Below are 53,909 nucleotides of genomic sequence, written 5' to 3'. Positions count from 1 at the left end.
GCTTGAGGCGTGTTGTCGCTCACCGATGACATTGCAGCGCGATTTGAAGCGGGCGCGGATAGTCCTGTTAGCGGCGGACGGGCGCAGCACCCGGTCGATCGCCAAGGAAGTTGGGGTCCAGCCGCGGATTGTCAGCGTTTGGCGGCATCGCTATGCCGACCAAGGCCTTGAAGGGCTGCAAGACAAGCCGCGGCCCGGCAAGCAGCCGATCTATACGAAGACGACCGACAAGCGGATTCTGAAGCTGCTGGATAAGCCGCCCCCGCAAGGGTTTGCGCGCTGGACCGGCCCTCTGCTGGCCGAGGCGCTAGGCGATGTTGACGTCCAATATGTCTGGCGGTTCCTGCGCAGCCACAAGATTGACCTCGCGGCTCGCAAGTCCTGGTGTGAGAGCAACGACCCGAACTTTACGGCCAAAGCCGCCGATGTCGTTGGCCTTTACGTCGCCCCGCCGGCGAAGGCTATTGTGCTCTGCGTGGACGAGAAGCCCTCGATCCAGGCTTTGGAGCGAGCGCAGGGCTATCTGAAGTTGCCCAATGGCCGCGCCTTGACCGGCCAGAGCCACGATTACAAGCGGCATGGCACCACGACATTGTTTGCAGCGCTCGAAGTCGCCACCGGAAAGATCATCGCTACGCATTCAAAACGCCGTCGCCGTGTCGAGTTTCTCGATTTCATGAACAGCCTCACCGCGGCCTTTCCGGGCCGAAAGCTTCACGTCATCCTCGACAACCTCAACACCCACAAGAAGAATGAGAGCTGGCTCAAGGCCCATCCCAATGTGCAATTCCATTTCACACCGACGAGTGCGTCCTGGCTCAACCAGATCGAGGTATGGTTCTCAATCCTGCAGGGGCAGTCGCTCAGCGGCACCTCCTTCACAAGCCTCAAGCAGCTTCAGGAACACATCGATGCCTACGTCAACGCCTACAACGACAAAGCCGAGCCCTTCGTCTGGACCAAGAAAAAGATCCGTCAACGCCGTTTCAAGGGCCGCCGTATCAATCAACTCTGATTCCGGGTACTAGACTAGCTGCGCACCACGGCTCCCGACGCGTTCGCCAGCGAGTACGATCCGATGCAGGTCAGCGCGCACAAGGACGCCGTCTCCCTGTTTGAACGCTACGCCAAGGGTGGCGATAATCCGAAGCTGAAGGGTTGGGCCGGCAAGACCCCGCCCACGCGCTCCAGCACCATCTTACGATGGCGCAGGACATGGACAAGACCCGGAAGTAGCTCTCCGGCCCGCGACGCGCGCCGGACGCGGGCCCAGTCTCCGATCGCTGAACCGTGAAAGCTGTTCGCAATCCATGGGAAGACGAGCCCGTCGGCCCCGACGACGTGCCGATAGCATTCGGCGATTGAGACCGATCGCACCGGTCAGTCTTATGGAACGATGTGGGCCGCCCCGGATTGCACAGCAACAACATAATTCCTCGAGGCGCCCCTATGGCGCAGGCTCGCGCTGCACAGGACCGGGAAACGGAACTCCAGGAGACTGCGGCACTCGCCGCAATCGGGATTCTGCTCGCCGTTGCTTTTGGCCTGAGCACTCTCGTAACACCGCTGTACCTGATCTACCAGCAGACGTTCGGTTTTTCGCAGATCACGCTAACGCTGATCTATGCCGCCTACGCGCTCGGCAACGTCACTGCGCTCCTGTTGTTTGGCCACGTCTCCGACCGGGTGGGTCGGCGGCCGACCGCGCTCGCGGCGATAGCAGTCCTGATCATCGCTGCTCTGATCTTCCTGTTCGCCAAAGGTATCGCGTACCTTTATGCCGCGCGCATCCTGAGCGGGCTCGGTATCGGTCTTGCGAGCGGCACGGGCAACGCCTGGCTCGCGGAGCTCGTTGACAGGAACGACAAGCGCCGCGCAGCCATCATCGGGACGAGCGCCAACTTCGTAGGTCTCGGCCTCGCGTCGTTGCTCTCGGGCCTACTCGCGCAATACGCGCCGTGACCGCTCCAGCTCTCGTTCATCGTCTATCTCGCGATTGCTTGCGTCGCCGCCGCGCTGGTTTGGCTCACTCGAGAGACCATTCGGCATCCCGATCTCCGGAATGTTGAGCTTCATCCGAAGCTGCTCGTTCCGCGAGACATCCGAGCGCGGTTCGTGGCCCCCGCGATTGCCGGATTCGGCCTGATGGCACTGGTCGGGTTCTATGCCGCGCTGATGCCGTCGATCATGTCTCATGACCTTCACATCGAGAGCCGTGCCGCGGCCGGCGGTCTTTTGTTCGAACTCGCGATCGTGGTCGCGCTCGTGATCGTTGCGACGCAGATGCTCGCGAGTCGCAAGGCGATGCTGTGGTCACTCGCACTCATGATCCCTGCGACAGCCGCTGTCGCGACGGCACAGATTTCCGCGTCGCTGTGGGTCATGCTGATGGCGACCGCTACAGTCGGTGTGTCTGCCGGCCTCGGCTATCGCGGCAGTTTGCAGGTCGTGAACCAGATCGCGCCCACGGATGAGCGGGCCGCCGTGGTTTCGAGCTATTTCGTATGTTGCTTCATCGGAAACGCACTACCCGTGATCGGCGTAGGCGTCCTGGCAAGCCTTACCAACGCAACCATCGCCAACATCGCATTCTCTGGAACGATCGCAGCTTTCGCGATAATCGCGCTGATCTTTGGGCTCCGATATCGGACATAGTTCCCATCGGGTCAGAAGCGGCTTGCCGACGAGGGCGATCTATTACTTGCAACCTTGCCGCATTTTCACATGGCTAAGGGCCCTCCCGCATGCGTTGAACCGAACGTAACTCGCGATGGATGGCTCATCATGAGGACCTGGCGCCTTCACTGCATCCGATAATCAGCAGCACGGGCACGGCAAATGCAACCGAACCAGCAGCAAGACCAGCAGAACGCCCAAGACCGGCAACATCAACAGAATCAGCAGAATGGCCAGCAGCAATCGGCTCAGAACAACCAGCCGATCCAGTCTCCGCCGCGAGGCGAAGTCCGGCAAGTTCAGCAGGCCCTCGACAAGAACGGTTTCAAGGCAGGCCCCACGGACGGACGCTGGGGCAACGAAACCAAAAGCGCCGTGAAGCAGTTCCAGCAGAGCAAGCAGCTCCAGGCGACCGGACAGCCTGATCAGCAGACGGTCGCAGACCTTGGATTGGATGCATCCAAGTTCCAGCAGCCGCAGGGCCAGAAGTAGCGGATCAGGCCGTTCGAACGAACGCTGCTCCCTGACGTGCTTCATCACTTCCCGAGTTGCGTCGCAGACTGGACCCCAGGCTCGCTCCCCCGAGCTTGGGGAATTTTCCGTACGACCTACCCGCGGGACAGGTAGTCACTGAACGTCAGTACGAACATGAAGATCATCCAGAACAGGCCAGTGCTCGCGACGATGCGGACCAGTGTCGTCCCGTTCCTTAGATCCATCAGAAAGATCGCGAGTACGGCGGCCATTACCACTGCAATCACGAGGTTGACCGCGACGTTGCCGGCACCGAGTGGCAGGTAAGCCGAACCAAGGCTGATCGCAGCGAGAGCAAGCAGCGCAGACCACGCCAACAACGGGCCACGCCAGAGAGTTTCATGATCTCCCGATGATCCGTTCATGATCGGCCAGCCAGGTAGATCAGGGGATAGAGAAATATCCAGACCGTATCCACGAAGTGCCAATAGATCGCAACACCCTCCATCGTTGACCCCTGTACCGGAATGGTCCCGCGCCAAAACAACGTCATCACCGCGATGACGACGCCGATGCCGGCGGTCAGGTGGAGCGCGTGAACCCCAGTCATGATCCAGTAAAGCCCCCAGAAGATTGCGGTGGCCGCCGGCTTCAAGGGAAAGCCTGGTCCGGGAACCAGGTTCTCGTTAATATCTGCGTAGTATTCGAGGCCCTTCGTGACCAGGAACGCCACCCCGAGTGCTGCTGTCGCGCCAAGAGACAGGAGCGTCAGCCGTCGCAGTTGGATAGTCGCCGCGCGCAGCGCGACCGTCATGGTGAGGCTCGAGGTCAGGAGCAGCACCATGTTGATCGAGCCGTAGACGATCTTTGTGTGCGCGGCTGCAATCCGAAACGCCTCGGCGTTGAAGCTCCGATAGATCGCGTAGCTGCAGAACAGCGCCGCAAAGAACAGTACCTCGCTGGCGAGGAAGAACCACATGCCGAGGCCGACCGCTTCGCGTTGCAAGCGAAGGTCAGGCCAAGGTTCCTGCAGGGCGCCGGAAAGATCGGTCATCGTGCGTCCCCTCGCCCCTCCACCGGCGCCTGCTCAACCTCTTCACGCGCACGGCCAATGTCGTGATACTGATACGGCGCTGACGTCACCTGCGGGGGCCGGAGGAAGTTCCGCTTCGGCGGCGGGGAAGGCGTCTGCCATTCGAGACCGGTCGCGCCCCAAGGATTATCTCCTGCTCGATCACCGTTGAACAGCGACCACCCGAGATATCCAAGCGGCATCAGGTAGGCCACGGCGAGCATCGCCGCTCCGCCGCTTGATAGGACGTGCCAGATCTGGAACACGTCCGGATAGAAATGATAGCGCCGGGGCATACCGAGCCAGCCCATGATGAATTGCGGGATGAAGGTCAGATTGAACCCGAGGAACATGGCGATGGCTGCGAGTTGGGCTGCGAACTCGTGATACCGCCGCCCGGTCACCTTTGGCCACCAGTAGTGGATGCCGGCCATGAAGGCCGACACCGTTCCACCGACCATGATCGTGTGGAAATGCGCGACCACGAAATAGGAATCCGTCGCTGCGATATCGATGGGAACGGAGGCGAGAAACAGCCCGGTGAGCCCGCCGATCGTGAATAGCCCAAGAAAGCCCAACGCATAGAGCATGGGCGCCTCGAACCCGATCTGTCCCCGGTAAAGCGTCGCGGTCCAATTGAAGACCTTGATCGCCGACGGCACCGCCACGATGAATGACAGGAAGGAGAAAATCAGGTTTGCCAGCGGCGACTGCCCGGCCACGAACATGTGATGTCCCCAGACCATGAAGCCGACCACGCCGATCGTCAGCAGGGCATAGACCATGAACGCATAGCCAAAGACGCGACGCCTCGCGAAACAGGCGAACACTTCCGATACGACGCCCATGGCAGGCAGGATCATGATGTAGACGGCGGGATGGCTATAGAACCAGAACAGATGCTGAAAGAGCACCGGATCTCCGCCCACGCTGGCATCGAAGATCGGGAGGCCGAACAGGCGTTCCGCGCAGATCAGCAGCAGCGACATCGCCAGAACCGGCGTCGCGAGCACCATCACCATGCTGACAACGTACATCGACCAGGCGAACAGCGGCAGGCGAAACCACGTCATGCCCGGGGCGCGCAACAGGTGGACGGTCGCCATGAAGTTCACGCCTGTCGCGATCGAGGAGAAGCCGACCACGAATACGCCGATTGCAGCCGGGACCACGCTCGAGTGAGAATAAGTGGACGAGAACGGCGGGTAGAACGTCCAGCCGGTGTCCACGCCGCCGCTCAGCAGCACGTAGACCGTGAAACTGGCACCGATCAGATACAGATACCATGACAACAGGTTGAGACGCGGAAAGGCGACATCCGGCGCGCCGATCATCATCGGCAGGACGAAGTTGCCCATCGTGGCGGGAATTGACGGCACCAGGAAAAACCACACCATTATGATTCCGTGAATGGTGAAGGCACGGTTGTACTCGTCTGACGTCATGAACCAGCCGGTCGGGCTGATGAGCTCGAGCCGCACCAGGCCGATTGCGACACCGCCGATGAAGAAGAAGGCGGTGATTGATAAGGCGTAGAGAATGGCAATCCGCTTGTGGTCGGTGGTCAACAACCACGACAATACGGTGTGCCCCTCATCCAAATAGCTGGTCGCCACCGATTCTTCTGTTGGCGCATATTGCAACGTCATCTCGCTCATGGCGAAGCTCCTTGCCCTGTATCAACTGACTGGCTGGAGAGGGACTTGACGTAAGCGACCAGCGAGATCACTTGCCCCGGTGTGACCGCGCCGCTGAAATTCGGCATCAGGGGCGGAAATCCGGCTACCCTGTTCTTGTCAGGCAACAGGATGCAGTCGCGCAAATAGGCTTCGTCGGCCGTGACCGTCCGGCCGTCGGCAAGCTGCACCGCGCTGCCGTAGACGCCCTTCAGGTCCGGCGCATGAACGGTCGAGCCCGGTGTATGGCATCCGGAGCACCCCAGCGAAAGGAACAAAGCCTTGCCCTGATGGGCAAGATCATCGCCCTCCGGCACGGCTGCGTTCCAGCGCGAATATTCCTCCGGAGTGACGACCACGAGCCGTCCTGCCATCACCGAATGGTCTGTTCCGCAGAACTCCGCACATGTCAGATGAAAGACGCCGGTCTTCGTCGCGTTGAATGAGAGATAGGTATAGCGGTCGGGCAGGACGTCCTGTTTGAGCCGGAGCGCCGGAAGATAGAGGTCGTGAATCGCATCTTGCGATGTCATGATCAATCGAACGTTGGTATGAACCGGCACGTGCAGTTCGTCGATCTCGCGTGCGCCACTGGGATGCTGGATGCGCCACATCCATTGCTTGGCCACGACATGGATCTCGAGGGCAGGCTCGGGAGTGGCCAGCGCCGATAGCTGGCGTGATGCCGCCCACCAGAACAGGAACAGAAACAGAAAGGACGTTGCCGCCGTCCAGCCGATCTCTATCTCTCGATCGAGCCGCTCCGGCGTCTCGCCGCGCGGCGCGCCCGATCCCTTGTGATAACGGATCAGGAAATAGGTGATCAGGCCCGCAACGAGCGCGACGACGGCTCCCGAGACCACGGACAATAGTATGAATAGCGCATCGACATGGGCGGCATAGTCGGAAGCGGCCGTGGTAAACTCGGTGAGCTTCATGGCGGCAAGCTCCGACGTTCACGCCTCGCCATCAGGGATATGCCGCCCAGCATGACCACCAGCGTGATAACCGCTGCAACCGCGAGCATGCTGGTGATGCGTTCGGTGTAAACTCCCTTCACCGGATCGTAGCCGTAACACAACAGATGGATGCGATCAGCGAGCGTGCCGACCGTACCGCGCCCCGCATCCACGATGGCCAGCCGCAGATCAGCCGCGTCCAGGCCGAGCGGCGACAAGACTCGGCGCACTCTTCCCTTTGCATCAACGACGTACACGGCCGCCGGATGGGCATATTGATCGTGCTCCGCATCGTAAGAGTAGCGAAGCCCCGCCGCCTGCGTGACGTCGCGCACAGCCGCATTGCTGCCGGTCAGGAAGACCGTCGCCGCACCGATCGGGCTCCCGGCGTCGAGGTGGCGCGCGCGCATCGCTTGCGCCGCCGCCGGTTTGTCCTTTGGATCAATACCCAGCGCCACCAGGTGGAAGTCGGCTCCCGGCCTGAGACCCGTCTTCGCCAGACCGGCTACGGTGAATTCCAGGATCGGTCCGCATAAGGTCCGACAGGTGTAATCCGCAAAGACCAGAACCGACGGCAGGCCGCCGATCGCGTTGCGCAAGGTCACGGGACGCCCGCTCTCGTCGATGAAGCCAACATCGAGCGGCAATACTGCATCCGGTGCTGGCGCCGCCTCAACCTTCCGGACGTCGGCATCAATGAGCCCCGCCCTCGCCGGCCCCGGCGCCGCGAGCGGCGCACAGATCAGCAGCGGGATGAGGACGGAGGACATTCTCATTTGCCCGGCTCCTGCGGCTGATGCTCCGCCTCGGGTTCATCCGGAGTTCCTCTCCGTTGCTGGATCGTTGATCGCTCGGCGGCGGCGGTCGGCGCCGACAGCGCAGTTTGCGGCGATGGCAGCAGCGGCTGATAGGCGTTGCCGCCCTTTTTCGCGAGCAATTGCATGGCTCGTTCGATCGGCACCTGAACCAACGAATGCTTCTGATCCGCCCATTGCCAGGATTCCAGCTTCTTGCGCTGTGCGGCAGCGATCCGCTGAAATTCCTTACTCTCCGTCGTGTCGATGCGAGGCTGCGGAAACTCCTGCGGTTGCGGCAGAGCTCTGGGCGGCGCAACGGCGTGATAAACGCCGTAGAGGCCGCCGATCGACACCACGAGCAGCAGCAGCGCGCCGAGCGCCGTCCAACCCACGAATCCCATTCCAACATTCGGAGACTCGGGAACGTACTGAATATGATGGCGTTCACCGGACATCGCTCGGCCCCCATGCAAACAGCCGCGGCGCTCCGCTTCGCGCAAGAAACGACGTGACGCTGATGATAATCAGACCCATGCCGATAACAGCCAGCAACGCGCTGGGGAGCGCGGCTACGCCCCTCGCCGGCGCAATGAGATACGCGTCGTTTGCAGCAATCCCGACGAGCGTGATGATCCCGACCACGCGGAGCGGCCGGCGCTGGTTCCGCACGCGCGATTGAAGCAGCACAAGTGTCGGGATCAGGGATCCCAGCGCAAACGCCGCCCCAGCCAGTGCGGTCCATGGCAAATGACTCCGCGCCACGAACCAGGCTTCTTCGCGCGGAAGATCGCCATACCAGATGACGAGAACCGCCATGAAGTCGATGTAGGTGATCCCAAGAATAGTCGCCAGCAGCAGCGCGCCGACGTCGCCAATGGCCGGCTCGTCGTCGGGTGCCGGCATCCACATGGTCGCCCAGGCCAAGGCAGCGACGAGCGAGGTAATTGCAACGCTTGCTCCGAACGACGACGAGGTAAAAGGCGCCTCGATCGAGAGATACCAGTCGATCGACACGCTGCTGATGATGACGGCATGGAACGCCAGCCCGAGCGCTGCCAGCAACTGACCGCGCCCGCCGGCGGCCCGCGGAAGGAAAAACGCCAAGGCCGACCAACCTGCCAATGCCACCAGCGATCGCACCACAAAGGCCGGGCGATTGAGATAGAGCGACAGGACATCGGGCTTCACCGTGAGCGGCCTCTGGGCCCACGGATATAGCGCAGGGATCGCGACAAAGATCGGCACGGCGAGAAGAAGCAGCAACGGAATGGCGGCTGCGCTCGGTTCGGTCACGGGTGCGATGATCTCGCCCCAGCCGCCGGAGGTCAGCCGATGAATCATCATGAGCGACAGACTGCCCACCAGGATCTGCGCCCAGAACACGAATCCAACGAGCCAGCCGGTGCCGGCTGCTGCCGGATCAACGATTGCGCACCCGACAACGCCGAGCAGCGCCGCAACGCCCCCGGCCAGTGCTGCGACGCTTTGGCCTCGTGCGGTCATCTGATGTGCTCCGCTACATCGGGCACGTCGGCCACCTTGGTTCGCCGCGACAACTGCAAGGCGCGGATATAGGCTGCGATCGCCCACCGATCATGAGGCGGCACGCGATCGCCATAAGAGAACATCACTCCGTAGCCATTGGTCATGACGCCGTAGAAGTGCTGCGCCGGGGCGGCCAGAAGGCGGTCGATGTGATAGGACGGCGGTGCCGGAAAGCCATGCGCGACGATGACGCCGTCCCCGTCGCCGGCGAGACCGTGACAGGGAGCGCAGAAGATGCCGAAACGCTCACGCCCTCGCACGAGCAGCGCTTCCGTGACCGGCGGAGGGGGCCTGGCCGCCGCGTCACGATCGAGGTCACCTTGCGCGACCACACCAGCCGGCAGCGGCCGCGCCGTCGTCCCGTCCGGCCAAAGCGACGTCGGTGAGTTGGTCGCAAGCTTGCGCTGCTCGGTCATGCTGAGATCGCAGCCGGCGAGCAGGCCGGCGCATAGCGCGATACCTAGCAGTTGTGCAGCAATACGCCTCATGGCTCGACCTGCTGTATCGAAATGGCACCGAAGTCTGAGAGCCTTTTTGTCACTGCTGACCGATCATCGCCGTCCTGCGGACACTCGATCGCCAGCACGAACCGATCCTGGGTTGCACCGCCATATCCGTCTGCGGCGAACAGCGGGTTGCTGAGATAGGGCAGCCTCGCCTCGAAGAGGAACGTCGCAAAGCCGCACACCGCCGCCACCAGGATCCCGGTCGCAAACGGGACCAGCATGAAGGCCGGCCATGCATCGAGCGGGCGACCGCCGCTGTTGTAGGGATAGTTGATAGCCGCCGAATAATATTCGAGGCCGTAGGCTAGGGCCGCGGTCAGGACGCCTCCCACGAACATCACCGGACGGATCCGGCTTTCCCGATGACTGAGCTCGTCGTGCAGCTCTTCGAGAGGATAAGGCGTGTAGACCTCGACCACGCGGTACTGCGCGTCGCGCCCGCGGCGGGCCGCTTCGACAAAACGCCGCTGATCCGTGAATTCGGCGAGGAGCAACTGCGTCATGGCGATTGCCCTTCCGCAACCAGCTTTCGCACCTCATGCATCGAGACGACTGGAATGATCCGGACGAAGAGCAGGAACATCAGGGCGAACAGGCCGAGCGAGCCAAATGTCAACAGCCAGTCCCAAACGGTCGGAAGAAACATCCGCCATGCGCTGGGCAGATAGTCGTGCGACAGCGTGTTCCAGATGATCAGGATGCGCTCGAGCCACATCCCGATATTGATTATGACGGAAATGACGAACACTGCGATTACGTTGCTGCGTATCGCGCTCGACCAAAACGCCTGCGGTATCACCACATTGCAGAGCAAAAGTGCCCAGAACATCGGCGCGTAATGTCCGGCGAATTCGAACGCGACGAGGCTGCGATCGGCATGCTGGCCCCCGTACCAGGCGTTGAACCACTCGGTAGCATAAGACAGGCCCATAATGATCGACGCCGCCAGCATCACCTTGGCCATCACGTCGAAATGCGCGGTCGTGATCAGGCCCTGCATGCGGAAGCCCCACCGTACCAATGCAGCCAGGCAGAGGACCATCGCGAAGCCGGAATACATCGCGCCAACCACGAAATACGGCGGAAAGATCGTCTCCTGCCAGCCCGGCATCAGGCTGGCGGCAAAATCCATCCCGACCACGCTGTGCAGCGAGACGACCAGGGGAACGCCGAGACAGGCCAGCGCAAGATGAAGCTTCTCGTAGACATGCCATTGTCGCGACGAGCCGCACCAGCCAAGCGCGAGAGCGCCGTAGAAGATTGCCGGCGCCCGCGTCTGCGCGCGATCCCGCATGGTGGCGAAGTCCGGTATCAGGCCGACATACCAGAACAGGATCGAGAACAGGATGTAGCTCAGGATTGCCCAAAAATCCCAGATCAGCGCACTGCGCCACTGCGGCCAGAGATGCATCGTGTTGGGGTACGGCGTGAGCCAGTAGAAATAGATCGGCCGGCCGAGGTGAACGATTGGGAAAATGCCGGCGATGGTGGCTGCAAACAGCGTCATCGCTTCGGCAAACCGATTGGTCGACGCCCGCCAGCTCTGCCGCATCAACAGCAACATCGAGGAGATCAGCGTTCCCGCATTGCCGATGCCGATCCACCAGACGTAGTCGGCGATGGCGAAGCCCCACACTACGGTAGAATTCACACCCCAGATCCCGATCCCGCGATCGAAGACAAGGAACACCGTGACCAGGAATGCCATCGTGGCCGCGAGGCTGACGCAAAGGCCTATCCACCATGCGCGCCAGCTCCAGGACGAACGCTCCAACAACGGCGCCGCGACGATTGCATTGACGGCTTCAAGGCTGCGCGCTTCCGGCAACGTCCATCGCTCCGGCCCCGCCGTTCTCTCCGCAGGGATGGTCAGCGCCATGGTCATGTGCGTGCCTTCCCATAGTCGGGATTGGGATTCTGCAGACGGGCCAGGTAGGTTGTCCGCGGCCGTGTTCCGAGCTCGCCCAGAAGCGAGTAGCTCCTTGGATCCGCGCGCAGTGCGTTGATACGCGAGTGCGGATCGGACATGTCGCCGAAATGTATCGCCTGCGTTGGGCACGCCGCCTGGCAGGCCGTGACCACCTCGCCTTCCCGGATTACGCGACCTTCCCGTTCGGCGGCGCGTCTGGCGACGCTGATCCGCTGGACGCAGTAGGTGCATTTCTCCATCACACCCCGACCGCGGACCGAAACGTTGGGATTGAAGACGGCCTTGGCGATATCCTCGCCAAGGTTGCCGTATTCCTGGCCATCGGCATACCCGGCGAAATTGAACCGGCGGACCTTGTACGGACAGTTCGATTCACAGAAGCGCGTCCCGACACAACGATTGTAGACCTGAACGTTAAGCCCCTCGCTGTCGTGAATCGACGCCGCGACCGGACAAACGGGCTCGCACGGCGCGTGCTCGCAATGCATGCATGGCGTCGGACTGAATCCCGGACGCGCGTCGACTACATAGTGATCGATCCGCATCCAATGCATGTCGCGTCCCATGGCGATTTCGTCGGGACCAACAACCGGAATGTTGTTCTCAGCCTGACACGCCACGACGCAGGCATTGCAGCCAATGCAGGCCGACGCATCGATCGACATGGCCCATTTGTAGGTGTCGTCATGCGACGGTGGGTAGAGTGTCGGCGGATTGCCGCCTGGCCGCTCGACCTGGAATTTGCCGCCGACGAGGTCAGCAAGCGTCAGGCGCGGCTGCAGCTGTTCTGCCTCACCTTCCAGATCGAAGAAGTGCTGCGTCTGCAGCAGCTCGGCGCGGTGCCCTGCCCGTGTGATCGTGACATGATCAATCAGCCAGGGCGAGTCCGCGTTGCGCCAGGGATACACGTCGACGCCGATACCGGTTCCGATCGTCCCGGCATCGGTTCGACCGTAACCAAGTGTCGTCGACAGCACGCCGGCCGCCTGCCCCTTGCTTATCAGAGCTGGCATTTCGAGGGTTGCTTCGCCATGCCTGAGCTGCAGGACGTCGCCATCACGGACCCCGAGTGCGCGCGCATCGCTTTCCGCCACGTGCAATGCGTTTCCCCAGACCTGGCTGGTGAAAGGTTTTGGGCACTCCTGCAGCCAAGCGTTGTTGGCCATTCCGCCATCGAAGACGGCAGGGTCGGACGCGAGAGCGAGCGTGAAGCCTTCAGCTGCGGTAACTGGCGCCAGACTGGGAAGGCCGGCCGTTGGCAGCGAAATCTTCTCGAAAGCAGAGTTGGCAACGACCCCGTCGTGCAAGGTTTGCCGCCACCAATCTGCCAGGCCTTTCTCGGAAACCGCCGATTTCCACTGATTACGAATAATGTCGAGCGTGGGCGATCTGGCTTCCGCCTCAAGCATCGCCAGGATCTGATGCGGATCGCGACTGTCGTAGAGCGGTAAAATCAACGGCTGGATGATGCTTGCCGTCCCGTCAAAAGCCCTGATGTCGGACCAGTGTTCCAGCGCATGCGTCAGCGGAAGGTGCCATGTGCAATGTCGTGCGGTCTCGTCGCGGAAGCCACCGAAATGCGCCCGGAAGGGGACGGCTCTGATGGCTTCGCCGACCCCAAGCGAGCCGGGAGCGTTGTAGAGAGGATTGGCGTCGAGGATGATCAAGGTCTCAACGTGCCCTCCACGTACGTCGGAGACGAAGGTCCGCAACGATTCGTTGTGACTTTTTGCATCGGGATCGACTGACGCAATGAAGTCCACGGGCGCCTGCAGCTGCGCGTCGATCCAGTGGCAGAGGGCATGGACCTCGGCCGGTTGCCGCGGCCCGGCCATGACCAGGGCCGCACCGCGCCGCGCCTGGATGTCGGCGGTGGCGGCCGCTGCGAACCGCCTGATCTCATCCGGTAGCGTTGCCTGCTCCAACGGTGCGCCCAGCCCGCGCGCCACCTCGATCGCGAGGTTGCGGATCAGTTCGGGTCGCAAGGCGACCCGGTGATCGGCAAGCGCTCCGGTCAGGCTCCAGTCCGGTTCGGCAGAATAGAGCCGCAGAGAGTTGGTCGGCACCTGTGCGCGCCGTGCGTCAGCAATCTGGCGCGCATACCGGATCTGCTCAGGACCGGCGCCGATTGGATCCGCGTCGAGCGTCAACACGATGCGGGCGTCAGTAAAGCGCGGCAGTGCCGTCGCGAGGCGGCCGAAGGCCAGTTTCGTCCCGTTACGTATCGCGTCGTCATCGATAGGTTCGTATCGGTACCGTTTCATCTGCGGCATCGATCGCTTGAGCGATTCGAACTGAGCAAGCATGCTCGGCGAGGTGATGCGCCCCGTCAGGACTGCCAGTCCCTCTCCTTGCTTCGCGCGATGCCGATCGAGCCGCGGGCGCAATGCGGCCTCGAACGCACTCCACGATTGTGTTCGGTTATCGCTGTATGGTGCCTTCGAGCGGTCAGGATCGTAGAGCGACAGTACCGTTGCTTCGCCGTAGACGTCGGTTGAGCCGAGACTGGCTGGGTGGCGCGGGTTGCCCTCAATCTTGATGGGACGACCTTCGACAGAGGTGACGATCACTCCGCGACCGTAGCCGGCGAGAGGCAAGGCACTCGCGAACAGCAGGGGCAGCCCCGGCGTTTCGCGTTCGGGCATCTGCACATAAGGCACGACCTCTTCCGGAGGGCGACCGCACGAGGCCAGCGTGGCCGCAACGCCGGTCATAAACAGCTTCAATGCGGCACGGCGATCCAATGCGGGATCCAAGCCGTGCAGGCTATGCCTAGTGGTACGAGTGGCTTTCATGTCAGCTCATCGATGGCAGATCGAGCAGTCCGTGAGATGCTTATTGTCGAGGTACTGATGCGCCAAAATCACCCCGCGCTCGGCCTGATCGTCGGGAAACTTCCAATGCGGATCGAACACTTCAGACACGGGACGCATTTTCGCCGCGGGATTGCGGTGGCAGTCGAGGCACCATCCCATCGTGAGTGGGGCGGCCTGCCGCATCAACGGCATGTTGGCGACGTCGCCATGGCAGGTCGTGCAGCCGATGCCCTTGGCGACGTGGATCGAGTGGTCGAAGTAGACGTAGGCCGGCAGCCGATTCACCTTGTTCCAGTGAATGGGGTGGCCCTCTGCGAGGCTCTTGCGGATCGGAGCAAGCATCGCGGTCTGCGTGTAAAGCTGGGAATGACATGTCATGCAGGTGTGTGTCGGCGGGATTCCCGCGACAGGCGATGTCTCGACCCCGGTGTGACAGTAACGGCAGTCAAGGCCGAGACCGCCGACATGATGCGCGTGGCTGAAAGGCACAGGTTGATCGAGCGTGATCTCTTCGCCGGTCACGTGCTCTGACGCCGATACCCAATACGCTAATCCGATTGCAAGGAGCGGCACGACCACAATAGCTACCAAGACGCTGCGCGCCGCCGTATCCGCGACTGGTCGGAACAAATGCGGCATGCACGCTCTCACCGCCGCCAGGCCGCGCCCGATGCCTGGCGTCGAAACCCCGCCGGTCAAACGCGAGTGGAAATCCTTGGTTCCTAGGCGTGCGTCGAGCTCGGCAGCCGCAACAGGCAAGGATCCGCTCCTTAAGCAGTTACACTTGCTCGGATTTCGCCTCGTCGTATCGATGGAAGAATTTGATCACAACGGCTCGACCAGCAAGATGGTCCGGTTTGATGTGTCGGCTGCTCCGATTCGGGAGCCACAACCAGGAACAACCAGCGCGGGATCATCGTGAACGCGACCGACACGTGGTTTTCGTCATCCCAGAAGTATGCCTGTCCACCCGTCGTATCTGATCTGTTGGACTTAATGCACGGCCCTGCTGCCGCAACGAGAAGATACGGTTCGTTCGGATCGACCTAAATTGACAGGAACATCACAAAGTCCGTGTCGTTTGCTCAGCAAGGCCAGCTCGGCCATCTCCGATTCCAGCGAAGAGTAAGCTCATGGCACAGACCGTCGGCGACTTTATTGTCAACCGTTTGCATGATTGGGGCGTGCGCAAGATCTTCGGTTATCCCGGCGACGGTATCAACGGCGTGTTCGGCGCGCTCAATCGGGCCGACGGCAAGATCGAGTTCATCCAGGCACGGCATGAGGAGATGGCCGCCTTCATGGCGTCTGCTTATGCGAAGTTCACTGGCGAGCTAGGCGTCTGCATCGCCACCTCCGGACCTGGCGCGTCTCATCTTGTGACCGGCTTGTACGATGCCCGGCTCGACCATATGCCGGTGCTGGCAATCGCCGGGCAACAGGCGCGAACCGCAATCGGCGGCCACTATCAGCAGGAAGTTGACCTTCCGTCCATGTTCAAGGACGTCGCGGGAGCTTTTGTCCAACAGGCATCGGCCCCGGCCCAGGTTCGTCACCTGATCGACCGCTCGATCAGGACCGCGCTCGGCGAAAGGCGGGTTACGGCGATCGTCCTGCCCAACGATCTTCAGGAGATGGAATATGCAGAGCCGCCTCATGTTCACGGCACGATCCACTCGGGCGTAGGCTTCAATAAACCGAAGGTTGTTCCGTACGAAGCCGATCTTCGCAAGGCAGCGGACATTCTCAACAAGGGCAAGAAGGTTGCCATCCTGGTCGGCGCAGGCGCGCTTGGCGCGACTGACGAGGTAATTGCCATCGCAGACAAGCTTGGCGCGGGCGCTGCAAAGGCCTTGCTCGGCAAAGCCGTTCTTCCCGACGATCTTCCCTGGGTCACCGGCTCGATCGGCATGCTCGGAACCGAGCCGAGCTACGATTTGATGACCGAATGCGACACGCTTCTCATGATCGGGTCGGGCTTCCCCTATTCCGAGTTCCTTCCCAAGGAAGGCCAGGCACGCGGCGTGCAGATCGACATTGCGCCGGATATGCTTTCGTTGCGCTACCCGATGGAGGTCAATCTCGTCGGCGACGCCGCCGAAACGCTAAAGACGCTCTTGCCACTGCTTCGCGATAAGGGCGATGGGGCATGGCGCAAGCGGATCGCCTCAAACCTCAAAGATTGGTGGAAGACGCTTGAAGGCCGCGCGATGCAACCGGCCAAGCCGGTCAATCCGCAACGCATTACCTGGGAGCTGTCGCCCCGCTTGCCCGATCGCGTGATCCTGACGAGCGATTCCGGATCCTGCGCCAACTGGTACGCCCGCGACCTGAAGATCAGACGCGGCATGATGGCGTCGCTATCGGGCGGTCTAGCCTCGATGGGAGCGGCCGTTCCCTATGCGATCGCGGCCAAGTTCGCGCATCCTGATCGGCCCGTCATCGCACTGGTCGGCGATGGCGCCATGCAGATGAACAACATGGCCGAACTGATCACGGTGGCGAAATACTGGAAGAAATGGTCCGACCATCGCTGGATTGTCTGCGTCTTGAACAACGAGGATCTCAACCAGGTGACGTGGGAGCAACGCGTCATGGAAGGCGATCCAAAGTTCAATGCCTCGCAACAGATCCCCAACGTGCCCTATCACCGCTTTGCGGAGCTGATCGGCTTGAAAGGGCTCTTCGTCGACCACCCTGACCGGCTTGGCGCCGCTTGGGAAGAAGCTCTGGCCGCCGATCGGCCCGTCGTTCTCGAAGTCAAGACGGACCCCGAGGTCCCGCCGCTGCCGCCCCACATCACGCTGCAGCAAGCCAGAAAGTTCAGCGAGACTTTGATCAAGGGAGATCCGCGTGAACGCGGCGTGATCGCCGGTACCGCGCGTCAGGTTCTCGAATCCATACTGCCGGGCGGAGACCGTGGCGATGGCTGAGAGGTCCGGCGCAGCAACAATCGATCGCGTTTTCGCCTCGGCCTATCGCATTCCAACGGACCGGCCGGAGGCGGACGGAACGCTGGCTTGGACCTCGACGACCCTCGTCGTCGTCTATGTCAGCGCCGGCGGCCGACTTGGGCTCGGCTTGACGTACGCACATGCCTCGGTTCTGGCCGTGATCGAGGAATTGCTGGCGCCCGCCATCGCAAACCACGACTGCTTCGACGTCGGAGGCTGCTGGATCGCGATGCAGCGCGCCGTGCGTAATGTCGGGCGGTCCGGAATTGCAAGCTGTGCGATCTCGGCCATAGATCTCGCGCTTTGGGACCTGAAGGCGCAACTGCTCAATGTCCCGCTCGCAAAGCTGCTCGGCTGTTGCCGCGGCTTGGTTCCGGTCTATGGCAGCGGCGGCTTCACCTCCTATTCGAACGAGGAACTGGGTGAGCAGCTCGGACACTGGTCCAGGGTGGACGGCTGCCGGTTCGTCAAGATGAAGATCGGCAGCGATCCCGAGCTCGATCCGAAACGCGCAGAAGCCGCACGGCTGGCGATCGGTGACTGTCAATTGTTCGTAGATGCCAATGGAGCATTCGGTGTGGAGCAAGCATTGCGCTTTGCGGCCCGGACGGAAGACCTGGGAATTCGCTGGTTCGAGGAGCCCGTTACATCCGACGATTCCGAAGGACTGCACGCTGTCCGTACCCGGACGCCACCGGGATTGGAGGTGGCGGCGGGCGAGTATGTCTTTACGCTCGATGACGCGCGTCACCTTCTGTCGCAGGATGCCGTCGACGTGCTCCAGGCCGACGTCACACGTTGCGGCGGCATCACTGGCTTTTTGAGGATAGCCGCGCTGGCGGAGGCCCGGCACATGGAAATGTCAGCGCACTGCGCGCCGGCCATGCATCGCCATATCGCATGCGCAATCCCAAGGTTGCGCCATATCGAGTGGTTCCACGACCATGTCCGTATCGAGCAGATGCTGTTCGACGGCGCGCCGGCTGTGCGCGACGGCCAGATCGCACCAGACCTGACCCGCGTCGGGCATGGGCTGCGCTTCAAGGCCACAGATGCCGTCGCCTATCATATCTCGGGAGATGCATTGGCGTGAGACGGGTACCGGCAGCCGAAGCGCGGCGAAGAGCGCTCGCCTCCTTGCAGGTGACCGCGCGCAGTCTGAACGAGAAATATTCATTGAACGCTCCGGCCCGGACGCCCGATCCCGAATGGCGTAATGCTGTGGGGCGCAAGCTTAATCTGAGCTCGGCCCTGCTCTCGCTTTCCGTGCTGGCCGATAGCGGCCTCGAGCATTATCGCGGCTCCTTCCAGAACCGCTTGATGTATCTACCACTGGCGGTATCGGCCGCTACGGTTGCCGCAAGCCTGTTCGGGATCGCCGATGCGCGGGCGAAATCCCACGCGGTTCGCGACGGTCTCTATGTTCTCGCGGGTCTGACGGGGGCAACCGGCCTTGGCTTCCACGGATACAATGTCATGAAGAGGCCAGGCGGCCTGTCATGGCTCAACCTGTTCTACGCCGCGCCTGTCGGCGCGCCGATGGCTCTCCTCCTTGCCGGAGTGCTCGGCCGGGGCGCCGAAAGAATTCGCGACGATGAAGCGTGTACGATTCTGGGATATCCAGCTGGCAAGGCGCTGGGTCTGGTCACCTCTGCGGGGCTGGCGGGAACCGTGGCCGAGGCGGGTCTGTTGCACTTTCGCGGCGCCTTTCAAAACCCCGGCATGTTCCTGCCCGTTGTCGTGCCCCCGGCGGCTGCTGGGCTTCTCACGACCGCTCAGTTTCGTCCCGGCAACATCATGCGGCGCGCAGCGAAGCTCGGGCTCCGGCTGACGGCACTGCTTGGTTTTGCCGGCGTCGGATTTCATGCCTACGGCATCTCCCGCAACATGGGTGGCTGGCGCAATTGGAGCCAGAACATTCTGAACGGTCCGCCCTTGCCTGCGCCGCCATCGTTCACCGGATTGGCGCTCGCCGGGCTTGCCGCTCTGTCGTTGATCGAGAGAGGCTCACATGACTGAGCGCTATCCGGGCTACAATGTCCTCCACAAGCGCAACTCGGTGTCCTGGAACGATCAGACCCGCGCAGTGATCGATGCGCGCTGCGGCATCGACCCCGACTTTCACCAATTTTGCGACGAGGCCGAGTGGAAGACGCTCCGTTCGCTGTGCGATCACATCATCCCGCAGCCTCTCGATCGCCCCGTCAAGGCGCCGATCGCAGCGATCATCGACCAGAAGCTTTACGGCGGCAAAGGCGACGGCTATCGCGACGCCCACCTGCCCGAACAGGACAAGGCCTGGCGACTGGGGCTGGCTGCCGTTGACGCCGAAGCCATGGCAGCATGCGAAAAGCCGTTCTGCGAGTTGAGCGCTGACCAGCAGCATTGGCTGCTGGGCAAGATTCAACGGGGCCAGGCATCGAGCGAAGCCTGGCAGGACATGCCGCCTGCGATCTTCTTTGCCAAGCGGCTGCTGCACGACATCGTGAGTGCGTATTACGCGCACCCGGCTTCCTGGAATGAAATCGGCTTTGGGGGACCGGCGAGCCCGCGTGGCTACGTGCGCATGAACTTCGATCGCCGCGACCCCTGGGAAGCTGCCGAAGCATCGCCCGGCCGGGAAGACCAGGCGCGTGTGGAGAACGAACGTGTGGGATGAGACCCAGCCAAGGGCCCGGAACGGACGCGCGCCTGATGTATTCAGGCGAGGCGCGTGGGTCGCAATGCACGAATACCCAGAGGGCCAGCCGGTCGACTTCGCGATCATTGGAACTGGCGCGGGCGGCGGAACGCTCGCTTGCAAGCTCGCCGAGTATGGCTTCTCCGTCGTCGCCTTCGACGCAGGCCCCTACTGGCGTCCACTCGAGGATTTTGCCTCCGATGAGATGCATCAGTCGAAGCTCTACTGGACCGACCCACGAATTGTCGACGGCGACAACCCGATCCAGCTCGGGGCCAACAATTCGGGAAAAAGCGTCGGCGGATCGACGGTCCACTTCGCCATGGTGTCGCTTCGCTTCCGGCCCGAATGGTTCAAATCGCGCAGTCAGCTTGGTTACGCAGTCGACTGGCCGCTCGATTGGCGTGAAATGTGGAACTACTATACCGAGGTCGAGCAGGTCCTGAATATATCCGGGCCGCTTCGCTATCCTTGGGGCCCGAAGCGTCCGCGCTATCCTTACCGCCCGCACGAACTGAACGCCGCCGCGCTGGTGCTTGCCGAAGGCGCCGAAGCGCTCGGCATCGATTGGACGCCGACACCACTGGCCACGCTTTCCGCTCCCCATGGCCTCGCTCATCCGTGCGTCTATCGAGGAATGTGTGTGATCGGCTGCTCGACGAATGCCAAGCAGAGCGTGCTGCTGACCTGGTTGCCGCGCGCTCTCACCGCGGGCGCCGAAATCCGCGACCTTGCCATGGTGGGCTCAATCGAGCACGACCACGCAGGGCTCGCAACGGGCGTTCACTATCTGCGCGACGGTCGCTGGCGCTTCCAGCGAGCAAGGAATGTCGTGGTTGCCGGCTACGCCATCGAGACGCCGCGGCTGCTGCTCAATTCAGCCAGCGCAAAGTTCCCGGATGGTCTCGCCAACTCGTCCGGGTTGGTCGGCAAGAACCTGATGGTTCAGTCCAACCAGGCGGTATGGGGCGTGATGGACCGCGAAATCCGATCCTATAAGGGACCGCCCTCACTCGCCATCACCGAGCACTGGAATTACACCGATGAGGGCAAGGACTTCCATGGCGGCTATAGCTACATGAGCCAGGGCCCGCTCCCCATCGTCTGGGGCACAACCCAGGCCAGCAAGCGCGGATTGTGGGGGCAAGCCCTGCTCGACGCCATGGAGAATTACAACCATCAGGTCGGCCTCAAGATTGTCGGCGAGACGCTGCCCCGGGAACGCAACCGCGTGACCCTCTCCGACGAGCGTGACCAATACGGCCTGCGCATTCCACGCGTCACCTATTCCTTCTGCGACAACGACAAGCGCCTGATCGCACATTCGCTGAAATTCATGCGTCAGGCGCTGGAAGTCGTCGACGCACACGACATATGGGATGAAGACGACGACACCTGCCATCTCAACGGGACCGCTCGCATGGGCGATGATCCCGCGAGCAGCGTCGTCAATGCCGATTGCCGCTGCTGGGACATTCCCAATCTATGGATCTGTGACGGCTCGGTTTTTCCGACCGTAGGCGGCGTGAACCCTTCGCTGACAATCCAGGCAATCGCCTGCCGCACCGCCGATCGGATCAGGGCGATGGCCCGGCGCGGCGAACTGCCAAGTCTCTGACAGCTTTTGTCTGCCAGCTTCTTTGGCTGCCAGCTTCGTACCGCGATTACCTTGGCGTCCGACGCCAACGTCCGGCGGCGGCAGCTCCTGCCGCGAAGAATATCGCCGCGCCGGCGCCAACGCAGGCCGCACGCGCCAATTCCCCTTCAACCAGTAGCGCATGGAGGGACGATCCAACGCTGAATGAGCCTCTGGTCCGGTGCAAAGCGGTGACCGGGTGATCCAGATTGTCCTCGCGGCCCGCGGGGAGCGGGGTGCTGGTTTGCTGACCAGCCACGGCCTTGCGAGCAAAGTAGCGGTCGAGATACGCAGGAACTACGCTATTGCCGAGGATCGTAAGTATCGTTTGCAGGCCAAGCCAGTATTCGCGCGACGATCCTTCGGCCACACGAAACACCGCATCGGCCACGACTTCCGGCTCAACGGGCACGCCCATCGGACGCGGCCCGCGCGGCATGTGAGCGCGTGCCCAGTCAAATTGTGGCGTATTGACCGCCGGCAACTCGACGACGCTGACCGTCACGGGTGATCTTTCGTGAAGGAGCTCCGCGCGGAGTGAGTTGGTGAAACCGCGCATCGCGTGCTTGGCGCCGCAATAGGCGGCCTGCAGGGGAATGCCGCGATATGCCAATGCCGAGCCGATCTGAATAATGCGACCTCGCCGGCGCGGCCGCATGGATTTCAGCGCGGCCATAGTGCCATACACAAACCCGAGATAAGTGACTTCGGTAACGCGCCGGAATTCCGCCGGATCGATGTCCGCGACCGTCGAGAACACGGTTTCCATGGCATCGTTGATCCAGATATCGATAAACCCGAGCCGCCGTTCAAGGCGATCGACAGCGGCAAATACAGCCGCAGCATCGGACACGTCGACCGCTTCCCACTCCACCGCCTTGGCGCCGGATGCCAATAGTTCCCGTTGGACGGCTTCCAACGCAACTTCATCTCGCGCGATTAAACCGACGCGATCGCCCGCCTGAGCGAAACGATCCGCGATCGCGCGGCCAATACCGGCAGAAGCGCCGGTCACGATGACGGTACGGGCAGCATGTTTCATTCGACCCACCGGCAAATGGCTATGAAGGCTGTAGAAGGACACGGCGCCCCTGCGGGTGCCCGTGCCCGACAATCGCCAACCCTCCGACAGTGCCCGTTGTTCCTAGGAAGTTGATCCCTGGAGGCGCGACCGCAAAGAGGCCCGCTCGGACCGTCAGGCTGCGGAGTGATTTCCGGTCTCGCGCTCCGTGCGAGGCCGCTTGCGCTGCGTGAGACGGTGCACCGTGTTCACCAAAGCGACGTGGGAAAACGCCTGGGGGAAGTTTCCAACCAGCCGGCCAGGCTCAGGCGCATATTCCTCCGAGAGAAGACCGATATCATTGCGCAAACCGAGGAGCTTCTCGAGCAGAGCAAAAGCTTCCGCGTTGCGACCTGCCATATGATAGGCATCCGCGAGCCAGAAGCTGCAAGCTAGAAAGACCCCCTCTCCGCTCGAAAGCCCGTGCTTCGATGGGGCAGAACCGCAACGCCTGACCAGTCCGTCGACGAGCAGGTTTTGCTCGATTGCCGAAATCGTCGACTGCACCCGGGGATCATCGGGCGGAAGAAAGCCAACTACCGGCATACGGAGCAGGCAGGCGTCGAGCTCGGTCCCGCCATAGGTCTGGACGAACGATTTCTGATCGGCATTGTATCCATTACGACAGACGTCGCGATGAATGATCTGGCGCAGCTCCTTCCATTCACCTACCTCGCCCTTCATTCCGAACTCCGACGCGCTCTTGATGCCACGGTCGAACGCGACCCAGGCCATGAGCTTCGAGTATGTGAACTGTCGCGGTTCTCCCCGAAGCTCCCAAATTCCATGATCCGGCTCGGTCCAGATCTTTGCGAGATGGTCGAGCAACACACGCTCGATGGCCCAGGCTCTTCCGTTTTCGGCGAGTCCATCACATCGCGATTGATAAAGCGCATCCATTAGCTCGCCGTAGACGTCGAGCTGCAACTGTTTGTGTGCGGCATTTCCAATACGAACTGGCCGCGAGCCCTCGTATCCCGCCAACCACGGCACTTTCCATTCGGTCAACCGCCGCTCGCCCGAGACCCCGTACATGATCTGCAATTGCGCTGGGCTGCCTGCGACTGCGCGGACCAGCCAATCCCGCCAGGCCTTGGCTTCATCGTAGTAACCCGATCCCATCAGTGCCAACAGCGTCAGGGTCGCGTCACGGATCCAGCAGTATCGATAATCCCAATTTCGCGTGCCCCCGATCTGCTCCGGAAGCGACGTCGTAGCTGCTGCGACGATGCCGCCGGTCGGCTCAAATATCAGTGCCTTCAAGGTGATGAGCGAACGCTTGACGGCGTCGCAAAAGGGTCCGGTTTCGCGGCAACGCCCGGACCAATCCCGCCAGAACTGTTCGGTCGAGCTAAGGAGAGCATCCGCGTCCGGGGCATGTGGCGGGGCCGCCAGCCATGAGGCCTGGTACGACAGGACGAACCGGATGCGCCGCCCGGCACTGACCGAAAATGAAGCGGCGATTTTGGTATCCTGCTCCGACAGCAGCGTTTCGCTGTACAACAGCAACATATGCGGGCCTGCGACCAAACCGAATGAGCTCTCATCGAGGCGATTGACCCAGGGGACGGTCACTCCGTCGTCAAACCGCACCATGAGTTCTGTGTTCATCTCGACATGCCCGTCGATGCCTTCGACGATTCTGACTATGATTGAGTTGCTTTCCTTGGGCGGCATGAAATCCACGATCCTGGCTGTCCCGCTCGCCACGGAGACCACCGTTTCCAGAACAAGAGTCTCTGGGAGATACCGGCGCTTCACCGAGCCGATGCCCTTGGAAGCTAGTAGCCAATGGCCATTCCGCTCGTCGCCGAGCAACTTCGAAAAACAGCTCTGCGAGTCGAAGCGAGGCAGGCAAAGCCAGTCAATGGAGCCATCCCACCCGACCAGAGCCCCGGTTTCGCAATCGCCAATCAGTGCGTAGTCTTCTATTCGCGCCATTGCCGTATCCGTGGGCGAGCACGTTCGCCCTCGCACCGCCACGACTGGCTGTCACTGTGACTACCAGTGGCGGGGCGCAACTCATGCCAATCGGCATCACGTTTGGAAGCTCGCGATGGCCGCTTCGGCAGCCCGTGACCTCGGCACCTCGCCGCAACGCTAGACATCGATCAGAGCAATTCCCAGATCAGGCCGCTTTCTCCGGCGAAGGTTCACCACCGTCTCCGTAATCGTCACCTCGAGCGTGGGCTGGACCGAGCCGGACAGAAAGTGGCCGCCACGGAGCGAGCCATCTTGCAGGCCGAGCACCGCATGGAGATGAAGGCTCGCTTTGCCGTCGTCGCCTTGTGCCACGTCACCGATCAGGCTCAGCACCTCGCATTGCTCACCCACTTCGATGGGCTTGTATTTCTTGGCTTCGAGGTCAAACCAGCCGACCTTTGCCCTCGAGAAGGCGCCGATTGCGGCCACGGAGGCGGCACTGATCTTTTCGCGATCAGCGAAATCGGAGATGGATTTGAGTGCTTCCTCGCCTTGATCAAGGATCAGGACGAACGTTCGCTCCAGGCCGTCGTTGATTGACTTCGATCTCATCGAATACTCCGCTGCTGAGCCACTGTCATGTCCGGCAACGGTGCGAGCGGGTTCGCAGTTCCAATGTGATGCGGATATCCGACATCTAGGAATGACGCTTGTTCCGTTCATCCCGAGGGACGCGGCGTTGTGCTCTGGATCGAGCCCCGCCGCCGAGCAAAATAGGAACCGTCGCTATCCGGGCCGGTTTGCTGATGCAGGGTTAGGACTCCAGAAGGCGCGGCCATGTCAGTCTGGTTCAACAACGCACCGCCGCTTCTGCTCGATGAGTCAGTCAGCATTGCCATCGACTTTCTCGAGCGCAGCGGTGAATCCGACGACGTTCACGAGACATGCCAGTTTCTCGTCAACAATATCGGCTTCATGATCGCGCAGGGGCAGCGAAACAAGCTCTTGCTCGCAAACCGCGCGATTGCGGCGTATCGACGCTATCGAGCTGCAAGGACCGTCGAATTGTCGCGGGTCTCCTGACGCAGGAAGGCCACTGCAGCATCATGACCAACGGAGCGGAACATGCCGCTTCATCCAACCTGGCCCGATATCGCGATCCGCCTCGCACTGACCGTACTCGCCGGCGCAATCATTGGTTTTGATCGTGGCGCGCGAGGGCATGCTGCGGGTCTCAGGACGACCATCCTCGTTGGGCTCGCGGCCTCGCTATCGATGATTCAGGCCAATCTCCTGCTGAGCGTCGAAGGAAAGGCTTCGTCCTCCTTCGTCCAGATGGATCTGATGCGGCTTCCGCTCGGTATCTTGACGGGCGTAGGGTTTATCGGCGGCGGTACTATCCTCAAGAAAGGTGACCTTGTCACCGGCGTCACAACTGCGGCGACGCTTTGGCTGATAACGGTGATCGGCCTGTGTCTCGGCGGCGGTCAGCTTGTCCTTGGCTCCGTCGGAACGATCCTAGGGGTCGTCACACTCTCGATCCTCAAGATAGTCGACGTCAGAATTCCTCGTCTCCACCACGCCACCCTGACGGTCCATGGCGGCACCGACGCCGGCGCGATCGAGGCGATACCGAAATTGATCGAACCGCTGCACTATCGCGCTCACTTCCAGGAATTTCTGCACGACGGCAGCTCGGCCAACGCAGATTACGTCTTCGAAGTGTCGTGGCGCCAGCCCGAATACGCTCAACCTCCGACCGATCTCCTGCGCTTGATCGAGACGCATTATGTCGTGAAGTCCTTCGAACTGACAACGCTGAATGGCAGATAAGCCGGCAATGGGCCAACGTTCCGGACCACGATTGAAGAACGAAGTTAGGAACGCCGATCCGCGCGCGTCGTTAGGCGGTCTTGCGACCAGCCATGAGAGGACAATCATGAAGGTTTACGAAGCGATGACACGAGACGTTCAACTGTGCACCCCCGACAGTACGCTCCGCGAGGCGGCGGAAGCAATGGGAGCGCTCGCCGTCGGACTACTGCCTGTGACCGACAACGACCGCCTGGTGGGAATGATCACGGATCGGGACATCGCAGTGCGCGGTGTCGGCATGGGCCGCGGTCCGGACACCCGCGTCGGCGATATCATGACCGCCGAAGTGAAGTACTGCTTTGAGGACCAAGAGGTCGGAGACATTGCGCAGAACATGGGTGAAATCCAGGTCCGCCGCCTACCCGTCCTTAGCCGTGACAAGCGCCTCGTCGGTATCATTGCACTCGGTGACATCGCACAGGCGCAGCCTAACAACGGCACGGGCAAGGCGCTCAGCCGCGTCTCCCGGCCAATCGCCCAGCACGCGCAACTTTAGGCGTTCACGAGCAAGGTCCGAAGAAGCACTCCGCAAGGACTGCATACCAGGAACCGCTTATTCCCGCCCCTGCCCCCGGGGCGGGAGGCTGCTGGCCGGATTCGTATCCGTGCCCCGTCACGCCTCGTCCCTCTTGTATCTTCCCTTCACGAACGATCTCATCGCCAGTTTGTACCGCCCGCCTGTCACGGAAGTGGTACCGCAGCACTCCGAAAATGAGGCCAGTCATGCACAGCCTGGCGATAGCGAGCTCGAGCACGTGTGCCTATCAGCCGCGTCCCTACGGCGGGTATTCCCATCGAGACGTACGTCGTTAAGACCGACCTGACGCAGAAACGCGCCACACGGTGTTACCGACGTCGTCGGCGATCAGCAGTGCGCCGGACTTGTCGATCGCCAGTCCCACGGGTCGACCGCGAGACTTCTCGTTCTCGTTCAGGAATCCGGTCACCACGTCTTGCGCCGGTCCGCTCGGATGGCCATCGGCGAACGGCACAAAGACGACCTTGTAGCCGTTGAGCTGCGGACGGTTCCAGCTCCCGTGCTCGCCGACAAATGCGCCGCCGCGATAGGACGCCGGCAGACTGCTGCCGCTGTAGAACGCAAGCCCCAACGGCGCGACATGCGAACTCAACGCGTAATCCGGAACGATCGCCTTCGCGACCAGGTCCGGCCGCTGCGGTTGCACCCGCGGATCGACGTTCTGACCAAAATAACTGTAGGGCCAGCCGTAGAAGCCGCCATCCTTCACCGATGTCAGATAATCGGGCACGAGGTTCGGGCCGATTTCGTCGCGCTCGTTAATCACAGCCCAGAGGGCGTGGCTTTGCGGCTCGAACGTCAGGCCATTCGGGTTGCGCAGGCCGCTCGCAAAAACCCGAAAGCGGCCAGTTGCGCGATCGACTTCGAGGATCGCTGCCCGGTTCTTCTCAGCCTCGATTCCGTTTTCTGTGATGTTGCTGTTGGAGCCAACGCCGACATACAGCGATGCGCCATCGGGGCTCGCAACCAGACTCTTGGTCCAGTGATGATCGATCGGCCCACCGGGCAGCGGTGTCAGCGTTTGTCCCGGCTCGGTGATCTTGGTTTCACCCTCGTGGTAAGGATACCGAACGATCGCATCTGTGTTCGCGACGTAAAGATCGTTGCCGACCAATGCGACGCCGAACGGCGAATTGAGATGATCCAGGAAAACGCTTTGTACGTCAGCCTTGCCGTCGCCGTTTGAACCGCGCAACAAGGTGATCCGATTGCTTGCGCCGGTGTCGCCACCTGAGGTCGCCCAAGACTCCACCCACTTCATGATGAAGTCCTTGGGGCGCTTGATCGGCTCTGTCCCCGGCGCCTTGGATTCGACGACGAGAATGTCGCCGTTTGGCAGGACGTAGAGTGACCGCGGATGCTGTAGACCTGTAGCGAGAGCGTTGATTTGCAGGGTGTCGGGGACCTTCGGCTTCTCCCCCTGCTTCCACCCGACCACGGGCGCGATGTGCATCGGCGGCAGCAGGTATTGCTGCAGCGCGGGCAGATCCGGATGAGCGCCGATTTGGGTCTTCGGATCAGGTGCCGTCTCGTTGCAACCCGCGAGGCAGAGTGCCGCAGTCAATGTAGCCGCGAGTCCGATGTAGCTCGTATTCCTCGGTGTGTTGCACATCAGTCCATCACTCCGACCCGATGGCGATAGACCATGGCCCAGCCGAGCCAGCCCGTGAACAGCATGACGAGAACCGTCAATGCCGATAGCACCACCCCGGCAGGTACCACCGAGGTCCAGGCGTCGCGACTGTGAACGAAGGCATTGAACAGCGCGAGCAGCAGCACCACGACATTGCCCGCCATGTGGTACCAAGCATACGTCAGCCGGCGGATCAGGCGATTGCTCAGGAAGTCGATCAGCCCCGCGATCGCCGCGAGCGCTCCCATGATCAGACCGACGAACAGCAGCCACGCTGAGAAGTCGGCCCACATCATCTCGGCCGTGCTCCAGTAGGCAATATCGGTGACGAGCGCACCCGTGAAGCACGCGATTGGAAACGGCACCAGCATCGGATGGATCGGATGCATCGCGATCCGCGCCGTCGATACCGGATTGGCTGCGTGCGTCGCCGCCGCGGCGATGCTTTGCGCTTGTGCTTCCTGCTGCATCTGCGCTCCTCCATCGCTGCCTCAACGGCTCGCGCGGAGTCAGGTTCCTATCCTGTAGGCCAAGCGGCACCGATGCCACTTAGGAACCATGGTGCGTTACGCGCGTCGGGACACTGCATCGATCCCTAACCGAACTTTGCAGGACGTCGACTATGGTAAGAGAAGGCCCCGCTGAACCTCCACCGCAGAGCGCAGCAGAGACATCGCATGGCGCACGGGCGCGTCCTTACGGGATGGCAATAACGGCTGCAATTATTGCGGCCGTTATCATCGTTGTCGTCTATCTCATGATGAAATGAGCATCGGGCCGGTCGCCGGAGCAGTATCGATGCCCGATGTTCAGCCGACCGCCGAATGATATCACTGTGTGTTTTCAGCAGTCGCGGGCTCGACGATGTCGCTGAGCAGCGAGCTTATCTCGTCAAGCAGCCGCTGCTTGACCGCGTCGGCTTCGGCCGGATTCACCTTCGCGCTAACCGTGAGTTCGACAACCGGGCCCACCGCGTCGGAGACATTGACCACCTTCGACACATGGACCTCCGGCACCTGTTGCGCCCCGATTCCCGGATCCGCGCGCAGCTTCTCCAGCACCTGCTCGCTGATCTGTTTGATCGAGCGCCCTGCCCGTACCGGGAACGACACCTTCACCTCCCCCGTACCGGGATAGGTGCTGTGGTTGACGATTGCGCTGCCCCACACCGAGCCATTGGGCAGCAGAACCTGCGTGTTGTCGGGTGTGACCAGTTCGGTCATGAAGAGCGATAGCGCCCGCACCTTGCCGGCCTTTCCTGCAACCTCAACGTCATCTCCGATCCGGAACGGCCGAAACAACAGCAGCATCACGCCGGCGGCCAGGTTTGACAGCGTCCCCTGCAAGGCAAGGCCGATGGCCAGCGAGGTGGCGCCCAGCACGGCCACCAGGCTCGCGGTCTGAATGCCAAACAACTGCAGGACGGCGATCCCGACCACGGCAAGAACTGCGTAGCGTGCGAGGCTGGACAGAAAAACCGAGACCAGCGGATCGACGCGGTGAGCCGCCGTGAGCATGCGTGACACGAATTGTTGTGCAACGGTCGAAAGATACCATCCGACGATCAGGAGCACGATCGCCGAGACTGCATTCAGCCCGTACAGGACGAGAGACGCCTTGAGAGTTTCGTAGTTGAGCGCCATTGGACGTCCATCATGAAGGCGAGCCTGGCGGCGGCGGACCTGGCGGTGGCGGCATTGCGGTGCGAAGGCCAAACGCGCTTGGGAAACTTGCGTTCCCGACGTTGCGTGCATTGAAGGCGGACTTGCCGCCTACCGGCCTGCAAGCAAATCGGAACGGGGCGGCATGGAGCTCGGGAACGGTCTCGCGACCATCAAGGTTGCACGCTCGTTCGTTTCCAGCGCGATCTTCTGGGTCAGCATCACGTCACCCGCCACAAGCCGACCGACCGGCCGGAAGCACCAGCCCATCACGATCTGGCCCTGGTCGTCCATTTCATAGACATTGGTCGAGGTCCCGTAGCAGATGCGATATCGCTTGCCGGAGTCGGAGCCGACCACATCGAAACGCTTGTATCTTTCCAAATCCGACCGTTGCTCCGATGAGAGCCATCGGGATAGCAGAGCAGCTCCGCGTGCCTCGATCCTTTCATAGGCCCGCCACCGTTCGCGTATCGCGACGAGCGTCGCATACAACGCTCCAAATGTGCGTCGGGGTCGGCAAAACATCACGACATCGCGCAGACCGATTGTCATGCGGTCAACCGCCCACCAGCCTTGGATAGAACAGGGTCTCTTCCGCGGTTGGATCCAGCGATCTGACGAGCGTCGCCTGCCCGCCCGCAGTCCTGGTGGCCGCCGTATAACCGTCAGCCGTCAGCTCCTTGAAACGCGCGTCTGCGCGGGCCAATTCTTCACCGTTCATCGGATCGAAGAAATAGCGGGTGTCGCCGGTGTGATCCATGACTAGAAGCGTTGCCATCATCGTCTCCTTCGTTGGCCACGGCGACAACCTCTGTAGCTGCGCAGAGTTCCTAGTTGCCGGAGCCGCCAAACTGACACGACGGGCGATCTTCCGCTTACCCTTCCCGCTGCTGTGCCGGTAGTGGCCGATCGGCCTTCCTCTGGCCTTTCCCCGCAGGCCCGCCTCCTCAAACGCCTCGACCTTGGCGGTGCGCTGCGGCTTTCCCTGCTTCGGGCACCCTTTCGGGACCGACCAGCGGCCGCTTTCGCCGCGTCGTGATCAGAAGAACGCTCAGTTCGTCCTTGTGAAACCGGTAGGGTAAGACTGCAAATTGCACGGTAGGCATATCGCCGCGAACCTTCCAATCTTGATTTTGGGGTGAATGGCAAAAGCGCGAGGCCCTTCGCGCGGTTGAACTAACGCTCCGGGCTTGGAGCGGCGGCGCGCACCGCGTCTTTCGCGACAATTCTGAGATCTTCGATCGACTGGCTGCCGCGTCGCACCGCGGCAAGCAGGCTCGACGCAACGCTCGTTCTCCGTGCGATATCGAAGCGGGACAATTCTTTACAGGCCTCATCGAGTACTGCGCGAAGTGTCGCTGCCGTCTGACCGTCGATCATCCCCTGCCTCCATGGCATAGCTCCACTCTAACGCAGAGCGCAGGTTTCCGACTTTACGTATGTTAAGGCGATTGGCCGCGGACAAACTCGCCAATCCAGCCAGGACAGCGGCGCCGCCGCCGGTGACGATCAATTCGCCCCAGGAGCCGCCGCTGAGGTGCGCCTTAGCCGCGCCGCTTCGTGCGGAGATAGTCGGGAGAAAACAACGCGAGGTCCTGGAGAGCGCTCAGGTCGTTGATCGTCAGCATGCGATCACGCAGCACGATCAGTCGCGAGTTGCGGAGTTCCTGGAGCGTTCGATTGACATGAACCACCGACAGCCCGGTCGCATCGGCCAAATCGATCTGCGTCACTGGAAACGCGCAGGAACCGTCGTCAACCAATCCAACCTGGTGCAGCCGCTCCTGGATTTCGCACAACAGATGCGCAACCCGTTCAAGCGCCACACGCCGACCGATACTGACTGTCCACTCGCGCTGGGTTGCGCCACTTACCAGCGTTTCGCACCAGAAGGCCTCCGCGAGTGACCGGTCATTCGCGACCAGCTTCTCGAACAGCGAGCGCTTGATTTCGGCATAGCTGACCGATGTCAGCGTGCCGATGGAGTAATCCATCACCGACAGCAGATAGAGGTGGGCATCGCAGGTATCGCCGGGCAGGATGAAATTGACGATCTGGCGCCGGCCATCCTCCAGCGTCTTGTAGCGACAAAGCCAGCCCGACAGAATGATCCTGACGCTGTCGACAGCTTCTCCCTCGATGACCAGGTCCTCGCCTGGTCCAGCGCGATGCAATCCCTCCTGAATGGCCTGCTGCAGCAACACGGCCCCGTGTTCCGACAGCGGTCGGAGGGCATTGAGCCGCCGGATCACCGGCTGCGCCGGATTCCCCTCGAGCTTCTGGGGATGCATCTAACTCCCCACATTCGGCGTATGGACAAGCCGCGAACTGATCGGAATCGTGATCGTCCCGTGAAGTCCCGATGGATCGAAGGAAAGCGCCGTCTTGGCCTTGAGCTCGAACGCCAGCGTCCGCTCAAGCAATTCGGATCCAAATCCCTTGCGCTTTGGCGGCGTAACCGCCGGTCCGCCCCGCTCGCGCCAGTCGAACACAAGCTGTTGCGGATCCGCGGTCCCGTCGATGCGCCATGAAATCTCGATCCGCCCTGCCGTTTGGCTCAGCGCGCCGTATTTCAGGGCGTTGGTCGCAAGTTCATGGATGGTCAGCGCAAAGGTCTCCGCCGCCTTCGGCTGCAGGCGGATCGATGGACCGGAGACCCGCAATTGCTCCCCCTCGCGGGCATTGTACGCGAGAAGTTCCTCCACCACGAGATATTCGAGATCGACGCCGCCATCGGGGTCACGCGTTACCAGCGATTGAGTTCGCGCAAAGGCGTTGAGGCGGCCATCGAGATGCGCTGCATAATCCTCTACGCTTGTGCTTGTATCGGCCGAGCGGCGGGCAATCGAGCGGACGACACTGAGCGTGTTACGCACGCGATGCTGCAATTCGGCAAGCAGCAGCCGCTGCCGCTCCTCCGCCCGCGTGATGGCCGTGACATCAATGAAGGTGATCACCACACCGGCAATGAAATTGTCGATGCTTCGATAAGGCAGAATGCGCACGATGTAGCGCGTGCCGCTGTCGGGTGCCGTCAACTCCCGTTCGGCGCTCGCCAGCGTACGCAGCACACGACGGACATCGTCATAGAGCTCCTCGATCGGAATCCGCGCCTTGATGTGGGCGACCGGCCGGCCCACGTCCGTCTCGACAAGGTGAAGCACCTGGGTGATCGCAGGCGTGAAATTCATGACCTTGAGGTCATTATCCAGGAACACCGTCGCGATCTGCGTGCTTTCCAGGAAGTTCTTCAGGTCACTGGTCGCGCGGGTCAGTTCCTGCACGCGATGCGCCAGTTCGCCGTTGACGGTGGTCAGCTCCTCGTTGACGGATTGCAACTCCTCCCGCGAGGTCTCCAGCTCCTCATTGGCGGACTGCAGTTCCTCATTGAGGGACTGGTATTCCTCATTTGAGGATTTCAGCTCTTCGTTAGTGCTTTCCAGCTCCTCGATCGTGGCCTGGAGCCGTTCGCGGGTGGCGCGCAGCTCGCTCTCGAGGCGCTCCACATGTTCGGTCCTGACCAGGATGTTGGGATTGCTCTCTCTCGCATCGACGACCCTGGCGGGGCCGTCCTTGAACAGGACCACGAAATTGCGTTGACCGCCAACGCCGTCCAGGATCGGCTCGATGGTGATATCGACGAGCACGCGATGGCCGTTGACACCGAGTTGGACCTGCTCGGCATGTACGGCCTCATTGGTCTCGGCCGCGTGGCTCAGCGCAGTTCGCAGCTCCAGCCGAAGATCCCGATGCACCATCCCCAGCAGGTCCAGCGTCGCGGTCCCTGCCGTGGGCTCGATATAGCGCCCGGTGCGCCCGGAGAAATGCAGAATGTGGAAATTGTCATCGGTGATGACATAGGCCGGTGCGTAGCGTTCTGCGATGCGCTGGGCGCGGCGCTCGAGGCCGACGTCCGAGCCGAACGAGCGCATCGGCGGCACTTCGACGGCCGTGCGCCCGGCCGTGGTGGAGATCGGAAATTCCGGCGGCAGCCTCGCGCCAGTCTCCAGCTTCTTGAAGATGCGCGCGCGCCGGTCGACCGGCGCAAACAGCTTGGGGTGGCGCGTCACGTTCTCTGAATTGCCGAGAAACAGAAAGCGATCCGGCAACAACGCAAAATGGAACAGCGGGATCACCCGGTTCTGGAGCTCGGCATTCAGATAGATCAGCAGGTTGCGACAGGAAACGAGATCGAGCTTCGAAAACGGCGCATCCTTGATCACATTGTGCTGCGAGAAGATGCACATCTCGCGCAATTCCTTCACAACGCAATAGGTGTCACCCTCGCGGACGAACCAGCGCGCAAGCCGCTCGGGCGACATGTTGTCCTCGATGTTCGTGCGGTAACGGCCGACCCTTGCAGCAGCCAGCGCGCGCCCATCGATGTCAGTGGCAAAGATCTGCACCTGCGGCGTGGAATCCAGCCGTGCCATGTGCTCGCGCAGGAGGATGCCGATCGAATAGGCCTCCTCGCCGGTGGCGCAGCCCAGCACCCAGACGCGAACCTGCTGACCGGCGCCCTTGTTTTCGAAGATCTTCGGAATGATCTGCGTCTCCAAGACCTCGAACTCGCGCTTGTCGCGGAAGAACTCGGTGACGCCGATCAGAAGATCGTTGAAGAGATGCTGCGCTTCGTCCTTGTCGTTGCGCAGGAAATCCACATAGTCGGGGATTCCGTCGATCTGCACGACCTGCATCCGCCGCTGGACCCGGCGCAGGAAGGTGTTCTGCTTGTAGCCGTGGAAGTCGTTGCCGGTCTTGTTGCGCAGGATGTCGGCGATCCGCGACAGCGAGTTCGCGGCGGCGGCAAGCACCTCGTCGAACCCCTGTTTCTCCTCCAGCCGGCGCAGATGTCTGGCATAGACCTGGATATGCTCCGGAATGTCCTCCGGCGACAGCACATAGTCGGCGATCGCCGACGCCGTATTGCTGTCGTTGAAGTGGTTGGACCGGTCACCCGCGACCTTTTCGGCGATCGCCAGGCCACCATGATCCTTCAAGGTGGCGACACCGAGCGTGCCATCCCCGCCGATCCCCGCCAGCGCAACGCCGATCGATTGCTCGGCGCGCTCCTCCGCCAGCGAGACCAGGAAGCTGTCGATCGTGGCGCGTTCGCCCGGTGCCTGCTCGGCCTTGCGGACGTGGAAGCGATCGTTATGGATTGTGGCGATGGTCGCGATCGGGCACACATAGATGGTCCCGCCCTCGATTGTGGCGCCGTTGACGATCTCCGCCACCCGCGCGCCCCGCGCACGTTGCAGAATTTCGAACAGCCGGTCCCTGTCCAACGCTTCACTATGCTGCAGCACCAGGACGATGGCCTGGTCGAGTTCAAGCTTGAGCTCGGAAACAAAGCGCTCGATGCTGTTCGTTGCACCGGCCGAGGCGCCTACACCGATGATGAGCGGTACCTTGGCCTGGCTCTCCCCTTGCGCCGCTGGAGTGCCCACTTCATTCATGACTGCAACGGCCTCGTTGTTCGCGGGAATCCCTATCCCGGCTAAGCAGATAGCAGAACCTGACGTTATCCTAATAGACGAAATGGGGAAAATGGTTCCGGCGTGATAGCCCGGCCCAGCTCGCGGCCGGAGCTGCCATGGTCACGGCATGTCGCCTGGACGTGCCTCAAGCGGCGTGTCAAGCGAACCAGGCCGATGATCGAATCTGTAGCCGACTGTAATCAGGCCGGCGGCTTAAAGCGCCCCAATTCAGTTCCGGGTTCGCGGCGTCGGACCTACGTCCTGCTCGAGAAAGTTGATCCGCTGCTGGATCAGGCCGCGATGGCGCTCCCACTCGACGAGGGTTTCCTTGAGCACTTCGATGAGCCGCTCGGCCTGGCGGGTATCGTGGCCGCCGGCATGTAGATAGTCCAGGAGTTCCTCCTGCTTGCGGATTCTGACCCAGCCCTCCTCGATGTCGGTTTCGGCCTTCACCAGCAGTTGCTGCTCGAGCAAAAGCTGCAAGGCCCGATCAGCAGGAAATACGGCCATGGCATCGGGTGTCCTGCTTGAGGGCGGACGGACCAGGCGACTGTAGCACGACCTGCCGGATCATATCGGCATATTCGCGATATTCGACAGCACGCCTGTCGTACATTTCCGCAACGGCACGATGACCTCTCTGCCGCGCATCGACGGCCATCCGCTGAACCAGTTCGGCACGCTCCCCAATGATCCGCAGGGCAACTCGGAGCGCCTCGTCAACCTTGCTTTCCTGCTCCTTTGCAAGGACATCAGCGGCAAAGCCGTGCCCGACCTGGCAGCGAAAGCGCAGAGAGTGATCAGCCTTGATGACTGAAAGGACCCCTCCGCAGCTCGGGCAAGTCAACGCTGCCGGCGCGGCAATTTCCGCCAGCCGTGGGCTGTCGATGCGTTCACCTGCGGCGATCTCGACCTCGAGACGGATGTCGGGCGGGACCGGCAGCGCGGTACCCGAAACCTCCCGGACCAGGTCGGACAGGACGTCGCCGAGCTTGGCCCCCCGGACGCACAAGTCGACCATCGTCGCCTCCAACGCGCGCCGAGGCATCTCGTCGGCGATGGCATCGGCGGGATCCTGCACCAACGCGACGCCGCCACAACGCTTGATCGCACTGAGGCCGTCAGCCCCGTCCGACAGCAAGCCGCTAAGGACGACACCAATCACCCGGGGGCCGTAATACAACGCTGCGGAGCGAAACAGAGGGTCGATCGCCGGCCGGACCATGTTCTCGCGCGGACCGCGGCCGAGCATCATGTGGTTCTCAAACAGCAGCAGATGGTGGTCAGGCGCCGCCAGATAGACGTGGCCGTTCTCGATCACCATACCGCTTTCCGCCTGCCGAACCGGCAACTTGCCGGCAGCGCTCGCAACCGTTGACAGGATGCCGATACCCTGGGCGGGAATGTGCAAGACGACAAACACGGCCGCCGGCAAATCCGCCGGGAAGCGGCCGAGAATCTGCTTGAGCGGTGCGGTTGCCCCGGCGGACCCGCCGATGACGATGATGTCGCGGTGCTGCATGGAACCCGCTCATTTAAACGCCATTTGCAACAAGAAGGCCTATGGTCCAATGTTCCTAAATTCGTTGCTTAGTTCCGGCGTACCAGAGGATTTATGTTAGCCTCTTCAACTCTTTTGCGGGACCGTGCTCCCCTGAGCGGGCGCCGCATTCTGCTCGTCGAAGACGAGTATTTCCTTGCCGACGATATGAGCCGCGAGTTCCGCGTGCTCGGCGCCGAGATCGCAGGTCCTGCGGGCGATATTGACGACGCGCATCGCATGACGAACGACGGCATCCTCGACGGTGCCGTTCTCGACGTGAACGTTCACAACATCATGATCTTTCCGATCGCACGCGAATTGCGAGCTCGCAATGTGCCATTCGTGTTCACGTCCGGCTATGACGCGATCGCAATCGGCAAGGAGTTCGAGAACGTGCCGCTTTGGGAGAAGCCGATCGACGTCCGGGCGATGGCCCATCGACTGGCCGATATGATCCTGCAACGGTGATCAGACCGCGGTCGCCGACCCCAACTTGAGGCCGCAAGCCGATCCTCGCAGCCAGAACATCAATCATCGCAACGAACAGCGATAATCGGACCTTTGCTTTGCATATGTTAGTGCATGGGCCCGCGAAGGTCGTCACGATGCCGGTTCCGGTGAGGTTGAGGGCGAGGCCGCATCATGACCGAGATCGAAACACGGATTGAACAACTGGAGCAACGAGCCGCAGAAAGTGCGCTGATTGCGGACCTGTCGACCGTTTCGGAAACTCGCGTCCGTAACGCACAATTGGCCGACGAACTGGGACAACTCGCCGCGCGGCTCAGAAGCCGGCGGCCGGCGCTTATGTGAACTGAAGCTGGATTTGCGGCTGCAAACCACGAGTTTTGTCGATGGATTCGGAACACGAACCGTAGGGTCCGTGGCGTTGACGCGCGAGCTCGCCGATGGGCCGGAGCCCGTCGAAGCTTACTCTCGTTTCATAGCCCTCGAGGCTCCATCGCCGTCGGCAGGCTCCTGCGCGTCGCGTGCAGACGTTCCGTGGCGCCGATGGCCCAGGAATGTTCCCGGCTGGCTGTTCCTGAGGATTTCCAGCGAACGCGCAATCGCCATTCTCGCATTGGCGAGGATCGCTTCATCATAGGCGGACAGGCTGCTGGACCAGTGGATATAATACCCACGCTTCATCGTGCGCTCCGCGGCTCGCAGGCGGGAGCACACTGTCTCTCAGCCACCGGCGCCAATCAGCGATCTGCGGCGTTTGCCGCTGCCGATGATGCGATGCAAACTCACAGCCCGGCGATTGGTTGCTGTGACTTCGCGAAAAAACCCCTCCGGGTTCCCGGACAAGCGGCGCGTGCGGCCGGGCTGACGGGCGTTGAAATCAACGACCGAAGCAGTTCTTCATCAAATGAGGCACTGTCTCGTGCGGCACCGTCTCCCGATCCCAAACGTCTCGCGATCCCGCGCGACATCAGAACAAAGCGTTATGCAACGAACTGCTCCCGCGCCCAAATGCGACTCAGCATAGAGTGGTCACGTTCGGCTGCTGCTTCAACTGTCCTCCAAGAACCCTAACGCGCAATGCAGCAATCTCACTTGGCTATTTCAGGACGCGTCAAATACCTGCTTTAACTTATGTACATGACGGAGCTCCGAGCCAGCGGCACAATATAGTCAAGCAACTCTTGGAGCGCCGCTATGGAAAAGAAGAAGCGATGTCGTACAAAACAAACACTTACATTGGACGAACGCCTTGAACGGGCCGCGCAACGACTGAGAGGTCAGGCTCTCCACACTTCGTCGACTGAGGACCGAGTCGTCCTGTTCAAAAAAGCCGGACAAATGGAAAGGGCACGCGACATCAATGCACAGCTTTCGCTGTCAGTTGCCAACTCCAGTCCGGAGGTGCAGTCTCGCGAGACCCGACGAGCTTGACCCGCATCGCGGAATTGCTCCACTTCCGTCATTTCGGATTTCTGATCATTCAAACCCCGACCAGAATATCCAGCCTGCGACGACATGCCGGCGTTACCGCATCTCCAGTAATGCGCGCGGCATTCAAGGCTTCTTCTTGAAGGGCATGTCATCGGCGAGAGCGAGATTGCTCTGGCTCCATATAACCGAGACAGCTATCTAACAGAGATGGCCATCGGCTTCACCGATGCGGCCGCTTGAGACAAGGCAGCATTTCCGCGCCGATGCTATGCCCATGGCCAACCATCACGAGAAATGGCGGCGAGCTCGCCCTTTAGTTTTCGCCGCTCGCCAGGCCCATCTGCGTACGGAGAATCTTGATGGCTTGTCCGCAGTCCTGCGGCTTCGTGACCATTGGAATGTGCGCATACTTCTCGGGCAGCGCACCCCTGTCGTACCCTGTGTAGAGCGTGATCGGCACTCCCATTTCAAGCAGGTCGTCAATCAGTTTGTACGTCGCCATTCCGCTCACGTTGATATCGATCAACGCGCCCGAGGCCGTAAAAGCATGTTCCCGCGCCTCTTCGATTGAGGTGAATGGACCGGCAACATGAAACCCTGCCCGCCGCGCCAGCGAAGCACAGTCGTCAGCGATGAAATATTCGTCTTCCACGATCAGAATCGTACGCATGGGTCTGACCTTTTGCGATTGATGTTCGCGGATGTGATGGGTCAACGCATCTTCGCTGACGAGGTTGCCTAACGGGATCAACCCAGATGCGCCCGTAACCTGGTTCCGCTCGAAAGCCGTCGCTTCAATTTTGCTGGGATTCTGGAACAGGAATATCTCTGCCTAGCGATCGCGACAGCCGCGTAAAGTCAACCTCCGGCAATCAGCAGGCCCATAAGCAGACAGAGCAGGACGGTCACTGTCATTGTCACGACGAAGAAGTAACGATCGATCATATCCATCGATAGACTCCCATCCTAGCGTCGAGAGACGACACGAGAGTCGAGACCCGGTACCTTCACTGAATCGTGTTTTTCAGGTTGCGTGCGAGTGAGAACCCTGCTCGCGCGAAAGTTGATGTCTCTTCTCCGGTTCCCGCATTAACCTATGTGCGGTGCTGCGAGCCGCGCTCGCCGAGGGCGGTCGATTCTGATGAGAGGCTCAGGCCCAACTAGCTACGGACATTGACCGCCCTGGCTTCACGGTTTCATCCGGGAAACCATCGGACGGATGCGGTGCGCTTGTTGTACGAGTTCCCCGAACATCAGGAACGTGACCATTGTTGAAGCGTTCGTTGACCGGGGCTTGCAATCAAGGGAGACGAGATGTGAGAAAGCTGACATTTGCAGTGCTTGCAAGCGCTGGCGCCCTCATAGCCTCGAGCGCTTACGCAACAGCGGGCGAGTTTCACAACGGTGACGGCTCACAGCTGCTCCAGCAGGCGCGGCTCGTTTGTAACGACGCCGGGCGATGCTGGCATAGCCAGCGTGATCACGTATACGTCGAACGTGGAGAAATCTACCATGGGCCGCGGCGATATGGATACGACTACGATCGCGGCTATTACCGTGAGCCGGGCATCGGCATTTATGGACCGGGCTTCGGCATTGGCGTCGGCCCGGGTTGGTAACATCTGACACGACGCCTTCTCTCCCGCAGCCCGCCAAAACCTGCGAAGGTTTTGGCGGGCCTTTCACAATCAGGCGCCGTGATCTCACGGAGCAGTGCCCGATAGTTCGGCAACCCGCGCCCGGGCGTCAACTTCAAGACGAAGTCTGCGAGCAGCGGACCGCAGTTCAAACGATATTGCAGGATCGTTCTCTATCGACAGCCGTTGGTATCAAGAGGCGATCGCCGGCGACACGAATCCGGAGCGCGACCATGCCAGAACAAAGAACCGTGCAGAAAGCGAGACAGGACCGACGCGCAGGAAAGTCACCAAGCACCCAAGCGGGCGAGTTCGTGCATGAGGAGATCCGCGAGGTTCGCCACGGCAAACATGGAGCGCGGTCGTCGCAGCAAGCGATCGCAATCGGCTTATCCAAGGCGAGACGTGCTGGCGTCCCGCTCCCTCCACCCAAAAAGGGGAAGGTCAACGCAAGGACCCGCAAAAGCGCCGAATATGCTTATGAGGCAGGTCAAGGCAAACGAAAGACAAAGCGCAGACCGCGCGTTTCTCGCGCGGTCTCGCGGACGCTGAAACGAGAGCCTCGCGATACCGCCTCTCACGCCGCACTGTCGAAACAAGCACGACGCGCCTCCTCGCAGCGATCGGCATCGGCCCGTTCTGCCGCGGCCCGCAAAGCAGCCAAGACGAAAGGATCCGCGAGCCGCTCCGCTGCAGCAAAGAAAGCGGCCCGAACCAGAGCGGACCGTCGTCAACGATAGCAGGAGGGTTCACATCGACGAACTCAACGTCGAGCACTTCGGTCCTCAGCCGCCGTTCTCCCGTTTTCGACATTCGTTTCGCGTCGCTCCTCTAACGCTCGTCGAGGAGTTCGTCCGTCGGCAAGGACAAGTCCTTCCGCCGAACCCATTCGGTTTGCGCAGCGGCTCGCCGCAGGCCACGTTCATTAATGGGTAGCCGCAAGGCATCCATCAGCACGCGCCATTCCCTTTGCGGGTCAATTCCGTCGCGGCCGAAATGCGACTCAAGACCGGCTTCGTCCGAGGAATCGAAGACAGTCAAACCCAACGGGAAGAGCTGACGATATGCCACGTGCTCCGAACATCCCGATACAATTCGGAAGCCAATGCGCAACCCGGCCTCGGCCAAGCTATTCTTGATCACCGACTCGCCGACGGTTCTGTTGGCCAGTACGACCCAATCGAAGAAGCCTGGATCCACCCTCCCGCGAGCTCTCCGCGCAAGTTCGACCATTGCAGCATGACTTCCCGTGCCGATGATCCCGTGCGTTACGGGATCGGTTGGACCGAGCGCACAAAGGTCGAGAAAGCTATCCTGCAGGGGCGTTACGACGGTGTCGGCGAGCATGTGTGCAAGCCGGACGAGATAGCCGTCGCATGGTGGGGTATCGACCACAACCAGGTCGCACTGCTCCAACGCTGCGGCAGCCTGTTCGAATGCGTCCAGCTGTTCCGCCTCGGTCCTGTCCATGCCATTCGACGGTGGTATCTTTCGGTGCAACGGATGGCCGAGTTCGATGCTTCGCCAGTTGGCCCATATCCGGCGGTTCTCGACGTAGTGAGTTAAGCCACCCTGATCTCCGTCGAGGTCCAGGGTGCCAACCTTTTGGCCGGCCTTGAGGAGCCCCACAGCCAAGTGCATCGCAAGCGTCGTCTTGCCCGAGCCGCCCTTTCCGCTGCTGACGACCAGAATGTGTGGTGAACTGCGGAGCGTGCGAAACGCCCCATACTCCATAGCGAGCTCCAGTGCCAAATGTACCCATGAGTCAATGGATCGCGGTGAGCGGAGTTCCTATCGAACCTGTGCAGATTCAGAGGCTTTCACCAAGCTCTACCCATAGGCGTTGTGGTGGCAAGAAGTGCTCCAGACTGCTCAGACTGAGAGCGAGGCCATGTCGCGCCTATCTTCGTCCAGAGAGGCGAACTGCCCCGCCGCCGCAGTAATGCGTTCACCTGCCCCGGGTTAGGCGACTCTCGACCGCGGAGAAGACTTGCGACTTTTTGATCGAGACCCGTGAAGCGGCTTCTTCGTGCGCTTCGACGTACTACGTTTTCGCGCATCCGGCCGCCGCGAGCGGTCGAACTTATTCGACAGATCCTTGATCAACTTGAACTTGAGGACCAAAGGCTCGTCGCTCCGCCGAACTATCGTGGCCCTGCTCCGCTCGATCGGAGGCAATAACATCGCTCGAGCGACTGCATGCCTTAGCTTCATGGAGCCATGATTTGTGAGTACAACAAGCTCTTCCGGGTTTACTTTCACCGTGGGTTCCTCACGCCGATAAAAGCCTTCCCCTATTGAACGTCGAGCGCCAGCTAGAGTTTCACGAGCATTCCCTGTTGGTCGACTGGATTCATTCGGTAGATTGTCCGCAGTTGTTAACTGACTTTCGGCGCCGATCTTGCCCAACATGGGGAACGCCACCTCAGATCAATCCGTTGACAATTCGAGGAGGTGGATAACATCGATGCATGACAGTCACGAAATCTTTCGCGATGCGGAGCTTTGGTTGGCTGCTGTGGTGAGCTGCGCGCCAGCTTTGCTGATCGCCATCTTGATGATCTTGTCGCTGGTGCAGTCACAGACTCCAGGCTGACACTCGTCTGCGCTTTGACGTTGCGCGGGGCCGTGCCGAGCGGGTGCGGGTCATGGGCTGGCGAACTCGCCGATCAGCGCAATCCGTCTCTTAGCACTCGCTCAGCTGCTCCACGACGCCGTCACTGAACGGCTTGACAGGGACGTGGTGCGCTTCGCTGACTATCTTGGAACTTCCATCCCGATGTCGAGGTTCCAAATCGATCATGTGAACAATAGGCGTTTCCAGAAGCAGTACGAGCTTTCCGCGTGCGCATGAACATAGGATTGTCGCGCCGTCGACTTCCGCCGGAAACCATTCGACGGACGCGGCAAACGTGCTGTTCCGGCTGCCTGTTCCCAGAACAATCAGGAACGCTGCCATTGTCGAGGCGTTCGTTAGCTGGGGCTTGCATGCGATGGAGACGAGACATGAGAAAGCTGACTGTGGCGGTGCTTGCCGGCACCGGCACCCTCATAGCCTCGAGTGCTTGTGCAACAGCGGGCGAGTTTTACAACAGCGACAGCTCACAGCTGCTCCAGCAGACTCGGCTCGTTTGTAACGATGCCGGACGATGCTGGCACAGCCGGGGCGATCGCGTCATCGTCGGACGCGGAGAAACCTACTACAGTCCACGGGGATACTACTACGATGACGACTACGATCGTGGCTACTATCGTCGGCCGGGCATCGGTATTTATGGACCGGGCTTCGGCATCGGCGTCGGCCCCGATTGGTAACACCTCGCACGACGCCTTCTCACCCGAAGCCCGCCAGAACCTGCGTCGGTTTTGGCGGGCTCTTTTCGCAAACGGAGGCCGTGATCTCACATGTGAAGCAGTTCTCGGCAGTTCGGCGTTTCCCCCTAGCGGCAACTGGAGGTCGGTGTCTGCGAGAAACTTGCTCTGGCTAGAGCTCAAACGATACTGGAGGATCATTCTTCTTCGACAGCCGTTAATAAATCGAGAAACGATCGCCGGCGACTCCAACCCGGAGAGCGGCCATGCCAGAACGAAAAACCGTGCAGAAAGCGACACAGGACCGGCGCGCGGGAAAGTCACCAAACACCCAGGCGGGCGAGTTCGTGCATGAGGAGATCCGCAAGACCCGCCGCAGTGAACACGGAGCCCGATCTCCGCAGCAGAAAGCAGCCCGAACCAACATCGAGCATTCCAGTTTCAGGCGCCGCTCGGCCTTCGTTGAGATTTGCTTCGTGCCAAACCTCTAACCAGGCAGTTACTTGCTATGCCGAGAGCACGACCGAAAAGGAAAGGTTCCACAGCGCGCCTACGCGAAACGGGCCAGTTTTTGAACGCCCAACGACGCTATGAACGCTACGTGGAGTTGGCTCGCGCCAAAGCCCTGACCGGTGACTACGTGGCGGCGGAAAACTACTTGCAACACGCCGAGCACTACCTTCGGTCAATGCAGGCGAGACAAGCGCCGGACCCGTTACGCAAGTAACGGCGCGCAGCGCGGCGAAAGCGAAGGCCCCTTCGTTCATCCGGTGTGCTGGGCGCGCTTCGAAACCAGCGCTCGGTTCCACAATCCGAGCGTGGCGCCATGCAGCTCTGTCATTTGTGACCGAGGCGCCGTCTAGACGCGAGTGAACCGGACTCGATTTCAGTTGTTCGGAACCCACATTGGACTCGAAATCGAACGTCGGCGAGCCTCGAATTCGCCGCCAACCGCAATTGCTGTACTTTCTCTGCGCTCGGGGCGGACTTTGCATGCGCACAGCCTACAGCGGTCGCGGAAGCCGGAATCCCGCTAGCGCAGATGCTCCCCGGTAGTCTTACGACTCCCCAAAACATAAACCACTATTGCGCGCGCACCGACCACTATGGGCCAGGATCTTGCCATGACCTGCCTGAGGCTAGCACCGACGCCGCTCGCGCGTATTTCAGGCGGCCGGCGTTGTAGTGTCAGAGCGTCACTCGGCTTACGACACCGCGTCTTGGGGCCCTACCCTGGACCGATCACCGAGATTGAGCTTGGTGATGTCGCCGCCGGCCCAGGCCAATGTCTTCGGGTCCATCACGCGGAACCAGAGCGGCGGGATCGCCGCAAGCCCGAACATGCCCGTATAACCGTTCGGGAGACGCGGGATGTCGGCGAAGTCGCGCAGCGATTGGTATGGGCGCATCGGGTTGGCGTGGTGATCGGAATGACGTTGCAGGTGGAACGTCATTAAGTTCGAGACGATGTGGTTGGTGTTCCACGAGTGCCGGGGCTCGACCGGCTGGTAACGGCCGTTCGGCAGTTTCTCGCGCAGCAGCCCGTAGTGCTCCACATAGTTGGCCTGGGTCAGCGCATACCAGCCGAGGAAATGATGGGCCACGATGAACGGCGCGACTTTCCAACCGAACAGCGCAATCAGCGCGGCCGCAACGACGAGCGTCAGCGCAAAGCCCCGCAGGATTTCGTTGTGGATTGACCAGATGCCCTCGCCGCGCTTGGTCAGCCGCTCGGCCTCGTTGCGCCAGCCGCGCTTGAACGCACCAGGCAGCTCGCGCAAGGCGAAAGCATAGATGGATTCGCCAAAGCGCGCGCTCGCCGGATCCTCCGGTGTCGCCACCCAGGTGTGATGGCCGCGATTGTGCTCGATGCGGAAGTGGGCATAACCCACGGCGTTGTTGGCGAGCACACCGAAGAAGGTGTTGAGCCGGTCGGGCTTGTGGCCGAGTTCGTGCCCGACCAGCAATGCGCCGCCATCTATGGTGCCGACGCCGAGCAGCAACGCGATGTAGGACCACCACGGTAGATCCTGCGTGCCGAAGAAGGCAATCAGAGCGATGTAGTTCACCCAAGGAAACACCACCGTCAGCCGCGCAAGCCGCAAATAGTAAGGATCGGCCTCCATAGCGGCGACCACCTCGGCCGGCGGATTGTGGGTGTCTTCGCGGATCAGGGCATCGAGCAGCGGGATCAGGACGAAGATGAAGATAAAGGGAATCAGCGTCACCAGCGGAGTCGCTGTCCTGAGATAGAGCCAGTAGGACAGCAGCGGGACCAGCGGCGGAATGAAGGAAAGCATCCACAGATAGCGTTTGCCGTCCCGATAGGTGACCGTTTCGCCGGCAGCATTCGTGGCCGTGAAAATCATCACATTCCTCCAGCGCGTTTTTCGAGGCGGCGTGACGCCGTTGTGGAGCGAAGCATGCCGTGAGGCCGGTTTGCACCGCCAGTTCCCAACAAGCCAATTTTGTGGCATTTTGCGCCAAATCTGGTCCGCTCGTCGCTAGCTCGGGAGGTCGCCGACGCAATGCCGGGATCGAATTCGGACGCCCTTCGAGCGCCGGTAACGGTGAGCTACGCGCGGGCACTGGTGCGGGCATTCGGCAAGGCCCGAAGCGAGCGCGACGAACTGCTCAAGGGCACGGGAATTCAGCAGCAGGTCCTCGATCAACCCGGCGCTCACATGCCGGTGTCTGCGCTGGTCGTTCTGGCAGCGAACATTACCCGCAGATACGGCGAGCTGTGGCCGTTGTCTGCCGCGCCGGTCTGGTCGACTTCGCTGCAGGGGGCGCTCGATGTCGCGACCAGAACCGCGCCGACCATCGCGGACGCGTTGAATACCGGCGCGCGTTTCGGGTCGACCCGCGCGCCGTTTATCCGCAACCGGCTGCGCAGAACCGCGCGCTCGATCCAGATCGAGATAGCTCCCGCTGTCGCCATGGACGATGCGCTGTGGCGCGCGGTGGCGTTGGCGGTCAGCCTGAACGTGCACGCATCGTATTCGCAGCTCCTCGAGGATTCCATCGAACTTGCGACCCTGGAGTTTCCGTGGCCACCACCTGCAGACGTGGAGCGGCTGGCGCCGCATTATTCCTGCAGGGTGAAATTCAACGCGGCAGCCTTCGTCTTCGACGTACCGAAGGATCTTTGCGCGCGCCCTTCCCCCTTCGCTGATCCGGAATTGCACGGCAGGGCCATCGAGGCGCTGGAGGCGATCGAGAAGCCCCGATCGGACACCGCGGCGTTAGCACGGATCGTCGAGAGCCTCATCACCGCACGTTTGCCGCAGCGCCTCGGCGAGGAGGAAGCCGCGCATCTCGTCGGCACCTCGCGTCGTACGTTGGTGCGGCGACTGGCTGAATCCGGCACCGCCTTCCGGTCACTGCTCGATTGCGTGCTGCGCGAACGCGCCCGCACAATGCTCGCAACCGGCACGCAATCGCGCGACGAGATGGCTGCGGCGCTCGGCTATACCGATGCGACGAGCTTTAGCCGCGCCTGCCGGCGCTGGTTCGGCAACGACAGCGAGCCGCGATTCGTCGATGAGATTTAGGCCGCCCCGATAGAATTTGCGGCCTGAGCTCTCGCTTTCCCCATCCGATCTCGCCTCACTTGCTCCCGCCTGATGCAGGATCGTGACGAAATGCCGCCAAATAGCGGTGCTTTGCTCGACGATCCCGGTACGAATCAAGGTCAACAATGAGTTCGGTTGAGGAAACTTCGGTCGCGCCGCACTGGCGCCAATTGGTGAACGACGTCTCGTGTCAGATGCCCGCCCACTGCGGCGAGCGGCGAGGTCCGACCTATCAACGCAAGCAAGCGCTATCGTCACTTCGACTGGCCGTACTGAGGCTCGTCTCGCTCGCGGTGCTCGCGTTCGGCTGCGGCGGGCTTCACGCCCAAGGCGCGCCTGCTCCCGACAAGGAATTGATCGTCGCGACCAAGGAAGCTCCGCCGTTTGCGATGAAGCAGCCGGATGGCAGCTGGAGCGGCATCAGCATCGCGCTCTGGCGAAAGATCGCCGATCGCGCACATCTGCGCTTCCACCTGGTCGAGACCGAGAGCGTGCCGGATTTGCTGGACGGCGTCGCGAACGGCCGCTTCGACGCCGGCGTGGCGGCGGTGACCGTGACTGCCGAGCGGGCCCGCAAAGTCGATTTCACTCAACCCTTCTACAATACCGGGCTCGGCGTTGCAGTCCCGATCAACGAGAACCCCTGGGTCTCGATCGGACGGGCACTTCTCTCTTTCGGGTTCTTCCAGGCCGTCGGAGTGTTGCTTGGTTTCGCAATGGCGGTCGGGTTCCTCATTTGGGTGTTCGAGCGGCGGAAGACGGAGCACTTCGGCGGCGGCGCCAAAGGGCTCGGCTCCAGCTTCTGGTGGTCGACCATCGCCATGACGCAGGCCGGAGCCGCCCAGAACGCGCCGGCAACCCTCCCCGGGCGGATCGTCGCCATGGGCTGGATGATCGCTTCCGTTATCGCCATTGCGGTGTTCACCGCCGGTATCACCTCCACCTTGACGCGCAGGGGGCTCGAAGGCTCCGTTCATGGCTTCAACGACCTGCGGTCCGTGCGCGTCGGCGCAGTCGCGAACTCCCCAACGACTGACTACTTCAAGCGTCAGCGGCTTTCCGTTCGCACGTTTCCGGACATTCAAAGCGGCCTGTCCGCGCTGGGCCGAGGCAAGATCGACGCCTTCGTCCATGACAAGCCGCTCCTGACCTGGATGGTTCGGAACGACTTCTCGGCCACGGTCCGTGTCGTCGATACCAGCTTCAGCAGCGAGAGCTATGCGATCGTGCTGCCGAAAGGCAGCGCGCTGCGGCCGACGCTCGATCTCGCCGTCCTCGATCAAATCGAAAGCGACTGGTGGCAGCAGACGCTGTTCGAGACCCTTGGCAACGCGCGATCCCGCTGACCATTGTGCGAAATATCCACGTTCCTGGCGCGGCTTCGCCGTAATTTATACTTCAGTAAACATATCATGGGAGGGTCGATCAGCAAGTTGCGTTGGAGTTCACCAGTGATCGATTTTGACGAGCTGCGTAGTCTCGCGGCAGACGTTCGCATTTTCATCGAAGCCTCCGACGACAAGGCGGGTGCGCTCAAGGCCGTCGTCAACGCCTACGATGTCGTGCTGGGTATCTTCCCCTCCTCCGCTGGAATGGACCTTCATGTGGTCAAGGGGACCGAAGTCCTCAACCACATCGCTCAGACCCAAATTACCGGCGATTTCACCCACACTGCCATCGCATTCCAGAATCGGGAACAGGCGATCGCTTTGCAGCACGCGATGGCGGCTTAGCTGCGTTCTTCGCGCCCTCGCGCCTGTCGTCGGGCGTGATATCGATCGGCTGCGGCCAAATTGCGTTGAGCAGCTCCGCCAGTCTGGCTCCTGCTCAGCATCAGCGCCCTCTGAACCGCGGCCTCCGCCGTCCGAGGAACGCCTCGACGCCTTCCTTGTGGTCTTCGGTCAGGCTCGCCAGCGCAAATTGATCGAGGTCCATGTGACTGGCGAGGTCGTCCAGCGCATGCGCGAGCCGATTGACGGTCAGCTTGGTCATCGCCACCGGGATCGGCGGTTGGGCCGCGACTTTGGCCGCCAGCGCCATCGCGGCCTCATACGACTTGCCGGGATCGGCGACCTGCTCCACCAGTCCCCATTCGTAGGCTTCCCCGGCGGAGATGCGGTCGTCGGCCAGGATGACCACCTGCTTGGTACGCGCCGGTCCCATCAGATGCAGCATGCGCGGCACGCTCTGCCAGCTCATGTTCATGCCGAGCCCGATCTCGGGCACCCGCAGATGCGCGTCGCGCGCCATGACGCGAAAATCCAGCGCGACCGCGAGCGCCACGCCGCCGCCGACACAGAAGCCTTCGATTGCGCCGATCGTGACCTGCTCGATGTCCTGCCAGGCCCGCGTCAGCCGGGGTCCGAGTTTCAGGTGCCGGCGCAGCGCGCCCATGTCCATGGTCTGCCGTGAACGCCCCTCGGCGTCCTTGAGGTCAAACCCGGCGCTGAACGATTTGGCGCCGCCGGTCAGCACGACGACGGAGGTTCCGGCATCATCCTCGAAGCTGCGCGCGGCGTCGGTGAGCTGCCGCATCGCCTCTGGCGATAGCGCGTTGATGCCGTCGCCGCGGTCGAAACGCACCACAGCGATGCGGCCCTCGGGCCCGAGCCCCTTCTCGATCGTCACGTCGTCTGCCACCAATACCTCCCTGATCGCGTTGTTTTGTAAGATGCGGGCAAACCGCTCGCCTCGACATAGCACGGCCTCTTCGCCTATCCTGCCGGGATGAGCGAACATGATCACGACCATCATCACCACGATCACGACCATTCCGAGCTCTCGGAGACCGAACTGCGTGTCCGCGCGCTGGAATCGATCCTGAGCGAGAAGGGTTATCTCGAGCCGGCGGCGCTCGACGCCATCGTGCAGGCCTACGAGACGAAAATCGGCCCCCATAATGGGGCCCAGGTCGTCGCCAAGGCCTGGACCGATCCCGCATTCAAGAAGGCACTGCTCGAAGACGCCAGCAAAGCGGTCGGCACCCTCGGCCATGTCAGCCGGGTCGGCGATCATCTCGTCGCGGTCGAGAATACGCCAGGCCGTCACAACATGGTCGTTTGCACGCTCTGCTCTTGCTATCCGTGGGAGATGCTGGGGCTGCCCCCCGTTTGGTACAAGGCCGCGCCATATCGCTCACGCGCGGTTAGGGATCCGCGCGGCGTGCTCACCGATTTCGGCGTCAGCCTGCCGAAGGAGACCGAAATCCGGGTCTGGGACTCGACCGCGGAAACGCGCTTTCTGGTCCTGCCGATGCGGCCTGAAGGCACTGAAGGCTGGAGCGAGCAACAACTCGCCGAGCTCGTAACGCGCGACTCCATGATCGGCACCGGTTTTCCTAGGAAACCCGGAGCCCCGTCATGAACGGCGTCCACGACATGGGCGGCATGGACGGGTTCGGCAAGGTTGAACCCGAGCCGAACGAGCCGATGTTCCATGAAGAATGGGAATCGCGGGTGCTGGCGATGGTGCGCGCCATGGGCGCAGCCGGAGCCTTCAACATCGACGCATCGCGCTTCTATCGCGAAACCCTGCCGCCACACGTCTATCTGTCGAGCTCTTATTACAGGAAATGGCTGCTTGGGCTTGAAGCCTTGCTCCTCGACAAGGGCTTTATCGCGCAGGATGACATGGCGGCCGGACATTCCGTGACGCCGGCGAGCCCTCTGAAGCACGGCAAGTTCTCCGTTGCGGATGTCGAGCGCGTGATGGTGCGCGGCAAGTTCGGCCGCACGGCGCCGGCGCTCGCGAAGTTCAAGGCAGGCGATCGCGTGCGGGCGAAGAACATCCATCCCGCGACGCACACGCGGCTGCCACGTTATGTGCGCGGTCATATCGGCGTGGTCGAGCGCGATCACGGCTGTCACGTTTTTCCGGATACGGCTGCGAACGACGCCGGAGAGCGTCCGCAGTGGCTCTACACGGTCGTGTTCGATGGACGCGAGCTCTGGGGCCCCGACTCCGACCCGACCATCAAAGTGTCGATCGACGCATTCGAGCCGTATCTGGAGCCCGCGTGATGGATACATCTGCGGCCGCACGTGCCACCGGCGCCATATCCAGCATTCCGCGCGACGAAGATGGCCCGGTGTTCCGCGCGCCCTGGGAAGCGCAGGCCTTTGCGATTGCGCTGACACTGCGCGACCGTGGCGTGTTCACCTGGAGCGAATGGGCCGCAGCCCTTGCCGACCAGATCAAGCGCGCACAAGCCGCCGGCGATCCCGACACCGGCGAAACCTATTATCTGCATTGGCTGGCCACGCTCGAGCACATCGTGGCCGCGAAGGGCGTGACGACGTCGGAAACGCTGCATCGCTATCGCGATGCTTGGGACCGCGCCGCGGACCGCACCCCGCACGGCAAGCCGATCGCGCTGACGCCGGACGATTTCGAATAGTGGCCACATGTCGCGCTTCGTTCCGTCAGTTTCCTTCGGGACGCCACTTCGCGGCTGCTCCAGCGACAAAGGCAAGCCTTTGCGCGGGGATGACGGGTTAGTTTCCGATTCACATGTCAAACAGCTTGTTCAGCGTCATCACCCGCGCATGCGGATGCGGGTGATCCAGTATTCCAGAGACGCCGGAGCTTGAGCCGAGAGGCCGCGGCGTACTGGATCGCCCGGTCCCGTCTACGCCAAGGCTTCGACGAGGCCACAAATCCTTGGCGCGCCGAAGCTTTAGCGAAGGCGGCGAGCCGGGCGATGACAGTTGGGGATGGGATATAGCTTCGCATTCTCGCGACATGAATTGTCCGAGCTTTGCATTTCGTTTCGCCGCTCTGGAAGCAGAGGGCGCAGGGAAAGCCGGGTGCCGATCGCACCCATGGGTCCCGTGCAATGGGTAGAAAGCACGGGAGGTAGGACCACAGGTGTAACCGGAGCAATCCGGCTTTCCCTGCGCGATGGGTTACGGCTTATACGTGCTCCCCGGTGAGACTGGGCTGTTTTGTCACCGTCCTCCGCAAAAACGCTTTCGCGTTTTGCGGGGAGACACCTGCCACTAGGTGTGAGCTTTCAGGAGGTTGTCCATCTGGTCTGAACCGAGGAAGCTGAGGTTGCGAAACTTCAGTGTTCCCCGGAGAGACCAGATGAACATCCACAAGAATGCGCCTTTGACGCCGAAAGGTCGAGAGGCGATGGTGCGGAGCGTGATCGAGGGCGGCCTGACGAAGGCCACAGCCGCGCTCCAATTCAATGTGACGGCAAAGACGGTCGCCAAATGGGTCAAGCGCTTCCGCGCATTAGGCGTCGATGGTTTGCGGGATCGTTCCTCGCGGCCTCATTCATTGCCAAGCCAAACCCCGGCAGCCACATGCGCCGCTGTCGAGACGTTCCGCCGGCAGCGCCACACCGGCAAACAGATCGCGCTCGAAGTTGGGGTCTCCGCAGCAACCGTCAGCCGTATCCTGCGCCGACTCGGTTTGAACAGGCTGGCTGCCCTGGAGCCGGCCGAGCCGATCCGGCGCTATGAGCGCCAGCATCCTGGTGAACTGATCCACATAGACATCAAAAAGCTCGGCAAGTTCAATCGGATCGGCCATCGGATCACCGGCGATCGACATGGGTCGAGCAATCTGCGTTCTCGCCGTCAAGGGCCAGGCTGGGAATACGTACATGTCTGCATCGACGATGCGTCACGGATCGCTTTCAGCCAGGTCATGAAGAACGAGCGAAAGGGTTGCGCCATCGCTTTCCTCAAGGCGGCCGTGGCCTACTACGTGAGCCTCGGCGTGAAGGTACAGCGCGTCATGACCGACAACGGCGCGTGCTACAAATCCTTCGCCTTCCTAAGGGCGTGTAAGCGCCTCGGCCTCAAGCACATCCGCACCAGGCCCTATACACCCAAAACCAATGGCAAGGCCGAACGCTTCATTCAAACCAGCCTACGAGAATGGGCCTATGCGCAGGCCTACAACACCTCAGCAGAAAGAGCAGCCGAGTTGCCACGATGGCTTCATTGCTACAACTGGCATCGTCCTCATGGCAGTATCGGCTCAAAGCCACCGATCAGCAGACTCGGATTGACCGGGAACAACCTCTTGAGGCTCCACA

At 61.4% G+C, this 53,909-nt stretch carries 52 protein-coding genes and 2 pseudogenes; 24 read left to right on the top strand and 30 right to left on the bottom strand.

Translation table 11 applies throughout. The annotated features are described in order from the left end of the window. From AS156_RS16575 to AS156_RS44425, 3 genes and pseudogenes are all read left to right on the top strand, one after another. Positions 1 to 1,015 (top strand): IS630 family transposase (locus AS156_RS16575; RefSeq protein ID WP_082747544.1); only part of this gene is annotated, 1,015 nt, incomplete at its 5' end. 42 nt (positions 1,016 to 1,057) lie between these two features. Continuing rightward, a pseudogene (locus AS156_RS40730) lies at positions 1,058 to 1,236 on the top strand (DUF4142 domain-containing protein); the annotation flags it as partial. A 213-nt stretch (positions 1,237 to 1,449) separates the two neighbouring features. Then, positions 1,450 to 2,655, top strand: a pseudogene (locus tag AS156_RS44425) (MFS transporter). Positions 2,656 to 2,817: 162 nt separating this feature from the next. Here the strand turns inward: AS156_RS44425 and AS156_RS44420 are convergent. The 13 genes from AS156_RS44420 to AS156_RS16505 all read right to left on the bottom strand — a co-directional run bounded on the left by AS156_RS44420 (position 2,818) and on the right by AS156_RS16505 (position 15,090). Further along, positions 2,818 to 3,213, bottom strand: coding sequence for a hypothetical protein (locus AS156_RS44420; protein ID WP_245312861.1), 396 nt, complete (start codon positions 3,211 to 3,213; stop codon positions 2,818 to 2,820). Positions 3,214 to 3,284: 71 nt separating this feature from the next. Next, the gene (locus AS156_RS16560) at positions 3,285 to 3,575 is read right to left on the bottom strand and encodes a cytochrome C oxidase subunit IV family protein (protein ID WP_066506175.1); all 291 of its coding nucleotides are present in this window, start codon (positions 3,573 to 3,575) and stop codon (positions 3,285 to 3,287) included. Beyond that, positions 3,572 to 4,204, bottom strand: coding sequence for a cytochrome c oxidase subunit 3 (locus tag AS156_RS16555; RefSeq protein ID WP_066506173.1), 633 nt, complete (start codon positions 4,202 to 4,204; stop codon positions 3,572 to 3,574). The genes AS156_RS16560 and AS156_RS16555 overlap by 4 nt, the downstream gene beginning before the upstream one ends. Then, the gene (locus tag AS156_RS16550; RefSeq protein WP_066506171.1) at positions 4,201 to 5,880 is read right to left on the bottom strand and encodes a cytochrome c oxidase subunit I; all 1,680 of its coding nucleotides are present in this window, start codon (positions 5,878 to 5,880) and stop codon (positions 4,201 to 4,203) included. Before AS156_RS16550 ends, AS156_RS16555 begins: the two co-directional genes overlap by 4 nt. After that, the gene (coxB, locus tag AS156_RS16545) at positions 5,877 to 6,836 is read right to left on the bottom strand and encodes a cytochrome c oxidase subunit II (protein WP_066506167.1); all 960 of its coding nucleotides are present in this window, start codon (positions 6,834 to 6,836) and stop codon (positions 5,877 to 5,879) included. Before coxB ends, AS156_RS16550 begins: the two co-directional genes overlap by 4 nt. Further along, complete coding sequence (locus tag AS156_RS16540) at positions 6,833 to 7,627, bottom strand: SCO family protein (protein ID WP_066506166.1); 795 nt, start codon at positions 7,625 to 7,627, stop codon at positions 6,833 to 6,835. The genes coxB and AS156_RS16540 overlap by 4 nt, the downstream gene beginning before the upstream one ends. A 2-nt stretch (positions 7,628 to 7,629) precedes the next feature. Next, positions 7,630 to 8,109 (bottom strand): hypothetical protein, encoded by a 480-nt coding sequence (locus tag AS156_RS16535; RefSeq protein WP_136626262.1) that lies wholly within the window; start codon positions 8,107 to 8,109, stop codon positions 7,630 to 7,632. Continuing rightward, complete coding sequence (locus AS156_RS16530; RefSeq protein ID WP_136626261.1) at positions 8,099 to 9,037, bottom strand: hypothetical protein; 939 nt, start codon at positions 9,035 to 9,037, stop codon at positions 8,099 to 8,101. The genes AS156_RS16535 and AS156_RS16530 overlap by 11 nt, the downstream gene beginning before the upstream one ends. Before the next feature lie 116 nt (positions 9,038 to 9,153). After that, on the bottom strand, positions 9,154 to 9,687 hold the full coding sequence (locus AS156_RS16525; protein ID WP_066506161.1) for a c-type cytochrome: 534 nt from the start codon (positions 9,685 to 9,687) through the stop codon (positions 9,154 to 9,156). Beyond that, positions 9,684 to 10,208 carry a DUF3341 domain-containing protein gene (locus tag AS156_RS16520; RefSeq protein ID WP_066506159.1) on the bottom strand — a complete coding sequence of 175 codons (525 nt, stop codon included), beginning with the start codon at positions 10,206 to 10,208 and terminating at the stop codon, positions 9,684 to 9,686. The genes AS156_RS16525 and AS156_RS16520 overlap by 4 nt, the downstream gene beginning before the upstream one ends. Beyond that, entirely contained in the window at positions 10,205 to 11,590 is a 1,386-nt protein-coding gene (gene nrfD / locus AS156_RS16515) for an NrfD/PsrC family molybdoenzyme membrane anchor subunit (RefSeq protein ID WP_245312859.1), read from the bottom strand. The genes AS156_RS16520 and nrfD overlap by 4 nt, the downstream gene beginning before the upstream one ends. Next, positions 11,587 to 14,379 carry a 4Fe-4S dicluster domain-containing protein gene (locus tag AS156_RS16510; RefSeq protein ID WP_347336626.1) on the bottom strand — a complete coding sequence of 931 codons (2,793 nt, stop codon included), beginning with the start codon at positions 14,377 to 14,379 and terminating at the stop codon, positions 11,587 to 11,589. The genes nrfD and AS156_RS16510 overlap by 4 nt, the downstream gene beginning before the upstream one ends. Before the next feature lie 57 nt (positions 14,380 to 14,436). Beyond that, positions 14,437 to 15,090 (bottom strand): cytochrome c3 family protein, encoded by a 654-nt coding sequence (locus tag AS156_RS16505; RefSeq protein WP_066506195.1) that lies wholly within the window; start codon positions 15,088 to 15,090, stop codon positions 14,437 to 14,439. 494 nt (positions 15,091 to 15,584) lie between these two features. Between AS156_RS16505 and AS156_RS16500 the strand changes: the two genes are divergently transcribed. From AS156_RS16500 to AS156_RS16480, 5 genes are read left to right on the top strand one after another with little or no spacing between them, the layout of a single operon-like run. After that, complete coding sequence (locus tag AS156_RS16500) at positions 15,585 to 17,384, top strand: thiamine pyrophosphate-requiring protein (protein WP_066506155.1); 1,800 nt, start codon at positions 15,585 to 15,587, stop codon at positions 17,382 to 17,384. After that, a complete protein-coding gene (locus AS156_RS16495) occupies positions 17,377 to 18,498 on the top strand; it encodes an enolase C-terminal domain-like protein (RefSeq protein WP_066506152.1) in 1,122 nt (373 codons plus the stop codon). Before AS156_RS16500 ends, AS156_RS16495 begins: the two co-directional genes overlap by 8 nt. Before the next feature lie 50 nt (positions 18,499 to 18,548). Beyond that, the gene (locus AS156_RS16490) at positions 18,549 to 19,424 is read left to right on the top strand and encodes a hypothetical protein (protein ID WP_245312865.1); all 876 of its coding nucleotides are present in this window, start codon (positions 18,549 to 18,551) and stop codon (positions 19,422 to 19,424) included. 40 nt (positions 19,425 to 19,464) lie between these two features. Beyond that, the gene (locus tag AS156_RS16485; RefSeq protein ID WP_245312857.1) at positions 19,465 to 20,064 is read left to right on the top strand and encodes a gluconate 2-dehydrogenase subunit 3 family protein; all 600 of its coding nucleotides are present in this window, start codon (positions 19,465 to 19,467) and stop codon (positions 20,062 to 20,064) included. Then, entirely contained in the window at positions 20,054 to 21,703 is a 1,650-nt protein-coding gene (locus tag AS156_RS16480; protein ID WP_066506142.1) for a GMC family oxidoreductase, read from the top strand. Before AS156_RS16485 ends, AS156_RS16480 begins: the two co-directional genes overlap by 11 nt. A gap of 46 nt (positions 21,704 to 21,749) precedes the next feature. Here AS156_RS16480 and AS156_RS16475 read toward each other — a convergent pair whose 3' ends face one another. The 3 genes from AS156_RS16475 to AS156_RS16465 all read right to left on the bottom strand — a co-directional run bounded on the left by AS156_RS16475 (position 21,750) and on the right by AS156_RS16465 (position 25,316). Beyond that, the gene (locus AS156_RS16475) at positions 21,750 to 22,763 is read right to left on the bottom strand and encodes an SDR family oxidoreductase (protein ID WP_066506141.1); all 1,014 of its coding nucleotides are present in this window, start codon (positions 22,761 to 22,763) and stop codon (positions 21,750 to 21,752) included. Positions 22,764 to 22,916: 153 nt separating this feature from the next. Continuing rightward, positions 22,917 to 24,722, bottom strand: coding sequence for a glycoside hydrolase family 15 protein (locus AS156_RS16470; RefSeq protein WP_066506140.1), 1,806 nt, complete (start codon positions 24,720 to 24,722; stop codon positions 22,917 to 22,919). 159 nt (positions 24,723 to 24,881) lie between these two features. Then, positions 24,882 to 25,316: a PPC domain-containing DNA-binding protein gene (locus tag AS156_RS16465; protein WP_066506138.1), complete on the bottom strand. Its 435-nt coding sequence runs from the start codon at positions 25,314 to 25,316 to the stop codon at positions 24,882 to 24,884. A gap of 225 nt (positions 25,317 to 25,541) precedes the next feature. Between AS156_RS16465 and AS156_RS16460 the strand changes: the two genes are divergently transcribed. The 3 genes from AS156_RS16460 to AS156_RS16450 all read left to right on the top strand — a co-directional run bounded on the left by AS156_RS16460 (position 25,542) and on the right by AS156_RS16450 (position 27,075). Further along, positions 25,542 to 25,787, top strand: coding sequence for a hypothetical protein (locus tag AS156_RS16460; protein WP_066506132.1), 246 nt, complete (start codon positions 25,542 to 25,544; stop codon positions 25,785 to 25,787). A gap of 42 nt (positions 25,788 to 25,829) precedes the next feature. Next, positions 25,830 to 26,537 (top strand): MgtC/SapB family protein, encoded by a 708-nt coding sequence (locus AS156_RS16455; protein WP_066506129.1) that lies wholly within the window; start codon positions 25,830 to 25,832, stop codon positions 26,535 to 26,537. Between the two features lie 106 nt (positions 26,538 to 26,643). Further along, positions 26,644 to 27,075 (top strand): CBS domain-containing protein, encoded by a 432-nt coding sequence (locus AS156_RS16450; RefSeq protein WP_066506193.1) that lies wholly within the window; start codon positions 26,644 to 26,646, stop codon positions 27,073 to 27,075. A 313-nt stretch (positions 27,076 to 27,388) separates the two neighbouring features. Here AS156_RS16450 and AS156_RS16445 read toward each other — a convergent pair whose 3' ends face one another. From AS156_RS16445 to AS156_RS16405, 10 genes are all read right to left on the bottom strand, one after another. Continuing rightward, entirely contained in the window at positions 27,389 to 28,729 is a 1,341-nt protein-coding gene (locus AS156_RS16445; RefSeq protein ID WP_066506127.1) for a PQQ-dependent sugar dehydrogenase, read from the bottom strand. Next, positions 28,729 to 29,139: a DUF2231 domain-containing protein gene (locus AS156_RS16440; RefSeq protein WP_066506190.1), complete on the bottom strand. Its 411-nt coding sequence runs from the start codon at positions 29,137 to 29,139 to the stop codon at positions 28,729 to 28,731. The genes AS156_RS16445 and AS156_RS16440 overlap by 1 nt, the downstream gene beginning before the upstream one ends. Before the next feature lie 441 nt (positions 29,140 to 29,580). Beyond that, complete coding sequence (locus tag AS156_RS16435; protein ID WP_066506124.1) at positions 29,581 to 30,393, bottom strand: mechanosensitive ion channel family protein; 813 nt, start codon at positions 30,391 to 30,393, stop codon at positions 29,581 to 29,583. 129 nt (positions 30,394 to 30,522) lie between these two features. Next, complete coding sequence (locus tag AS156_RS16430) at positions 30,523 to 30,966, bottom strand: hypothetical protein (protein ID WP_245312855.1); 444 nt, start codon at positions 30,964 to 30,966, stop codon at positions 30,523 to 30,525. Positions 30,967 to 30,970: 4 nt separating this feature from the next. Beyond that, complete coding sequence (locus AS156_RS16425; RefSeq protein WP_066506186.1) at positions 30,971 to 31,192, bottom strand: hypothetical protein; 222 nt, start codon at positions 31,190 to 31,192, stop codon at positions 30,971 to 30,973. A gap of 398 nt (positions 31,193 to 31,590) precedes the next feature. After that, complete coding sequence (locus AS156_RS42090; protein WP_136626259.1) at positions 31,591 to 31,794, bottom strand: hypothetical protein; 204 nt, start codon at positions 31,792 to 31,794, stop codon at positions 31,591 to 31,593. A gap of 164 nt (positions 31,795 to 31,958) precedes the next feature. Then, positions 31,959 to 32,705, bottom strand: coding sequence for a Crp/Fnr family transcriptional regulator (locus AS156_RS16420; RefSeq protein WP_066506122.1), 747 nt, complete (start codon positions 32,703 to 32,705; stop codon positions 31,959 to 31,961). Then, positions 32,706 to 35,873 carry a CheR family methyltransferase gene (locus tag AS156_RS16415; RefSeq protein ID WP_066506120.1) on the bottom strand — a complete coding sequence of 1,056 codons (3,168 nt, stop codon included), beginning with the start codon at positions 35,871 to 35,873 and terminating at the stop codon, positions 32,706 to 32,708. It lies immediately after the preceding gene. A gap of 249 nt (positions 35,874 to 36,122) precedes the next feature. Beyond that, a complete protein-coding gene (locus AS156_RS16410) occupies positions 36,123 to 36,377 on the bottom strand; it encodes a hypothetical protein (RefSeq protein ID WP_245312853.1) in 255 nt (84 codons plus the stop codon). Between the two features lie 7 nt (positions 36,378 to 36,384). Beyond that, complete coding sequence (locus AS156_RS16405; RefSeq protein WP_066506114.1) at positions 36,385 to 37,416, bottom strand: chemotaxis protein CheB; 1,032 nt, start codon at positions 37,414 to 37,416, stop codon at positions 36,385 to 36,387. Positions 37,417 to 37,509: 93 nt separating this feature from the next. Between AS156_RS16405 and AS156_RS16400 the strand changes: the two genes are divergently transcribed. Both AS156_RS16400 and AS156_RS40725 read left to right on the top strand, forming a co-directional pair. Further along, entirely contained in the window at positions 37,510 to 37,905 is a 396-nt protein-coding gene (locus tag AS156_RS16400; RefSeq protein ID WP_066506110.1) for a response regulator, read from the top strand. A gap of 174 nt (positions 37,906 to 38,079) precedes the next feature. Then, a complete protein-coding gene (locus AS156_RS40725; protein WP_201456045.1) occupies positions 38,080 to 38,250 on the top strand; it encodes a hypothetical protein in 171 nt (56 codons plus the stop codon). 1,399 nt (positions 38,251 to 39,649) lie between these two features. Here AS156_RS40725 and AS156_RS16390 read toward each other — a convergent pair. Together AS156_RS16390 and AS156_RS16380 are read right to left on the bottom strand one after the other, a co-directional pair. Continuing rightward, positions 39,650 to 40,006: a response regulator gene (locus AS156_RS16390; RefSeq protein ID WP_066506104.1), complete on the bottom strand. Its 357-nt coding sequence runs from the start codon at positions 40,004 to 40,006 to the stop codon at positions 39,650 to 39,652. 1,798 nt (positions 40,007 to 41,804) lie between these two features. Next, positions 41,805 to 42,707, bottom strand: coding sequence for a division plane positioning ATPase MipZ (locus AS156_RS16380; RefSeq protein ID WP_066506100.1), 903 nt, complete (start codon positions 42,705 to 42,707; stop codon positions 41,805 to 41,807). Positions 42,708 to 43,440: 733 nt separating this feature from the next. Between AS156_RS16380 and AS156_RS45615 the strand changes: the two genes are divergently transcribed. The 4 genes from AS156_RS45615 (at position 43,441) to AS156_RS40710 (ending at position 45,012) form a co-directional block, all read left to right on the top strand. Then, the gene (locus AS156_RS45615; RefSeq protein ID WP_283807923.1) at positions 43,441 to 43,569 is read left to right on the top strand and encodes a hypothetical protein; all 129 of its coding nucleotides are present in this window, start codon (positions 43,441 to 43,443) and stop codon (positions 43,567 to 43,569) included. Between the two features lie 410 nt (positions 43,570 to 43,979). Beyond that, positions 43,980 to 44,288, top strand: a complete 309-nt coding sequence (locus tag AS156_RS40715) for a hypothetical protein (protein ID WP_082747538.1) — start codon at positions 43,980 to 43,982, stop codon at positions 44,286 to 44,288. 263 nt (positions 44,289 to 44,551) lie between these two features. Then, the gene (locus AS156_RS16365) at positions 44,552 to 44,776 is read left to right on the top strand and encodes a hypothetical protein (protein ID WP_066506096.1); all 225 of its coding nucleotides are present in this window, start codon (positions 44,552 to 44,554) and stop codon (positions 44,774 to 44,776) included. 17 nt (positions 44,777 to 44,793) lie between these two features. Continuing rightward, on the top strand, positions 44,794 to 45,012 hold the full coding sequence (locus AS156_RS40710; RefSeq protein ID WP_082747537.1) for a DUF4167 domain-containing protein: 219 nt from the start codon (positions 44,794 to 44,796) through the stop codon (positions 45,010 to 45,012). A 478-nt stretch (positions 45,013 to 45,490) separates the two neighbouring features. Here the strand turns inward: AS156_RS40710 and AS156_RS16360 are convergent, their stop codons facing one another. Then, positions 45,491 to 46,654 (bottom strand): alkane 1-monooxygenase, encoded by a 1,164-nt coding sequence (locus AS156_RS16360; protein ID WP_066506094.1) that lies wholly within the window; start codon positions 46,652 to 46,654, stop codon positions 45,491 to 45,493. A gap of 159 nt (positions 46,655 to 46,813) precedes the next feature. Between AS156_RS16360 and AS156_RS16355 the strand changes: the two genes are divergently transcribed. From AS156_RS16355 to AS156_RS16345, 3 genes are all read left to right on the top strand, one after another. Beyond that, positions 46,814 to 47,839: a helix-turn-helix domain-containing protein gene (locus AS156_RS16355; RefSeq protein ID WP_136626258.1), complete on the top strand. Its 1,026-nt coding sequence runs from the start codon at positions 46,814 to 46,816 to the stop codon at positions 47,837 to 47,839. A gap of 314 nt (positions 47,840 to 48,153) precedes the next feature. Then, a complete protein-coding gene (locus AS156_RS16350; protein WP_245312863.1) occupies positions 48,154 to 49,206 on the top strand; it encodes a transporter substrate-binding domain-containing protein in 1,053 nt (350 codons plus the stop codon). A 105-nt stretch (positions 49,207 to 49,311) separates the two neighbouring features. Next, positions 49,312 to 49,593, top strand: coding sequence for a hypothetical protein (locus AS156_RS16345; RefSeq protein WP_066506182.1), 282 nt, complete (start codon positions 49,312 to 49,314; stop codon positions 49,591 to 49,593). Positions 49,594 to 49,693: 100 nt separating this feature from the next. Here the strand turns inward: AS156_RS16345 and AS156_RS16340 are convergent, their stop codons facing one another. Next, positions 49,694 to 50,500 (bottom strand): enoyl-CoA hydratase/isomerase family protein, encoded by an 807-nt coding sequence (locus tag AS156_RS16340; RefSeq protein ID WP_066506180.1) that lies wholly within the window; start codon positions 50,498 to 50,500, stop codon positions 49,694 to 49,696. A gap of 87 nt (positions 50,501 to 50,587) precedes the next feature. Here AS156_RS16340 and nthA point away from each other — a divergent pair, with 87 nt between their 5' ends. The 4 genes from nthA to AS156_RS16320 all read left to right on the top strand — a co-directional run. Continuing rightward, entirely contained in the window at positions 50,588 to 51,223 is a 636-nt protein-coding gene (gene nthA, locus AS156_RS16335) for a nitrile hydratase subunit alpha (protein ID WP_066506089.1), read from the top strand. Next, positions 51,220 to 51,879, top strand: a complete 660-nt coding sequence (gene nthB / locus AS156_RS16330; RefSeq protein WP_066506087.1) for a nitrile hydratase subunit beta — start codon at positions 51,220 to 51,222, stop codon at positions 51,877 to 51,879. The genes nthA and nthB overlap by 4 nt, the downstream gene beginning before the upstream one ends. Then, entirely contained in the window at positions 51,879 to 52,256 is a 378-nt protein-coding gene (locus AS156_RS16325) for a nitrile hydratase accessory protein (protein ID WP_066506085.1), read from the top strand. Before nthB ends, AS156_RS16325 begins: the two co-directional genes overlap by 1 nt. A gap of 689 nt (positions 52,257 to 52,945) precedes the next feature. Next, positions 52,946 to 53,909: IS481 family transposase (locus AS156_RS16320; protein WP_066501212.1), on the top strand; the 964-nt coding region annotated here is incomplete at its 3' end.

Source organism: Bradyrhizobium macuxiense (assembly GCF_001542415.1).
Taxonomy (GTDB): Bacteria; Pseudomonadota; Alphaproteobacteria; order Rhizobiales; family Xanthobacteraceae; genus Bradyrhizobium; species Bradyrhizobium macuxiense.
The sequence above is the reverse complement of the archived record's forward strand: the minus strand, read 5'-3'. Positions and strand labels throughout refer to the sequence as shown.

Bases quoted from the DNA above. Each gene is read 5' to 3' on its own strand.
- AS156_RS44420 (WP_245312861.1), bottom strand. From the start codon at position 3,213: ATGAAGCACGTCAGGGAGCAGCGTTCGTTCGAACGGCCTGATCCGCTA.
- AS156_RS16560 (WP_066506175.1), bottom strand. From the start codon at position 3,575: ATGAACGGATCATCGGGAGATCATGAAACTCTCTGGCGTGGCCCGTTG.
- AS156_RS16555 (WP_066506173.1), bottom strand. From the start codon at position 4,204: ATGACCGATCTTTCCGGCGCCCTGCAGGAACCTTGGCCTGACCTTCGC.
- AS156_RS16550 (WP_066506171.1), bottom strand. From the start codon at position 5,880: ATGAGCGAGATGACGTTGCAATATGCGCCAACAGAAGAATCGGTGGCG.
- coxB (WP_066506167.1), bottom strand. From the start codon at position 6,836: ATGAAGCTCACCGAGTTTACCACGGCCGCTTCCGACTATGCCGCCCAT.
- AS156_RS16540 (WP_066506166.1), bottom strand. From the start codon at position 7,627: ATGTCCTCCGTCCTCATCCCGCTGCTGATCTGTGCGCCGCTCGCGGCG.
- AS156_RS16535 (WP_136626262.1), bottom strand. From the start codon at position 8,109: ATGTCCGGTGAACGCCATCATATTCAGTACGTTCCCGAGTCTCCGAAT.
- AS156_RS16525 (WP_066506161.1), bottom strand. From the start codon at position 9,687: ATGAGGCGTATTGCTGCACAACTGCTAGGTATCGCGCTATGCGCCGGC.
- AS156_RS16520 (WP_066506159.1), bottom strand. From the start codon at position 10,208: ATGACGCAGTTGCTCCTCGCCGAATTCACGGATCAGCGGCGTTTTGTC.
- nrfD (WP_245312859.1), bottom strand. From the start codon at position 11,590: ATGACCATGGCGCTGACCATCCCTGCGGAGAGAACGGCGGGGCCGGAG.
- AS156_RS16505 (WP_066506195.1), bottom strand. From the start codon at position 15,090: ATGCCGCATTTGTTCCGACCAGTCGCGGATACGGCGGCGCGCAGCGTC.
- AS156_RS16500 (WP_066506155.1), top strand. From the start codon at position 15,585: ATGGCACAGACCGTCGGCGACTTTATTGTCAACCGTTTGCATGATTGG.
- AS156_RS16495 (WP_066506152.1), top strand. From the start codon at position 17,377: ATGGCTGAGAGGTCCGGCGCAGCAACAATCGATCGCGTTTTCGCCTCG.
- AS156_RS16475 (WP_066506141.1), bottom strand. From the start codon at position 22,763: ATGAAACATGCTGCCCGTACCGTCATCGTGACCGGCGCTTCTGCCGGT.
- AS156_RS16470 (WP_066506140.1), bottom strand. From the start codon at position 24,722: ATGGCGCGAATAGAAGACTACGCACTGATTGGCGATTGCGAAACCGGG.
- AS156_RS16465 (WP_066506138.1), bottom strand. From the start codon at position 25,316: ATGAGATCGAAGTCAATCAACGACGGCCTGGAGCGAACGTTCGTCCTG.
- AS156_RS16460 (WP_066506132.1), top strand. From the start codon at position 25,542: ATGTCAGTCTGGTTCAACAACGCACCGCCGCTTCTGCTCGATGAGTCA.
- AS156_RS16455 (WP_066506129.1), top strand. From the start codon at position 25,830: ATGCCGCTTCATCCAACCTGGCCCGATATCGCGATCCGCCTCGCACTG.
- AS156_RS16450 (WP_066506193.1), top strand. From the start codon at position 26,644: ATGAAGGTTTACGAAGCGATGACACGAGACGTTCAACTGTGCACCCCC.
- AS156_RS16445 (WP_066506127.1), bottom strand. From the start codon at position 28,729: ATGTGCAACACACCGAGGAATACGAGCTACATCGGACTCGCGGCTACA.
- AS156_RS16440 (WP_066506190.1), bottom strand. From the start codon at position 29,139: ATGCATCCGATCCATCCGATGCTGGTGCCGTTTCCAATCGCGTGCTTC.
- AS156_RS16435 (WP_066506124.1), bottom strand. From the start codon at position 30,393: ATGGCGCTCAACTACGAAACTCTCAAGGCGTCTCTCGTCCTGTACGGG.
- AS156_RS16430 (WP_245312855.1), bottom strand. From the start codon at position 30,966: ATGACAATCGGTCTGCGCGATGTCGTGATGTTTTGCCGACCCCGACGC.
- AS156_RS16425 (WP_066506186.1), bottom strand. From the start codon at position 31,192: ATGGCAACGCTTCTAGTCATGGATCACACCGGCGACACCCGCTATTTC.
- AS156_RS42090 (WP_136626259.1), bottom strand. From the start codon at position 31,794: ATGATCGACGGTCAGACGGCAGCGACACTTCGCGCAGTACTCGATGAG.
- AS156_RS16420 (WP_066506122.1), bottom strand. From the start codon at position 32,705: ATGCATCCCCAGAAGCTCGAGGGGAATCCGGCGCAGCCGGTGATCCGG.
- AS156_RS16415 (WP_066506120.1), bottom strand. From the start codon at position 35,873: ATGAATGAAGTGGGCACTCCAGCGGCGCAAGGGGAGAGCCAGGCCAAG.
- AS156_RS16405 (WP_066506114.1), bottom strand. From the start codon at position 37,416: ATGCAGCACCGCGACATCATCGTCATCGGCGGGTCCGCCGGGGCAACC.
- AS156_RS16400 (WP_066506110.1), top strand. From the start codon at position 37,510: ATGTTAGCCTCTTCAACTCTTTTGCGGGACCGTGCTCCCCTGAGCGGG.
- AS156_RS40725 (WP_201456045.1), top strand. From the start codon at position 38,080: ATGACCGAGATCGAAACACGGATTGAACAACTGGAGCAACGAGCCGCA.
- AS156_RS16390 (WP_066506104.1), bottom strand. From the start codon at position 40,006: ATGCGTACGATTCTGATCGTGGAAGACGAATATTTCATCGCTGACGAC.
- AS156_RS16380 (WP_066506100.1), bottom strand. From the start codon at position 42,707: ATGGAGTATGGGGCGTTTCGCACGCTCCGCAGTTCACCACACATTCTG.
- AS156_RS45615 (WP_283807923.1), top strand. From the start codon at position 43,441: ATGCATGACAGTCACGAAATCTTTCGCGATGCGGAGCTTTGGTTGGCT.
- AS156_RS40715 (WP_082747538.1), top strand. From the start codon at position 43,980: ATGAGAAAGCTGACTGTGGCGGTGCTTGCCGGCACCGGCACCCTCATA.
- AS156_RS16365 (WP_066506096.1), top strand. From the start codon at position 44,552: ATGCCAGAACGAAAAACCGTGCAGAAAGCGACACAGGACCGGCGCGCG.
- AS156_RS40710 (WP_082747537.1), top strand. From the start codon at position 44,794: ATGCCGAGAGCACGACCGAAAAGGAAAGGTTCCACAGCGCGCCTACGC.
- AS156_RS16360 (WP_066506094.1), bottom strand. From the start codon at position 46,654: ATGATTTTCACGGCCACGAATGCTGCCGGCGAAACGGTCACCTATCGG.
- AS156_RS16355 (WP_136626258.1), top strand. From the start codon at position 46,814: ATGCCGGGATCGAATTCGGACGCCCTTCGAGCGCCGGTAACGGTGAGC.
- nthA (WP_066506089.1), top strand. From the start codon at position 50,588: ATGAGCGAACATGATCACGACCATCATCACCACGATCACGACCATTCC.
- nthB (WP_066506087.1), top strand. From the start codon at position 51,220: ATGAACGGCGTCCACGACATGGGCGGCATGGACGGGTTCGGCAAGGTT.
- AS156_RS16325 (WP_066506085.1), top strand. From the start codon at position 51,879: ATGGATACATCTGCGGCCGCACGTGCCACCGGCGCCATATCCAGCATT.